Annotated in this window: 52 protein-coding genes (2 of these 52 cut by a window edge); 16 read left to right on the forward strand and 36 right to left on the reverse strand. The window is 36.4% G+C overall.

Annotation, left to right across the window (positions count from 1 at the left end; translation table 11 throughout):
* Positions 1 to 1,067 carry the 3' portion of a DNA helicase RecQ gene (gene recQ / locus BM361_RS03080; protein ID WP_074976830.1) on the forward strand. The gene continues 1,135 nt to the left of window position 1, outside the view, so 1,067 of the gene's 2,202 nt are visible here — the last part of the coding sequence; its start codon lies off the left edge, out of view; the stop codon is at positions 1,065 to 1,067.
* A 31-nt stretch (positions 1,068 to 1,098) separates the two neighbouring features.
* Here the strand turns inward: recQ and BM361_RS03085 are convergent, their stop codons facing one another.
* Positions 1,099 to 1,596 carry a GNAT family N-acetyltransferase gene (locus BM361_RS03085; RefSeq protein WP_074976832.1) on the reverse strand — a complete coding sequence of 166 codons (498 nt, stop codon included), beginning with the start codon at positions 1,594 to 1,596 and terminating at the stop codon, positions 1,099 to 1,101.
* Between the two features lie 124 nt (positions 1,597 to 1,720).
* On the opposite strand from BM361_RS03085, the gene BM361_RS03090 reads away from it, so the two are divergent.
* The 5 genes from BM361_RS03090 to BM361_RS03110 are packed head-to-tail and all read left to right on the forward strand — an operon-like array spanning position 1,721 to position 4,908.
* Positions 1,721 to 2,149, forward strand: a complete 429-nt coding sequence (locus BM361_RS03090; protein WP_074976834.1) for a DUF2141 domain-containing protein — start codon at positions 1,721 to 1,723, stop codon at positions 2,147 to 2,149.
* A gap of 12 nt (positions 2,150 to 2,161) precedes the next feature.
* A complete protein-coding gene (locus BM361_RS03095; protein WP_074976835.1) occupies positions 2,162 to 3,490 on the forward strand; it encodes a histidine kinase in 1,329 nt (442 codons plus the stop codon).
* A gap of 6 nt (positions 3,491 to 3,496) precedes the next feature.
* The gene (locus BM361_RS03100) at positions 3,497 to 3,823 is read left to right on the forward strand and encodes a 2TM domain-containing protein (RefSeq protein ID WP_074976836.1); all 327 of its coding nucleotides are present in this window, start codon (positions 3,497 to 3,499) and stop codon (positions 3,821 to 3,823) included.
* A gap of 11 nt (positions 3,824 to 3,834) precedes the next feature.
* A complete protein-coding gene (locus tag BM361_RS03105) occupies positions 3,835 to 4,137 on the forward strand; it encodes a 2TM domain-containing protein (protein WP_074976839.1) in 303 nt (100 codons plus the stop codon).
* A 15-nt stretch (positions 4,138 to 4,152) separates the two neighbouring features.
* Entirely contained in the window at positions 4,153 to 4,908 is a 756-nt protein-coding gene (locus tag BM361_RS03110) for a LytR/AlgR family response regulator transcription factor (RefSeq protein ID WP_038264919.1), read from the forward strand.
* On the opposite strand, the gene BM361_RS03115 is transcribed toward BM361_RS03110, so the two are convergent.
* From BM361_RS03115 to BM361_RS03200, 18 genes are all read right to left on the reverse strand, one after another.
* A complete protein-coding gene (locus BM361_RS03115; RefSeq protein WP_074976841.1) occupies positions 4,905 to 5,327 on the reverse strand; it encodes a (4Fe-4S)-binding protein in 423 nt (140 codons plus the stop codon). The genes BM361_RS03110 and BM361_RS03115 overlap by 4 nt on opposite strands.
* Before the next feature lie 39 nt (positions 5,328 to 5,366).
* Complete coding sequence (locus BM361_RS03120) at positions 5,367 to 6,407, reverse strand: methyltransferase (protein WP_074976842.1); 1,041 nt, start codon at positions 6,405 to 6,407, stop codon at positions 5,367 to 5,369.
* A gap of 105 nt (positions 6,408 to 6,512) precedes the next feature.
* Positions 6,513 to 7,706 (reverse strand): LETM1-related biofilm-associated protein, encoded by a 1,194-nt coding sequence (locus BM361_RS03125; RefSeq protein WP_074976844.1) that lies wholly within the window; start codon positions 7,704 to 7,706, stop codon positions 6,513 to 6,515.
* Between the two features lie 209 nt (positions 7,707 to 7,915).
* Positions 7,916 to 8,506, reverse strand: coding sequence for a superoxide dismutase family protein (locus BM361_RS03130; protein WP_038264910.1), 591 nt, complete (start codon positions 8,504 to 8,506; stop codon positions 7,916 to 7,918).
* A 57-nt stretch (positions 8,507 to 8,563) separates the two neighbouring features.
* Positions 8,564 to 9,250, reverse strand: coding sequence for a DUF2490 domain-containing protein (locus BM361_RS03135; RefSeq protein WP_316930409.1), 687 nt, complete (start codon positions 9,248 to 9,250; stop codon positions 8,564 to 8,566).
* A gap of 16 nt (positions 9,251 to 9,266) precedes the next feature.
* Positions 9,267 to 12,476, reverse strand: coding sequence for a WD40/YVTN/BNR-like repeat-containing protein (locus BM361_RS03140; protein ID WP_074976846.1), 3,210 nt, complete (start codon positions 12,474 to 12,476; stop codon positions 9,267 to 9,269).
* A gap of 75 nt (positions 12,477 to 12,551) precedes the next feature.
* The gene (locus tag BM361_RS03145) at positions 12,552 to 13,100 is read right to left on the reverse strand and encodes a PepSY-associated TM helix domain-containing protein (protein WP_038264904.1); all 549 of its coding nucleotides are present in this window, start codon (positions 13,098 to 13,100) and stop codon (positions 12,552 to 12,554) included.
* Between the two features lie 182 nt (positions 13,101 to 13,282).
* Positions 13,283 to 14,044 carry a hypothetical protein gene (locus tag BM361_RS03150; RefSeq protein ID WP_074976848.1) on the reverse strand — a complete coding sequence of 254 codons (762 nt, stop codon included), beginning with the start codon at positions 14,042 to 14,044 and terminating at the stop codon, positions 13,283 to 13,285.
* 337 nt (positions 14,045 to 14,381) lie between these two features.
* Positions 14,382 to 14,945, reverse strand: a complete 564-nt coding sequence (locus BM361_RS03155) for a YdeI/OmpD-associated family protein (RefSeq protein ID WP_074976850.1) — start codon at positions 14,943 to 14,945, stop codon at positions 14,382 to 14,384.
* A gap of 4 nt (positions 14,946 to 14,949) precedes the next feature.
* Positions 14,950 to 15,957, reverse strand: a complete 1,008-nt coding sequence (gene moaA / locus BM361_RS03160; protein WP_074976854.1) for a GTP 3',8-cyclase MoaA — start codon at positions 15,955 to 15,957, stop codon at positions 14,950 to 14,952.
* A gap of 121 nt (positions 15,958 to 16,078) precedes the next feature.
* Positions 16,079 to 16,990: a bifunctional molybdenum cofactor biosynthesis protein MoaC/MoaB gene (moaCB, locus tag BM361_RS03165; protein ID WP_038264895.1), complete on the reverse strand. Its 912-nt coding sequence runs from the start codon at positions 16,988 to 16,990 to the stop codon at positions 16,079 to 16,081.
* A gap of 2 nt (positions 16,991 to 16,992) precedes the next feature.
* Positions 16,993 to 17,436, reverse strand: a complete 444-nt coding sequence (locus BM361_RS03170) for a molybdenum cofactor biosynthesis protein MoaE (protein ID WP_074976856.1) — start codon at positions 17,434 to 17,436, stop codon at positions 16,993 to 16,995.
* Complete coding sequence (moeB, locus tag BM361_RS03175) at positions 17,423 to 18,511, reverse strand: HesA/MoeB/ThiF family protein (protein ID WP_074976858.1); 1,089 nt, start codon at positions 18,509 to 18,511, stop codon at positions 17,423 to 17,425. Before moeB ends, BM361_RS03170 begins: the two co-directional genes overlap by 14 nt.
* Positions 18,512 to 18,521: 10 nt before the next feature.
* Positions 18,522 to 18,752, reverse strand: a complete 231-nt coding sequence (locus BM361_RS03180) for a MoaD/ThiS family protein (RefSeq protein WP_074976861.1) — start codon at positions 18,750 to 18,752, stop codon at positions 18,522 to 18,524.
* Entirely contained in the window at positions 18,745 to 19,320 is a 576-nt protein-coding gene (mobA, locus tag BM361_RS03185) for a molybdenum cofactor guanylyltransferase (protein ID WP_074976862.1), read from the reverse strand. Before mobA ends, BM361_RS03180 begins: the two co-directional genes overlap by 8 nt.
* Positions 19,321 to 20,064 carry a sulfite exporter TauE/SafE family protein gene (locus BM361_RS03190; protein WP_074976864.1) on the reverse strand — a complete coding sequence of 248 codons (744 nt, stop codon included), beginning with the start codon at positions 20,062 to 20,064 and terminating at the stop codon, positions 19,321 to 19,323.
* Complete coding sequence (locus BM361_RS03195; protein WP_038264878.1) at positions 20,061 to 20,399, reverse strand: winged helix-turn-helix domain-containing protein; 339 nt, start codon at positions 20,397 to 20,399, stop codon at positions 20,061 to 20,063. The genes BM361_RS03190 and BM361_RS03195 overlap by 4 nt, the downstream gene beginning before the upstream one ends.
* A gap of 2 nt (positions 20,400 to 20,401) precedes the next feature.
* Positions 20,402 to 21,577 carry a molybdopterin molybdotransferase MoeA gene (locus tag BM361_RS03200; protein ID WP_074976866.1) on the reverse strand — a complete coding sequence of 392 codons (1,176 nt, stop codon included), beginning with the start codon at positions 21,575 to 21,577 and terminating at the stop codon, positions 20,402 to 20,404.
* 160 nt (positions 21,578 to 21,737) lie between these two features.
* Here BM361_RS03200 and BM361_RS03205 point away from each other — a divergent pair, with 160 nt between their 5' ends.
* The 6 genes from BM361_RS03205 to dsrP are packed head-to-tail and all read left to right on the forward strand — an operon-like array spanning position 21,738 to position 27,990.
* Positions 21,738 to 21,974, forward strand: coding sequence for a hypothetical protein (locus BM361_RS03205; RefSeq protein ID WP_074976867.1), 237 nt, complete (start codon positions 21,738 to 21,740; stop codon positions 21,972 to 21,974).
* 53 nt (positions 21,975 to 22,027) lie between these two features.
* Complete coding sequence (locus BM361_RS03210) at positions 22,028 to 24,310, forward strand: molybdopterin-dependent oxidoreductase (protein WP_235444265.1); 2,283 nt, start codon at positions 22,028 to 22,030, stop codon at positions 24,308 to 24,310.
* Between the two features lie 4 nt (positions 24,311 to 24,314).
* On the forward strand, positions 24,315 to 25,007 hold the full coding sequence (locus tag BM361_RS03215; RefSeq protein WP_074977371.1) for a multiheme c-type cytochrome: 693 nt from the start codon (positions 24,315 to 24,317) through the stop codon (positions 25,005 to 25,007).
* Positions 24,994 to 25,635 carry a cytochrome c3 family protein gene (locus tag BM361_RS03220; RefSeq protein ID WP_074976871.1) on the forward strand — a complete coding sequence of 214 codons (642 nt, stop codon included), beginning with the start codon at positions 24,994 to 24,996 and terminating at the stop codon, positions 25,633 to 25,635. Before BM361_RS03215 ends, BM361_RS03220 begins: the two co-directional genes overlap by 14 nt.
* Before the next feature lie 23 nt (positions 25,636 to 25,658).
* Complete coding sequence (locus BM361_RS03225; RefSeq protein WP_074976874.1) at positions 25,659 to 26,741, forward strand: 4Fe-4S dicluster domain-containing protein; 1,083 nt, start codon at positions 25,659 to 25,661, stop codon at positions 26,739 to 26,741.
* Between the two features lie 25 nt (positions 26,742 to 26,766).
* A complete protein-coding gene (gene dsrP, locus BM361_RS03230; RefSeq protein WP_074976876.1) occupies positions 26,767 to 27,990 on the forward strand; it encodes a sulfate reduction electron transfer complex DsrMKJOP subunit DsrP in 1,224 nt (407 codons plus the stop codon).
* Positions 27,991 to 28,007: 17 nt separating this feature from the next.
* Here the strand turns inward: dsrP and BM361_RS03235 are convergent, their stop codons facing one another.
* Entirely contained in the window at positions 28,008 to 29,348 is a 1,341-nt protein-coding gene (locus tag BM361_RS03235) for a M28 family metallopeptidase (RefSeq protein ID WP_074976878.1), read from the reverse strand.
* A 5-nt stretch (positions 29,349 to 29,353) separates the two neighbouring features.
* On the reverse strand, positions 29,354 to 31,561 hold the full coding sequence (locus BM361_RS03240; protein WP_074976879.1) for a bifunctional alpha,alpha-trehalose-phosphate synthase (UDP-forming)/trehalose-phosphatase: 2,208 nt from the start codon (positions 31,559 to 31,561) through the stop codon (positions 29,354 to 29,356).
* Between the two features lie 81 nt (positions 31,562 to 31,642).
* Between BM361_RS03240 and BM361_RS03245 the strand changes: the two genes are divergently transcribed.
* Positions 31,643 to 33,442 (forward strand): glycoside hydrolase family 15 protein, encoded by a 1,800-nt coding sequence (locus tag BM361_RS03245; protein ID WP_074976881.1) that lies wholly within the window; start codon positions 31,643 to 31,645, stop codon positions 33,440 to 33,442.
* 69 nt (positions 33,443 to 33,511) lie between these two features.
* Here BM361_RS03245 and BM361_RS03250 read toward each other — a convergent pair whose 3' ends face one another.
* The 7 genes from BM361_RS03250 to BM361_RS03280 form a co-directional block, all read right to left on the reverse strand.
* Entirely contained in the window at positions 33,512 to 35,320 is a 1,809-nt protein-coding gene (locus BM361_RS03250) for an acyl-CoA dehydrogenase family protein (protein WP_074976883.1), read from the reverse strand.
* An 85-nt stretch (positions 35,321 to 35,405) separates the two neighbouring features.
* On the reverse strand, positions 35,406 to 36,590 hold the full coding sequence (locus BM361_RS03255) for an acetyl-CoA C-acyltransferase (protein WP_038264828.1): 1,185 nt from the start codon (positions 36,588 to 36,590) through the stop codon (positions 35,406 to 35,408).
* Positions 36,591 to 36,656: 66 nt separating this feature from the next.
* Positions 36,657 to 39,062: a 3-hydroxyacyl-CoA dehydrogenase/enoyl-CoA hydratase family protein gene (locus BM361_RS03260; RefSeq protein ID WP_074976885.1), complete on the reverse strand. Its 2,406-nt coding sequence runs from the start codon at positions 39,060 to 39,062 to the stop codon at positions 36,657 to 36,659.
* A 64-nt stretch (positions 39,063 to 39,126) separates the two neighbouring features.
* On the reverse strand, positions 39,127 to 39,585 hold the full coding sequence (locus BM361_RS03265) for a MarR family winged helix-turn-helix transcriptional regulator (RefSeq protein ID WP_038264825.1): 459 nt from the start codon (positions 39,583 to 39,585) through the stop codon (positions 39,127 to 39,129).
* A 140-nt stretch (positions 39,586 to 39,725) separates the two neighbouring features.
* Positions 39,726 to 41,498 (reverse strand): AMP-dependent synthetase/ligase, encoded by a 1,773-nt coding sequence (locus tag BM361_RS03270; protein WP_074976887.1) that lies wholly within the window; start codon positions 41,496 to 41,498, stop codon positions 39,726 to 39,728.
* Between the two features lie 121 nt (positions 41,499 to 41,619).
* Positions 41,620 to 45,291 (reverse strand): phosphoribosylformylglycinamidine synthase, encoded by a 3,672-nt coding sequence (gene purL / locus BM361_RS03275; RefSeq protein WP_074976888.1) that lies wholly within the window; start codon positions 45,289 to 45,291, stop codon positions 41,620 to 41,622.
* 111 nt (positions 45,292 to 45,402) lie between these two features.
* Complete coding sequence (locus BM361_RS03280) at positions 45,403 to 46,617, reverse strand: RsmB/NOP family class I SAM-dependent RNA methyltransferase (protein WP_038264816.1); 1,215 nt, start codon at positions 46,615 to 46,617, stop codon at positions 45,403 to 45,405.
* Between the two features lie 154 nt (positions 46,618 to 46,771).
* Here BM361_RS03280 and BM361_RS03285 point away from each other — a divergent pair, with 154 nt between their 5' ends.
* Entirely contained in the window at positions 46,772 to 47,893 is a 1,122-nt protein-coding gene (locus tag BM361_RS03285) for a WD40/YVTN/BNR-like repeat-containing protein (RefSeq protein ID WP_038265510.1), read from the forward strand.
* Between the two features lie 24 nt (positions 47,894 to 47,917).
* Here the strand turns inward: BM361_RS03285 and BM361_RS03290 are convergent, their stop codons facing one another.
* The 7 genes from BM361_RS03290 to BM361_RS03320 form a co-directional block, all read right to left on the reverse strand.
* A complete protein-coding gene (locus BM361_RS03290) occupies positions 47,918 to 48,376 on the reverse strand; it encodes a hypothetical protein (protein ID WP_038264813.1) in 459 nt (152 codons plus the stop codon).
* A gap of 1 nt (position 48,377) precedes the next feature.
* The gene (locus BM361_RS03295) at positions 48,378 to 48,893 is read right to left on the reverse strand and encodes a hypothetical protein (RefSeq protein ID WP_074976890.1); all 516 of its coding nucleotides are present in this window, start codon (positions 48,891 to 48,893) and stop codon (positions 48,378 to 48,380) included.
* A 33-nt stretch (positions 48,894 to 48,926) separates the two neighbouring features.
* Complete coding sequence (locus tag BM361_RS03300) at positions 48,927 to 49,469, reverse strand: RNA polymerase sigma factor (protein ID WP_074976892.1); 543 nt, start codon at positions 49,467 to 49,469, stop codon at positions 48,927 to 48,929.
* A 242-nt stretch (positions 49,470 to 49,711) separates the two neighbouring features.
* Positions 49,712 to 51,538: an ABC transporter ATP-binding protein gene (locus BM361_RS03305; protein ID WP_074976894.1), complete on the reverse strand. Its 1,827-nt coding sequence runs from the start codon at positions 51,536 to 51,538 to the stop codon at positions 49,712 to 49,714.
* The gene (locus BM361_RS03310) at positions 51,538 to 53,259 is read right to left on the reverse strand and encodes a phospho-sugar mutase (protein WP_074976896.1); all 1,722 of its coding nucleotides are present in this window, start codon (positions 53,257 to 53,259) and stop codon (positions 51,538 to 51,540) included. The genes BM361_RS03305 and BM361_RS03310 overlap by 1 nt, the downstream gene beginning before the upstream one ends.
* A 26-nt stretch (positions 53,260 to 53,285) precedes the next feature.
* Positions 53,286 to 54,245, reverse strand: a complete 960-nt coding sequence (locus BM361_RS03315; RefSeq protein ID WP_038264798.1) for a glycosyltransferase family 2 protein — start codon at positions 54,243 to 54,245, stop codon at positions 53,286 to 53,288.
* Positions 54,246 to 54,286: 41 nt separating this feature from the next.
* Positions 54,287 to 54,805, reverse strand: coding sequence for a DUF4199 domain-containing protein (locus BM361_RS03320; RefSeq protein ID WP_074976898.1), 519 nt, complete (start codon positions 54,803 to 54,805; stop codon positions 54,287 to 54,289).
* Positions 54,806 to 54,987: 182 nt separating this feature from the next.
* Here BM361_RS03320 and BM361_RS03325 point away from each other — a divergent pair, with 182 nt between their 5' ends.
* Together BM361_RS03325 and BM361_RS03330 are read left to right on the forward strand one after the other, a co-directional pair.
* Positions 54,988 to 55,239 (forward strand): type B 50S ribosomal protein L31, encoded by a 252-nt coding sequence (locus BM361_RS03325; protein ID WP_038264794.1) that lies wholly within the window; start codon positions 54,988 to 54,990, stop codon positions 55,237 to 55,239.
* Positions 55,240 to 55,385: 146 nt separating this feature from the next.
* A complete protein-coding gene (locus BM361_RS03330) occupies positions 55,386 to 56,561 on the forward strand; it encodes a GlmU family protein (protein WP_038264792.1) in 1,176 nt (391 codons plus the stop codon).
* Positions 56,562 to 57,187: 626 nt separating this feature from the next.
* Here BM361_RS03330 and BM361_RS03340 read toward each other — a convergent pair.
* On the reverse strand, positions 57,188 to 57,671 hold the final stretch of the coding sequence (locus tag BM361_RS03340) for an ABC transporter substrate-binding protein (protein ID WP_074976900.1). Its footprint extends 1,157 nt past the window's final position; the window shows 484 of its 1,641 coding nt (coding positions 1,158-1,641); its start codon lies beyond the right edge, outside the window; its stop codon occupies positions 57,188 to 57,190.

Consider the following 57,671-nt stretch of genomic DNA (forward strand, 5'->3'; position numbering starts at 1 on the left):
CACGTAGAAAATACATTCTCCATTATTTTGGAGAAGAGTTTGATGAAGTGAATGGAGAAGGTGCGGACATGGATGATAATATACGACATCCGAAGAAGAAACACGAGGCAAAAGATGAAGTGGTCATTCTTCTTCAAGTTGTTAAGGACACCAAACAGAAGTATAAGAGTAAAGAAATTGTGAATACCTTAATTGGTAAGGTTAATGCTCTTATAAACTCTCATAAGACTGATGAGAAGCCATTTTTTGGCATCGGAAAGGATCAGGATAATAAATATTGGATGGCTCTTATTCGCCAGACTTTGGTAGCAGGTCTCTTAAAAAAGGAGATTGAACAATATGGGGTTTTGCAATTGACCAAGGCAGGGAAAGCCTTTCTGGACCATCCAGAGTCTTTTATGATGACAGAAGATCACGTCTATGAAAATATTGAAGACGATTCAATTGTTACGGCCTCTAAAGGTGGAGGTGCAGTAGCTGATGAACAATTACTTGCCATGTTAAAGGACCTTCGGAAAAAAGAAGCAACCAAACACGGGATTCCTCCTTTTGCTGTTTTTCAAGATCCATCTTTGGAAGATATGGCTTTGAAATACCCTGTGAGTATAGAGGAGTTTGCTAATATTCATGGAGTAGGTGAAGGGAAGGCAAAGAAGTATGCCAAACCATTTGCCAGTCTAATTAAACAATATGTCCAGGATAATGAAATAACCAGGCCTGATGATCTGGTAGTGAAGTCTACAGGAGCTAACTCTACTTTGAAGTTGTATATTATTCAAAATATTGACAGGAAGTTAGCCTTGGATGATATTGCAGATGCAAAGGGGCTTAGTATGGAGGAGCTCATTAAGGAAATGGAACAGATCGTCTATATGGGAACTAAGCTGAATATAGATTATTGGGTGAATGATATTTTAGATGAGGACCAACAGGAAGAAATTTATGATTATTTCATCGACGCTGAAACAGATAAAATATCAGATGCTATTGAGGAGTTCGATGGAGATTACGATGATGAAGAATTACGATTATATCGAATAAAATTTATTAGTGAAGTAGCTAATTAGATGAAAAGCCTGCATTTGCAGGCTTTTTTTATTACTCAGAAAGCTCAAATTCCAAATCATAACACTGGTCTTTCTTATTCCAGTACTCTTTCTTAAATTTAAAGAGCTTTTGCAGAATATGAACTGATCCTTGATTTCTCTTATCTACATAGGCTTTTAGTAATTTTATATTCATATGCCTGAAGGCATATTGTACCAGGCCAAGAGTCACTTCAGAACCATAGCCCATATTCCAGTATTTTTCTATCAGACGAAATCCTATTTCCCACTCGTTTTTATCATTCTTAATAACGGCACATGTTCCAATGAATCTATTGTTTTCATTTTCAATTGCCCAAACAAAAAATGGATTTGACTTTTCTGAATATTTCGTTATTAAGTTGTTCAGGTCCTTGCTACATTCTTCGAAAGTCTGTGGTCTTGTTCCCGTATACCTCATTACATTATTACTACTTTGCAATTCGAAAAAAGCATTGAGATCTTGAGTTTTTAATTTGCGAACTTTTAGTCGGTTAGTTTTAAAAATCATTAAATTGGACTGAATTTATAGTCAAGGTTACAATTCATCCTTTAAAAATAACAATTCGGAAAAAGACTTTTTAAAAAAATATTCTTTAGTTCGATATTTGAACATCATTTTAAAAAAAACTCACATGATTCGCTTTGTACTTTTATTAGTATTGATCCTATTAAGTAAATTTACATTAAGGGCTCAAGAGGGAGAAACGGTAAATATTGTTGTGAAAATTACGAATTTCAAGAACAATGATGGCAAAGCCATGGTGGCACTCTATAATCAAGAAAAGACTTTTTTAAAAACACCATTTAAAGGTGAAATAGCAGCCATAGATAAAGAAACTTCAATGGTGACTTTTAAAAACGTCAAGCCTGGTATATATGCAGTAGGTGTTTTTCACGATCAAGATGACGATGATGAATTAGACATGTTTATGGGAATGATTCCTAGAGAACCTGTGGCGTGTTCTAATAATGCACCTGCTAAATTCGGTCCCCCAAAATGGGATGATGCCAAATTTATGGTAGCCGATAAGGATGTTCATCAGCATATCAGTTTTAATTGATTCTTGTAAAGCATGAAGCTTTTAAAGCACATATTAACTGCTTTTGGTCTGGGGATTATTTTATTTGTAATTCTTAAGGGGGTGCAAATACTTCTTTACGGTGACTTCCAATTTGATGATTCTCTGTTAACTGAGTTTTTATACAATCAACTTTATACCGTTGTTTTGTATTTGGTAAATGTCTATTTTTTTATTTTATTGAGAAGGTTTTATCCTGAGAACCATTATACGATACGGAGAATTTTTACTGGTGCCATAGGTTCAATTGTACTTACTATAATAGCTATTTTTTTATTGCGAATTTTTGAAGGGCTAATTCTTGAGAATAAATCATGGAATGGCTTTATAGCAGGAGAGCGAATAGGGTTTTATGTAGTCGCGTTCTTTATTACCATTACTGTTACGGTTTTTTTTCATGCTTTTTATTTTTATAAAGCTTTACAAGAAAAAAGAGTTAAACAGCAACAGGTAATAGCAGGAACGGCCACCGCACAATTTGATGCATTAAAGAATCAATTAGATCCTCATTTTTTATTTAACAGTTTAAATGTACTAACCAGCTTAATAGATGAGAATCAGCAAGCAGCTCAACAGTTTACGACTTCGTTGTCGAAGATATATCGCTATGTGCTTGAACAAAAAAACAAAGATCTAATTCTTGTCGATGAGGAGTTGAAGTTTGCCAAAACCTATATAGGCTTATTAAAAATGAGATTTGAGGATAGTATTTATTTTGACTTTCCAGATCACTCTTTAAACCCCGAGGCTAAATTGGTTCCATTATCATTACAGTTGTTATTAGAAAATACAGTTAAACATAATGTCGTAAACCCGTCTAATCCTCTTACTATTAGAATTTATGAAAGTGAAGGGTATCTGGTGGTGGAGAATAATTTAAAGCTGAAAGAGACATTGGGAACTAAAGGGAGTGGGGTAGGTTTAAGGAATATTCAAGAGCGTTACAGTATTTTATCAACCAGAGCGGTTATTATAGAAAAGGAAGAACAGGTCTTTCGGGTGAAACTTCCATTATTAACTAAAATCATTAATGTTATGAAATCTAAAGATACCGACAACAGTTATCTACGTGCTCGTAAGAAGGTAGATGAACTTAAAGAGTTTTATACCAGTTTGGCATCCTATGTAGTTGTCATTCCATTTCTTGCCTTTATAAATTACAGAGTTTACTGGGATTTTCAATGGTTCTGGTTCCCGGCCATCGGTTGGGGAATTGGACTAGCTTTTCAGGCTTTTAAGGTCTATGGTCCGGGATTTGCCTGGGAAGAGAGAAAGATACGACAGTATATGGAAGAAGAGCAACGTAATTCAAAGTGGTATTAAACGATTATGAAAACAGTAGAAAGAGAAGAAGCTTATCTGAGGGCTAAAAAAAGAGTAGAGAATTTAAAGGGTTTTTATTGGAATTTGGGAACCTATTTGATTGTAATACCGTTGTTAGCCTATGTGAATTATAAAACCACCTGGGAGGATATAAAATGGTTTTGGTTTCCTCTCTTAGGGTGGGGATTAGGAATCATTTTTCATGGATTCTCTGTTTTTGGGGCACATAAATTATTTGACAAAAACTGGGAAGATAGGAAAATACAAGAGTTCATGGATAGGGAGCGTGCCATGACGTTTAAAAATAAGGAGGGGGATTCGGATCACAATTAAATTTATTGAAAATGGAAAATAATCAAGATAAGGAGCTTTATTACAGGGCTAAGAAAAGACTGGATAAACTAAAAGGTTTTTATGGACACTTAACCAGCTATGTTATTATAAATGTATTTATCATTATTTTAATTGGAGTAAATAACGGTGGGGATTTTTGGACTTTTGGAACATTTGCAACACCATTTTTCTGGGGAATAGGCCTTGCTTTTCACGCATTATCTGTATTTGGAATAAATTCAATTTTAGGCAAAGACTGGGAGCAGAAAAAAATTATGGAGTTTATGAATCAAGAAAAAAACGAAATTAGTTAGCATTAATACGTTTCTATGAAGGTTATTATTATTGAAGATGAGGCGCCGGCAGCAAGAAGACTCAAACGGATATTACAACGACTCAATGTAGAAGTAAGCTGTGTCCTGCATTCGATAGAAGCTTCTTTAAACTGGTTTGAGAACAATAGACATCCGGATTTGATATTTTTAGACATTCAATTGTCAGACGGGTTATCGTTTGAGATCTTTGAAAACATAGAAATTAAAAGCGCCGTAATTTTTACGACCGCCTATGATGAATATGCCTTACAGGCATTTAAATTAAATAGTATTGATTATTTGTTAAAACCGATCGATGAGGAAGAATTGGAAAAGGCCGTTGCTAAGTACGAGCATTTTAAACCCAATTATTTGGCCGGTGGAATTGACTTTGATGATATAAAGAAGCTTTTGGTAAATCCGCTTGAACGAACCTATAAAAAGCGATTTTCAGTGAAAGTAGGTCAACACATTAAGTTAATTACCGTAGATGAGATCGAATGCTTTTACAGTCAGGATAAAACGACCTTTATTCATATTGACAACGGTAGGAGTTATCCAATTGATTTATCATTAGAAGCATTAACAGATGAATTGTCGCCTGAAAATTTTTTTAGAGTAAGCAGGAAGTTTTTTATCAACATAGGAAGCATCAAAGATATTTTAGATTATTCAAATAATCGATTGGAAATCAAACTCAAAAACTTCAGGGAACATCAAATTGTGGTGAGTAGAGAGCGTGTGAGGGATTTTAAGGATTGGATTTCTTAATCTCTGAAATTAATTTCTGTATGAGTTCCATCACAATATGGTTTATTGCCAGAAGATCCACATCTGCAAAAGGCGGTTGTTTTATTTTTCGTTTCAATATTTCCTTGTTTGTCTTTAACCTTAAGGGTGCCATAAATTAACAATGGTCCATTTGGTAATACTTCAACTTTGGTCTCGAGGGATTTTTCTTCCTGATCATTTTTATCACTCATATAATAGCTTAAAGCACCTGAAGGGCATTTGGAAACCTGATCTTTTAGTTGTTCTGTAGTTGCATTCTCGATTTCAATCCATGGCTTTTTGTCTGGATTATACACTTTGGGTAATGTTTTCACACAGATACCTGAGTGGATACATTTTTTTGGTTTCCAAACAATGGTCAGTTCCCCATTACTATATTCTTTTACTATTTCACCCATTTTTAAATTGCCTTTAATATAACATATAAGTTACAAAAATTATTTATAAGCAATAGCAGCTGATGATGGTCCTGCTAACCTGAGGAATTCAACTTTTTTAAAACCGGTATCAGATGCCCAATTTTCAAAATCATTGAAGGTGTAATCAAATCCTGTTTTGGTTTCTAAAAGCATATTCAAGCTCATAAGTAATCCAAAGGTATTTTTGTTCCGTTCATTATCAATTAAGTTTTCGATAGCGACGAAAGCTCCACCCTGTGGCAGCGCATCATAGGCCTTTTTAATAAGTAATCGTTTGCTTTCCTCGTCCCAATCGTGCAATATGTTTCCCATTACTATAATATCAGCAGAAGGGATAGGGTCGTTGAAGAAATTTCCTGTAGCGGTAGTAACCCGGTCTGATACTTCGAATTTTTCTATCGTTTGTCGGGCAATAGGCTCAACTTCTGGCAAATCGAAGCTGGTACAAGTCATATGGGGCTGATGTGTAGCTACCATAATAGAAAGTAGTCCGCTTGAGCCACCTGCATCAGTCAGGGATTTAAAATTGGTGAAATTGAAGGAGTTGGAGAAGGCTAAAAAGTTACCCATCTGAACCCCACTCATGGCGTCAATAAATTCCCTTAAACGATCTTGATCTTTGTATAATTCGTCGAATAGGTTATCAGATGAGTTTTCGAATTCGGTTTGTGAATTACCTGTCCTCAATCCATCTTCTAATCTACTCCAATTTGCATAAAGTCTATTATTCATCATTTTTAGAATTCCTCCGATATAAGTTTTCTTGTTTTTGTCAAGGAAGGCTTCTGTATCTGGTGAGTTAAAGTAGAGAGCTGTTTCAAGGTTGCCTTCTTTTTCCAGAAACCCTAAGGAAACTAATGCATCCAAAAAGTCGTATAAATGTCTGTCGGTACAATTAAAATGGTATTCTGTTTTGATCTCTGCGGCAGACATCGATTTGTGACTAGCAAGATGGGTAAATAAATCCAGGTTTACTGCGGTTAAGAGTACTTTGCTAGCCCAGAAGCCAGTACCTATTTTCATAATTAGATCGGGAGATGGTGCTGAATGGTCTTTCATAATGCAGAATTTTAGATGTTGAGTACTATCCAAAAATAAGCAGGATGATAAAGACTTTTAATGAGGTAGAAACTAAGTTAAGCTATTTTTAAAGAATAACATAAATTATTCTTCAATGCGATTATCATCGAAGGCAGAAGGTAATAACTTAGGGATAAGTTTTATGAATAATGGTAATAAAATGGCTCCTCCGGGTAAGGCAAATATGGCCAGTGATGGAATGGATTTAAAAATATCAAGTAATTGATCGCGAACCTTTTTGCGTTCTTCTTCTGATAAATCCTGGCTTGTTGATTTGGTTAAAAGAAATAACAACTCTTTACTTTGGCTTAATTCCTTCAGAAGTCTTTTACTGTTTCGTGTAATGAGCTTTTTAACAGTTTGATTGGCATTATCATAAAATTGCTTGGCCGGATTGGCTACTTTAAAGATGCTTATTTTTTCTTTATTTGTTTCAAAAAAAGTAGCTACATGATCTAAAGATTCTTCAATATCCTTATTAGGTAAACCCAGGTCTTTTCCTATACCAAAGATGAATTCAGACTCCTTGTATTCAAAAGTTTTATCTTCCCAGGCAGCCATGCAGGCTATATCTATGAGATACTTTTGTTCAGATTCAAGAAGCCCGGATTTTAATTCACTTAGATAAGAACCATCAAAATCTTTAACCGATGTTTGCTGATGATATGTTAGTGAGGCTTCGAATAAATATAAAAGTTGTTCATCATTTTGAGTTTTCTCCTCTTTAGACAACAACGTATGGTAGGCTAAATTAATAATAATGCGTTCTAGCTTTCTTGCATATTGTTTAGGCGATTCTTTGGATTTCAGATAATGACCAAAGGTTAAAACATCAACATACAACAGAGAATTGGTGATTATTTTATTAAAACTTTTGGTGAGTATGTTTTCATCGATTTGTACTCTGGAGTGTAAATATTTTTCGAGTTTAGAATCATTTTTATTCCCCCCGAAGATCTTATCAAAGAAAGAGAAATTATCACCTTCCAATTCTTTATAGAAATTTACGGAGTCGTTTATGAAATTCTCGAAAGAAGGTTTGGCAGTGTTTAATTTGTAGGTGTAGTATAAAGCGGTAATCAGGTTAATTTTAGCGAGTTCATCTTCACTATAATCTAAATGGTAATTTAAGAATGGAAGCACTTCGACATTTGCTCCATAAACAAACCCCATACCTCTAAGTATGGAATATAAACCTTCCTCGTCAGTAAAGAGGTCTTGCTTATCCTTAATTAAAGAACCAAATTTATATATCCAACCTTGAGCTGAGGGATTCATGTAATTCTATTTGTTTTTCAAAAGTAAAACATATTTACAGAACTATTAACTCAGGTTGTTTCAGAATCGTATGTATGAGGTGAATAATTATCATAGTTTCATATCAAACCTTTTTCATGTCAACATATTTTAATCACGGATGGAGTGGCCTATAACTAAAAAAGGGTTGATACATGTATCAACCCTTTTTCAATTTTTTTAATTTGAACTTATTCTATAATTCCTCCACAGCTTACTCGTGCTCCGGCGGCACCACTAGGCTGGGAAGTAAAGTCATCTGTTCCCTGGTGAACAATAACAGCTTTGCCCACAATGTTTTTTGTGTCATCGTCACAATTGATACACCATTCATCGGTAGTAAATGTAATTGTACCTTTTCCATTTTCATCGGCGGTGAAGTTCCCGATATCACCTTTATGGTATCCAGCTTCATCACCCCATTTTCCATGTTGTTCAAAGGTAGGATTCCAGTGACCTCCGGTAGATTTTCCATCAGGAGAGCTACAATCTGCCTTTTCATGTAAATGGATAGCATGCTCTCCTGGAGTTAATCCTTCAAATGTAGCAGTCATGGTTACCTCTCCATTTTCTTGCTTGAAAACAGCACTACCTTTAACGGTGGATTCACTTTTAGGAGTTAATTCTATGGTTAAGGTTTTAACCTCTTCAACCTTTTCTTCCACAACGATTGTTTCTTCTTCAACTACTTCTTCTTTTTTGTCCTTCTTACCATCGGATTTACATGCGACGGCTACAAACATTGTTGAAAGCGCAATTAGTGATAGTGATATTTTTTTCATAAGAATGATTTTTCTGATTATGAGATAAAGTTAATTATATAATATCGTTATACAAAATTATGATTTCCCAAAGCCGGATAAATCCGCATTTATGAATACGCCTAACTGCAGGCGATCAAAATTCACATTGGTAAAATGGTTTTTCAGATATCCTAATTGTACACTTACGTTATTATTAATAACCGCTCCAAATGCCCCATACAACCTGTTTTGACCGAAAACTGTATTTTGGAGGTTCAGGAATATTTCATCGTAAACATTAACAAAAAATGTTTCGGTTAACGGATAGGTTAGTTGAAGGCGGTAACGAACTCTATTTAAAAAGTCACTTTCACCTCCAACATGAACGAATCGTTGTTCTAAGCGGTAACGATGATTTAATTTTAGTTTACCCCAATTGTCTTTAATTTCTAATTGCTGATATATTCTATTTTCAGAGGCGTTCGGTTCATTACCAAATTCTTGATATAGCGCATCTGTTTCAATAAAACCATAACCCGCCGTTACCATGAACCGATCATTGACGTGATAGTTGATTCCGGTTCTTAGTAGCATTTGATTAAAATTATCTGCGACTTCATAATATCTAAATTGCGCTTCTGTATGAAGACTGAATTTTTCTGAAAGTTTATAGGTGCCAAAATACATATACCATGCTCCCAGTTCATCTTCACCACGCTCCTGTGCTTTTACAAAAATGGTAGTTAAAAAAATACAAATGACCAACAATCGGTTTTTCATCATTGCTAAATAAATTTATTTATGGATTAATATTAAATGTTTCAGTTTCTTTAAAACGAGTAATTTTCAATGCTTTCATTTTTTCTTGATATGCAGGCCATTCTTCATTAAAAAAGGCATTGGTGGTTTTTAATGCCTCCTGCAAAGCTTCTTTCGCCTGAGATATTAACCTTTTTTCTGTAGCTGTTATGCCTTCAGGTCTGCTGGAAACATAATATCGGGCGTTTGAAATTCTACTATTTACAGTAGGGTCCGTACTACGGGTAAGCCCTTGTCTTTTATCAATCTTTCCAAGATAAATGGCAATTACAGAGTCAATTTTTTTCGTAATTGTTTTGGATGCATTAATCTCTTCTTTAAATTTTTCTTTGTCCAGTTTTTGAAGTTCTTTCTGATAATCTTGAGCGGTATTTTTGCTTTCTACCAACTGTTTTACGGCATCAGCGGTGGTTTGCTGGTACGACTCCAGTGTTTTATAGGCTGTGTATCTTTCATTAATACCGGCAGGAGAAGCTATTATACGAGGGTCACTCTCAACTTTTATGATCGTTTCTTCAGTTAAATCTCCATAAATCATTTTTAATCGATAAGTACCGGGCTTAACAGAAATTCCGCCATTTTCCCGATTGTTTTTTCTAATGGTTCTGCTAGGGTAGTCAGGTCCTTTTTCATCCATATACCAATACATGCGATGGATGCCTTTTTCCTTAGGAGTCTTATGTTTTAAAGTTCTTATCAGGCGATCACCATCATAAACTTCAAGTTTAACAGAGTCTTTAGAAGTTTCGGTTTTAGCCATTTCCGAATGCTCACCATTGTTTTCATTTTCAGAGGTCTCCTTTTTTTCACTTTCTTTGGATGTTTTATTCAGGTAGTAGGTAATCATAGCACCACTTTGTCTATTGTCTCCGCTGTACATACTATGTCCGCCAAAACGAGTTCCGGTAGGTTGTTGATAAGAAGCCTGATAGGCTGTGGGGGGATTGAAAAGAAGCATTTCTTTTTCAAGCGAATTGGTGTTTTTCGCGATTTCGCGTAATGGACGAATATCATCTAGTACCCAGGCAGCCCGACCAAATGTTCCTATAACCAAATCGTGTTCTCTCGGATGAATTGCGAGGTCTGAGGTAGGAACTGTAGGGTAACCTTCGGTCCATTTAGTCCATTTATTTCCGGCGTCTACGGAAATATACAACCCATCATCAGTACCTAAAAATAGCAGATTAGGTGTTTCCGGATCTTCTATGATGCTTAATGTGAAACTTTTTGTGTCATTTTCATCTACAATACGCTCCCAAGATTTTCCATAGTTTTTTGTACGGTATGCATATGGTGTATAATTAAATCTTCGATAATCATTCGCAATAAGTAATGCTTCGCCTTCATTTTTATCAGAGGCACGAATTTGTGCAATCCAACTTCCTTCAGGTAAGCCTTTTAAGCCTTTGGAAACATCTTTCCATGATTCTCCACCATCCTGGGTTATATGAACTCTACCATCATCAGAACCTGTCCATAAAATATCTTTAGTTAGGGGAGAGGGTTCAATAACCAAAATGGTACAATGGTTTTCTGCTCCTGTGGCATCGATTGTTAATCCACCACTATCACTTTGATTCTGTTTCTCAGGGTTATTTGTGGTAAGGTCTGGTGAAATTATTTCCCATGATAAACCTTTATCAGTACTTTTATGTACAAACTGGCTTCCAAAGTAGAGGGTTGCATTGTCGAAAGGATCTTGAGCTATTGCGGAATTCCAGTTAAAACGAAGTTTCAAGTTCGGATCAGGGTGGGTTGGACGTACAGAATAGCTTTGACCGGTTTTCCAATCATATCTTTGTACGTAGCCCTGTTGACTCATAGCGAATCCGAAGCGAGAATCATCTTTATCAGGAACAACATCAAAACCATCACCAAAGGCTATTTCCTGCCAATAAGAATTTCTGATTCCTTGTGCTTTCCATACATAGGCCGGTCCTCTCCAGGAACCATTATCCTGCATACCTCCATAAACATTATATGGAAATTCATTATCTACGGAAATATGATAAAATTGAGCTACAGGGAGATTTCCTATAAAACGCCATGTTTTACCTCCGTCTCTGGTAATGCTCATTCCTCCGTCGTTTCCATCGATCATAAAGCTACCATCATCCGGATGGATCCACCATGCATGATGATCGGGATGTATCCCATGATCTGATCCATAAGCAGGCATTAATTGCGAAAAGTTTTTACCACCATCTTCAGATACATTGATATAGGTGAAAACAGAATATATTCTATTTTCATTTTGGGGATCTACATATATTTCCGAATAATAGAATGGACGATTTCCAATATCTTCTTTATCATTTATTTTCTCCCATTTAAATCCACCATCCAAGCTTTTATACAGCGCATTTTTTTTGGATTCTACAAGTGCATAAACAATATTAGGTTTATTTTGAGCAATAGCAATTCCAATTCTCCCGAGTTCTCCTTCAGGGAATCCGTCCTCATCACTAATTTTTTTCCAGTTTTCACCACCATCATGTGTCATGAAAAGGCCACTACCTGTTCCCCCCGACTTAAAAAACCAAGGATCGCGTTTGTGTTCCCACATGGCTACAAACAATTTATTAGGATTGTTTGGATCCATAACCATATCCGCAACACCTGAACTTTCGTTAGTATATAAAATTTTATTCCATGTTTTACCCCCATCGGTGGTTTTGAATACTCCGCGTTCTTCATGTTTCCCCCATGGTGAACCTATAGCGCCGGCGTAAACAATATCAGGATTTGTAGGGTCTACAACAATACGGTGTATATGACGTGTGTTTTCCAGCCCCATTCCTTTCCAGGTTTTTCCTCCATCAAGTGACTTATAAATTCCGAAACCACCATTTAAGCTGTTTCTCGGATTTCCTTCACCAGTTCCTACCCAGATAACAGAAGGGTTTGATTGCTGAATTTCAACAGCACCAATTGATGCTGTAATCTGATTGTCGAATATGGGACTCCATTTAATACCACCTGAAGTTGATTTCCAAAGTCCTCCGGAGGCTGTGCCTACATACATAACATCCGGATTTTTATGAACAACGTCTATGGCAGTTACCCGTCCACTCATTCCACCCGGGCCAATATTCCGGGGTTTCATATTTTTAACCAAATCCATCGAAAACTCCTGGCTTACAAGGGAAATAGAAAAGATCATAGAAAGAAAAAGTAGAAATTTTTTCATAATTAGAGTTAGCTTTAGTTGTAATAGTAAAGGTTAAAAATAAGTAAAAGAGTTGGTATTATTCTTAAAGTCTTGTTAATGACTTTTTGATTTGATTTTTTTAATTTTTTTCGGTAAAAACCATAAATAGAATCCACTGAATGAAAGTATAATGAGTCCTAATGATGTTAGGGTGGAGTAGGTTAATTTTGATTCATCGTTATTGGTTTTGAAGATGAAATCGAGGATGGAACCATCATGAATCATTTCGATGATGTCTGCAGTTCGTTGTTTTACGGAAACAATTTCTCCGGAATAACAATCAATTTGTAATTCTGTGAAATGATCTTCAAAACGAATTTTTGCAATTCCTTTGCCAGGTCTGAAGTCTATTCTGTTGATAGCAACTGGTAACTGTAGTGAATCTTTTGAATAGCTTTTGGCAATTTCTTCAATATGGTTCAGCGAAATATATGCTTGTTGTTGTTTTTCAATTTTAGCAGAGGGTGGTTTAAATTGCAGTTGTGCTTTCCAGGCAAGCAATAATCCTGTAACCCCCATGATAAACATAAATATCATTAAAGGGACTGCAATCCATTTATGAATTTTTCTATAAAAGCGTGATTTTTGAGCAACTCTTTGCAACAGATTATAGGCTGAAAAATTAGTTGCCTAAAATATAGAATAGCCTATTAAACTTTCTTAAACTTCTGTTAAGCCTTTTTGTGTAAAATTTAAATTTTTAGGTACCCTTCAATAAAGAAGTAACGACCCTCTTGGTTTAGGGTCGTTACTTAAAAGTATTTTTATAATGGAGGTTATTCTAATTAGTTACATCTTTTTGAACCTGCTACGCCTGCAATCTTTCTATTACTTTCCCAAGTTTTGATACATTTTCTTAATCTGTAATTGTACCATACCTTATAATCTTTACCATCATCCCTGAATCCTCTCTGTTCTCGATAACCTCGGTCTTCAAGTTCTCTATAAGCTCTGTAGCGATCCCATCCTTTTATGTAGTTAATCTTTCCACATTCATCGGAACCTGCGATTCCTTTAATATATCCTCCGGATTGCCACGATTTAATACACTTTTTTAATCGATTATTATACCAAACTATATAATCCCTTCCATCATCACGAAAATTATGCTGACGTTCATACCCCATTCGATCTAATTCATTGTATGCTTCCCAGTCTTTCATTCCCTTTAAGTCGTCTAAACTACTAGCTCTGCTGCTATACCGATTATTGTTGTCGTATCGATTATTGTTGTCATAACGACGATTGTAATTATTGGAAGATCGATCCATTTTGTCGAAGCATTTTTGATCTTTAGTTTCTATAGCGAAACGCACTCTTCCGTCATTAATCGTTGCTGCCACACAACTTCTTCGACGATCGTTATACCAATATTGTATGATGCTGGTTGAACTTTTATCAATGCCTGCTAATTCGTAACCCATTCTTTTAAATTCGTTTTCGGCTGAACTGGCTCGCATATCTCTAAACCTTGAAAGATCTCCTTGTGCATGCCCAATAAATACAGTTAAGAGCAGGGTGAATAAAGTCAATAATGTAATTCTCATGATTGTAGTGTGTTGATTAATAGCTTATTAAAGATAGTTTATTTTTGATGAAATAAATAATTTTTCAATCTCGTTTAGTCAAAATAATCTATTTTCCTGTTAAGGATGGAAGAGTGTTTTGAAGATTCTTAACCTTAATAAATACAAGTTAATATCACGAAATCAATTCTTATTTAGAATATATAGCGTTCAGACATATTCGAACTCAATAATGGATTGGTGAAGTTCTAAGTGATGGGTGTGAGGATTTTTTTAATATTCATGGAGGGACTGCCTGATCTATTTGATCATGAGAAGAAAAACAAATAAAAAATTACCTAAATACTTCGTATTTGATTTATCGGGTTTTAGTATTCTGTTCGCACCTTATGATGATTTCTTTAATTCTTTTGGAACGCGTCGTATCTCTTTTTGCCTGATTTAGCCAGTACAAGTAATTTTTTTTATAGGTTTTACTAAACGCCTTGTAATTATTATAGGCAGTTATATTCTGATCAAACTCTTTTTGTAAATCTTCTGGTATTATCAAGTTTTCTACCTCATCAAGTGCTGTCCAACTACCATTTTCTTTGGCGATTTCAATTTTAGCCAAACCTGCCTCATGCATGAGCCCATCCTTAATGAGCTGCTCGATATATGATTTATTAAGCTTACTCCAAGCACTTTTGTTTTTTCTAGGGCAGAAGTATTGCTTTCGCTTTTCCGGTCCGATTTTTTTAACGGTACTGTCAATCCATCCAAAGCATAATGCCTGTTGAACGGCTTCTTCCCATCTCATACTTTCCTGTTTACTATTTACTGTATAAAAGATCAGGTAAATACCATCAGAGGAGTCATGATGTTCGTGAAGCCATTTACGCCATGCTGAACTGTTTTTAAAATAGTGAATCGGTTTCTCCATGGTTTTATCCTCCTATAGTGGTCATGTTTCTATTTTTAGTATGAAGGTCCGGATTTTTCAATTTCTCTAAGGTGTCCATACCTCCTCTCATTTTAAATTTGGCCAGCACATGTTTTTTAATAACGGACTCTATACATTTCCCTTGTCTTAGTGGTGTTAAAAGATCAGTTTCTGATGCAGAAAAGAGACAGTTTTTCATTTTTCCGTTGGCAGTTAATCGTAACCTGTTGCAAGAATCACAAAACGGATTGGTTACTGAGCTTATGATTGCGAAAGACCCTTTATAATCTTTAATTTTATAATTTTTCGAAGTATCATTTGGGGCGTCTTTTAAACGTATCACATCATTTTTTTCAAATACCTGGTAGACATGGTTCATAATTCCCTGATAGGAAACCATTTTGGAAATGTCCCATTTATTACCATCAAAAGGCATAAATTCTATAAAACGCACACTCAAGGGATGATCTTTGCTTAGCTTTATGAAATCGACTATTTCGTCTTCATTAAAATTTTTCATTAAAACGGTATTCATCTTAACTTCAAAGCCTTCTTCAATTAATCTTAAAATATTTCCATAGACCTTTTCGAAAAAATTGCGTCGGGTAATTGAATTGAATTTTTCTTTATTTAATGAATCAAGGCTGACATTTACTTTTTGAATTCCACATTCCTTGAGGATATTGATATGTCTTTCTATATTGACTGCATTCGTGGTGATTGCTAATTCTACGGGAAGTGAAGCCAATTTTTTAAGAATAATATCAGCATCTTTTCTTACTAAAGGTTCCCCTCCTGTAATCCTTATTTTAGTTACCCCATGTTTTACAAACACCTTGGCTATTGAATAGATTTCTTCGAAAGACATAATATGTGACTTTGGCGACAAAGTAACCCCTTCAGCTGGCATGCAATAGGTACAACGGAGATTGCAGCGCTCAGTAAGTGAAATACGTAAATACGTATGTGTTCTGTTAAATGTGTCCGTTAAGATTTTGTCAACCTCAGTCATAATTTATAAATTCTTTAGTAGTAAATAATCAGTTACTTTTATCAAATATGGTTTAGATTATTACATTTCCTATGGTATTTGTTTTCATTCATAGCCAGCTGTATGTTTTAATTAATCAGGATTAATCATGTCTAGCGCCTTTAAAAATTCTGAACAGGTGTAATACAAAAGGAAAAATAGCGTCCATTGATTCTTTGGCACCATTAGTTGAGCCCGGCAGGGCCATTACCAAACTATTTTTATAAGTACCAGCTACACTTCTGGATAACATAGCATATGGCATTCTATTTTGTCCGTAGCTCCTGATGGCTTCTTCTATACCAGGAATACGACGATCTAACAGGGGTTCCAGAGCTTCAGGTGTCACGTCACGTAGAGATAAACCTGTACCGCCTGTAAATATAATTAGATCAGCTCCGGCACTTTGATATTGTTTTGTTTTTTCCTGAATGATTTCACTCTCGTCAGGAATAACAATGTAATCTAAAATGGAGACGTTATGAGTTTTAAGTTTTGCAATGATAGCTTTACCTGCTTTATCCTCTTTATGACCTTCAGAAATGGTATCTGAACATACAACAACTGTTGCTTTGATATCTTTTCTAAAACGATCGGTGTAATCAGATTTTCCTCCTTTTTTATTTAGAAGTTTAACCTTTTGGATTTCTATTCCTTTGTCTATTGGTTTTAGCATGTCGTACATGTTTAGTGCTACTATACTAGCGCCATGCATAGCCTCAACTTCAACACCCGTTTTGTAAATCGTTTTTACCGTGCACAAAATGCTAATCTCTAAATCATTTATGGTATAATCTATACCAGTGTATTCAATTGGCATTGGGTGACAATCAGGAAGTAGTTCAGGTGTTTTTTTTACCCCCAGTAAGCCTGCTGCTTTACTCATAGAGAACACATCTCCTTTCGGCACCGTACCATTCTTAATAGCCTCTATAGTTTCGTGTCGGCTCACCTTTACAATGGCTTGAGCTGTAGCTACCCTTAACGTATTTATTTTGTTTGTAATATCTACCATATTTAACTATTTACTTTCCACTGATGGGTTTCATCTTCAAAAATTTCCTTACCAAATATGGGTGCTTTGGCTTTAATTTCTTCTACCAAGAACTCGATGGCTTTAAATACCACTTTTCTTCTGGGAGCTGATACAAAAACGAAAAGACATATTTCACCGGTTTTTACTATGCCTAAACTGTGGTAGATATGCATACAGGTTAAATCGAATTTTTCAAAGGCTGCTTCACGTATTTCATGAAACTTATCGTTAGCCATTTCTTCATAGGCGGTATATTCAATGGCGGAAACAATTTTTCCATCTATATTATCCGCACGAACCTGACCCAAAAATATGTTATGAGCCCCAATACTGGTTTTGGATTGGTGTTTGGCTATAGCGTTAGCGATAAACTCAGAACTAATAGCTCCATCAATGAATACTTTTTTAGGTTTATGCGTTTTCATGTTGCATGTTTTTTAATTGTAGGAATAGTTCATTAGCTCCTTCTTTTAGAGAGTAGCAAAGACTTTTATGATGATTTTTTGCAATGGCTAAAGCTTTTTTGCTTCGAATGCCTGACTGACAAAAGAAAATTTTTTGTCTGTTTTCCGATATTTTATGGAGCTGATCTGATAGGCTACTTAGTGGAATCTGTATGATATTTGTTCCTGTTAATTTTGGTTCTTCATGTAGTTCACGAACATCGATGAATTGAACTTCGCTAAAGGAAGTGATTTCCTGAAGAGATACGATCATATCTGTATCACAAGTTATAGATAATTCTTTCTGTTCAAATCTCGGCTTTTCATTTAACACCTTCTCAAACTGTTCCATGGATTTGTTAACATTTAAGATTGTAGTTTGGTTGTCAAGAGCGTTGAAACATAATAGTTTGCCACTTAGTTGTTCGCCTATTCCCAGAATAATTTTAAGGACTTCATTGGCCTGTAAGGTACCAATGATTCCCGGTAATACTCCGAGCACTCCAATTTCAGAGCAATTGGGAACACTGCCGCTTGGTGGTGGGCTAGGGAAGAGGCATCGATAGCTAGGTCCGCCATTATGATTGAAAACGGCAACTTGACCCTCAAATTTAAAAATCGCACCATATACCAATGGTTTTTCGCTAATAATACAGGCGTCATTCACCAGATATCGAGTTTCGAAATTATCACTACCATCAACAATGATATCATATTGGTTAAATAGCGTAACCGCATTTTGATAGGTCAGAGGTTCTGAATATGTATAAATCGTTATCAGGTCGTTGAGGTCTCTCAATCGCTCTTTTGCGGCAATCGCTTTGTTTATGCCAAGAGTCTTTTTCCCGTAAAGGATCTGACGTTGTAAATTTGTTTCATCAACAACATCAAAATCAATTATTCCTAGTGTGCCTACGCCAGCGGCAGCTAGATATTGTAATATAGGGCAGCCTAAGCCACCTGCACCTATGACTAAAACTCTGGCGTTGTTTATTTTATTTTGCCCGGCTTCTCCAATTTCTGAGAGAATAATATGTCTGTTATATCTGTTGTTCATTCATTTTATTTTATCCACCTGCAAAAGGTGGTAGTAAAGCAATTAAATCAGCATTAACTTTGGCAGTAAGATCTACAATGTCATTATTTTGAGCCACCTGAAAGTTAAGTGATTTTAAACCAGGATGCTTCGTCACGATTACTTTCAACAATTCTTCAACTGTGGTTCCTGAAAACGCTAATTGTTCTTCAGAACAATGAGTTATTTCGGTAAGCATGCCAAAATATTTTACCTTAATCATGATTCCTGATTTTAACTAATTCTTCTTTTGTATTCACGTTGGTTAAATTTTTCCAATATTTCTTGTCTAATTCAATGGTTCTAACTTTTAAATCATTTAAAACAAATTGTAATTTTCGCTCTCCCTTTTTTAATTGCTCATACATAATAGGTGCACAAGAATTACGATATAAAGCAACTAATGGCATTTTACGGCTATCAACCTGAAATTGAATTACATCAGAATCATCTTCGCGATCGATTAGCAATTTTAATATACTTGTTGTTATTAGAGGTACATCACAGCTTACCACCAGAGAGAAAGCTGTATTTGACTTCTGTAATCCTGTATAAATAGCACCTACCGGACCAGCATCAGGAAAAAGATCTTCATGCCGGTTTATTTTAAACACATCATGAGAGGTATGATTACTAATTAAAAGAATTGAATTTACAATTGGTGACATCGCTTTTTTAATATGGCTGATAAACGTTTCGTCATTAAGTTTTATCAATCCCTTATCAAAGCCCATTCTGGTACTTCGACCACCTGCAAGAATCACACCTGTTATGTTGTTTTTGTAAATCATCTATATTAAAAATAATTTAATGGATGCTAATGCAAGTACAAAGGCCAAAAGGAATCTTAAGTTGTTGTTGCTTAGTTTTTTGCTTCCGAAGTAACCTCCGAGAAATCCACCTATGATAGCAATACCGACTAATACAAATGACTGAAAGTCTAAAGTTACCCCGGTACTGACCTGACCTATCAGACCTGCCGCAGAATTCACCCATATAAATAGTGCTGAGACAGCTGCTGCCTCCTTCATTTTACCCCAATGTAATATTAAAATAACGGGACTTAATATAATGCCACCTCCAATGCCAATCAGACCGGAAAAGAACCCAATGGCACCACCAACGATGAGTCCTTGCCATATTTTAACTTCTTTGATTTCATCGCGCTCCTTACCAAACACATTCAGCATTTTGAGGATGGCGAAAATTAGTAATATTCCGAGGATTTTTTTATAGAGAGCCGGATCCAGGTCTATGGTTCCACCAATAAAGGCGAAGGGGATAGAAGCGAATGCGAATGAAAAGAACAGTTTTTTATTAAAATATCCTTCTTTATAGTAATAATAGAATGCAATTCCAGCCACAAAAAGGTTTAATAATAAGGCTGTTGGTTTCATGGTTTCAGGGGCAAAAGAAAACAATGCCATAAGTGCTAAATACCCACTCGCTCCACCGTGTCCAACTGTAGCATATAAAAAGGAAACTACCGGAAGTAACATCAAAAAGGGCCATATCAGAATTAGATTCTCTATCATAGATCTTTAATATTTTTAGTTTGGTTATCTAAAAATTTCCAGCATTTTTTATTAATGTCATCAAAAGCATTCACCAGTGCTGTTCCATATGGTGTTACAGTGGCACCTCCTCCATTTTTCCCTCCAATAGCCGTCTCTACCAAAGGTTGTTTAGCAGCCTTATTCATGGCATCGACCAGATCCCAGGCTTTTTTATAGGACATATCTAATGATCGGGCTCCCTTGGATAAAGATCCGCATTTGTTTATAGCTTTTAGAAGCTCAACCCGACCATGCCCTAAAAGAACCTGATCATCCACTTCTATCCATATTCTGCTTTTAATTTTATAATTCATAATTACACGGGTAAAAGAATAACTTCCACGGTGTCTCCCAAATTAATTTCATTAACTTCTTCAGGGACATAAACCAGGGCATTTGCCACTGCAAAAGTTTGTAACATAGCTGAACTTTGTCCTTCCAGAATTGTAACGGTCTTTTCGTTTAAGATCGATTTTAAAAATTGTGGCCTGTCACCTTTTTTTATAAATTCAGACACGGAAGGAGCAACTGTTTTTTCCAAGTGGTAATTTTTGTTACCAGATTGTAACTCTAGACAAGTCCGGACATAAATGTAAAAGCAACTTAAAGCTGCTGCCGGATTGCCCGGTAATGCAAAAATGTTAGATTGATCCTTTTTTCCAAAGTAAAGCGGCTTTCCTGGTTTTTGTTTTACTTTATAAAATAGTTCTTTGACCTCTAATTCTTTTAAGGTCTTGCCTACAAAATCGTAATCCCCAACCGAAATACCTCCTGTGATGATAATGAGGTCGTAATTATTTATTAAGGATTCCAGCAGTTTTAAAGTCTTTATATAATCATCTTTTACTTTATATATTTCGACATCGTTAAAATGAAGAAGATTCAGGGCGCTATGGAGCATAGCCGTATTGCTTTCATAAATTTTCCCATAACTTAATGGTTGTCCGGGTTCTATCAGCTCATCCCCAGTACTTACTATTGCAATGCCAGGCTTTTTGTGTACTTGAACTTTAGTGATTCCTAATGAGCATAAAAACCCTATGGCAGCTGAAGTTAGAAGCGTTCCTTTTGTTAATGCTGTTGCCCCTTTTTGAATTTGTTCTCCTGCCGGACGAATATTCTCCATTATTGAAACAGAATTCAATAAAATAATATCGTCCTTGTTTTCAGATACTTTTTCTTGCATGATTACTGCATTCGCTGTATCAGGAACTGCTGCACCGGTAAAAATCCTTACGGCTTCACCCGGTTGTAATTGAAAGGATTTTTCATCCCCTGCTTTTATCTCGCCGACCACTTTGTAATTTTTAGAGTCGTGAATGTTCAGGGCATATCCGTCCATGGCCGATTGTGGAAAGGGCGGCATATGAATTGGAGCTATAACATCTTCTGCTAAATAATAAGAAACTGCTTCTTTTACACTTTTCCATACAGAGGGAAGGGCCTCACTGTTTTCGGCAACTCGCTGATATGCTTCGGAAATTGAAATCATTGAATAAATAGTTTTTAAAGGGGGAAGGTTGAACTATGTATCGTTATTTATCTTCAAATATAGCGAATTTAAAAAAAATGGTTTTGTGATAAATATCATCTTTTAACGTCATTAATTTTTTGTAATTTGTATGTGAATCAAACAAAACGACCAACCTAGCATGCCGATTATAAGTTATTTAGCTCATCCTTACAAAGGTAAAAAGGACAATTTAGTCCAAGAAATATCACGTGTTAAAGGATGTGAAGTTATTCCTGCCCAAAATGAAGAGTTACTTATTGTGGTAACCGAAACTTCAAGTAAACAAGAAGAAGAAATATTAAAAGCAAAACTGGATGCTATTCCCAGTATGAAATTATTAACTATGGTTTCTGGCTTTGAAACACCAATTGATTAAAATTCAGGCATATGTATACCTCTTTAACAAATAGAAGAAGCTTTCTCAAAAAAATGGCTGTATTATCTGCGATGACAGCTGCAGCAACAATGTTTCCCGGTATTTTGTTTGCCGAAGAACAAGAGGAAGGGCTTCCTAAGGGAAATTTGGATTGGAAAAAAGCACCATGTCGGTTCTGCGGTGTTGGATGTGGGGTTTTAGTTGGGGTGGAAAATGGGAAGGCGGTAGCTGTTAAAGGTGACCCTAAGTCTCCTGTTAATAAAGGGTTATGTTGTGTGAAGGGATATCATTCCGTGATGGCTTTGTATGGTAAGGATAGGTTAACCAAACCGCTGGTGAAGAAGAATGGACGTTATGTAGAAACATCCATGGATGAGGCTTTGGACCTTATAGCATCTAAAATGAAGGAAACGATTAATGACTATGGTAAGGATGCTGTTTCAATTTATGGTTCCGGACAATGGACTATTCCTGATGGATATGTTGCATCAAAACTTTTTAAGGGATGTATAGGGACCAATAATGTTGAGGCTAACGCCCGTTTATGTATGGCAAGTGCAGTTACCGGGTTTATGACTTCATTCGGGATTGATGAGCCCATGGGATGTTATGACGATATAGATCATGCGGATGTCTTTATCATGTGGGGTAATAACATGGCAGAAATGCACCCCGTTTTGTTTTCCAGGCTTTTAGACCAACGAATGAGGCGAGGTGTTAAAATAATTGATTTTGCAACACGTACCACAAGAACAAGCATGGCAGCTGATAAATCTATTTTATTTTTACCTCAAACGGATTTAGCCGTAGCCAATGCCATTTGTTATGAGATTATTGCCAACGGGTGGGTTCATAAGGAATTTGTTGCCAAACACTGTAATATAAATAAGGGGTTAACTAATATAGGTTACGGACTAGAGGATAATTTTAGTTTTAAGGATCAACCTGAAAAAATTGATTTTGAAGCATACAAGAAATTTCTGGAAGATTATACTCCGGAAAAAGTAGAGAAATATTCGGGTGTTTCCGCAAAAGACATTAAATATCTGGCCTCGTTTTATGGAGATCCAAATAAAAAAGTGATGTCTTTATGGTGCATGGGGATGAATCAACACACAAGAGGTACCTGGATTAATAATCTTGTCTATAATATTCATTTACTGACCGGGAAAATTTCCACTCCAGGAAATAGCCCTTTCTCCCTAACAGGACAACCAAGTGCTTGCGGAACAGTAAGAGAAGTGGGGACTTTAACACATAAGCTTCCACATGGGGTTGTAACTAATAAAGAGCATCGAGAGTTCGCCGCTAAAATATGGGATGTGCCTGTAGAAAATATTCCAGCCAAACCAACATATCATACGGTTGAAATGTTCAGGGCATTAGATAGGGGAGATATTCGATTCATGTGGATACAGGTAACCAACCCTATGGTAACAATGCCAAAGTTGAAGCGCTATAGAGATGGAGCAAAGAAAGAAGGTCGGTTTATTGTTGTTTCAGATGTGTATCCAACCCCAACAACGGACATTGCAGATGTAATACTCCCCTCAGCGATGTGGATTGAACGGGAAGGGATGTATGGTAATTCTGAACGAAGGACCCAATATTTTGAACAAATGGTAGCCCCTCCCGGTGAAGCCATGAGCGACACCTGGCAAATTGTTGAGGTGGCAAAACGGATGGGATATGAAAAACAATTCTACTATAAAAAGGAAAGTCATATTGAGGAGATATATACAGAGTATCGTAAACATCACGCCAATAAAAAGCATAATATGGCTCCTCTGGCTGTATTAAAAGAAAATCCGGGGATGCAGTGGCCTTATGTAGAAGGGAAGCCTACTAAATGGCGTTTTAATGCTACTTATGATCCTGCATGCTCAAATAATGAGGCGTTTCATTTTTATGGTAAACCTGATGGTAAAGCGGTAATCTGGCAACGCCCATATGAACCAGCACCTGAAGAACCTGATCAGGAATATCCATTTTGGTTAAATACCGGACGGGTAGTTGAACACTGGCATACGGGTTCCATGACCAGAAGAATACCTGTACTTCATAAGGCCATGCCTCATGCATATGTTGAGTTAAACCCTGATGATGCCGAGCGAATGCAAATTAAAAATGGCGATAAAGTAAGGCTCACAACCCGGAGAGGTGAAATTATTTTGCCTGCTTCCATTAAACAGCGTGGAATTCCGGCTCCTATGCAGGTTTTTGTTCCGTTTTTTGATGAATCCATGCTCATTAATGATATTACATTAGATTCTTTTTGTCCGATTTCTAAAGAGCCTGATTACAAGAAATGTGCTGTAAGAGTTGAAAAAGCTTAAGGTTATGAGAAAACGAATAGGTATCATATCAATTTTTGTTCTTCTTTTCTCAGCTTTTTTAGTCGTATGGAATCATAGCTATCAGGAAGGGTTGAAGGAAGCCTACATACCTTTAGATGCTAACAGAACAATTCCGATTATCCCGTCAGAGAGCGGAGTTTTTCAGCGTTCTGAATATGCACTTGATTATGCCCAAATGCCGATTGACGAAAATCATCAGCGATCATTAAGTACATACTATAATAACAGAGCCTATCAGGGAGCTCCCCCAAGTATACCACACCCGGTAAAAAACGAGTTTAGCTACGGTGAAAATACTTGTTTGCAATGCCATCAAAATGGAGGTTTTGTTCAAAAGTTTAATGCCTATGCTCCTGTTACACCACATCCCGAAATGGTGAATTGCCGTCAGTGTCATGTTTCTCAGCAAACAACCATTTTATTTAAGGAAACTGATTTTGTTAAACTATTTCCACCATCAGTTGGAGTAAATAATGCTTTGGAAGGAAGTCCACCAATTATACCGCATCAAATTCAAATGAGAGAAAATTGTTTGGCTTGTCATGCTGGTCCTGCTGCTCCAAAGGAAATAAGGGTTACTCATCCTGAACGTGTTAATTGTAGGCAGTGTCATGTGTTAAATAATAATGAGACCGAAGCCATAGGTATCTTTATAAGAAATAATGATGAAGAGTAATTTAAATTATATAATCAGTTTACTAGGTGTACTTTTTTTAGGTATGCAATTTCAGTCTTGTAAGCATAAGGAGGGTGAATACCATAGTATAAATGATAAGATTGAATCAGAGAGTAAAAATTATCATGGTACAACTTTGTCATCAGAAGCGTTTCTAGGTGACATAAAAACCGTTGAAGTTACGGAGGGGGCCCATTCTTTTTTAATTCCAGAGCGAAAATCACACATAAAGTCTTATGCCTGCACAGAATGCCATTCCAAGCCCCTGAACCAAATGCAGGGAGCAGATTCCGAGGAATATCAAAAAGCTCATTGGGATGTAAAAATGATTCATGCAAGGGAGCTAACGATGAACTGTATTACTTGTCATGATGGAAATAATATGAATGAACTTAAAAGTCTAACGGGGGCCAGAATTGATTTTAATAAAAGTTATCAATTGTGTAGTCAGTGTCATAGTAATCAATTTCAGGATTGGAAAGGAGGAGCGCATGGTAAACGTATTGGAGGCTGGGCACCACCAAGAGTTTCGATGACATGTGTTAATTGTCATAATCCACATCAACCGGCAATTCAACCTAAATGGCCAGCAAGGTTCAATACCCAAAAGGTCTTAGAAAGGAAGTAGTTGAATAAGAAAAACATTAAGGTATGAGTGATAAAAAATGGTTTTCATTAAATATCGGAAAGGAACACAAAGCCTCTTCGAAATGTGGTTGCGGCAATGCATCTGGTAGCTGTAACTCTCATGATTCAGGAGGTAATGCCGGTATTGGAGAGGAACGAGTAAAAGATGGTTTTGAGCAGGTTTTTGAAGTGAAGATGGACAGAAGATCCGCCTTCAGGAAGTTAACTGCCAGTTTAATGATTGGAGCGGGAGCAGTAAGTACTTCTTGTAGTATGGTAGCAGGGGATGAGGCCAAGGAAAAAGCACAAATAGATTGGGAGGAGCAATTTAAAGGTAATTACAAATTGATGACTGATGATGAAAAAAAGGCAACCGTTGACAGATTAGTTCGATCTTATCAATTGCGAACCGGAAAAAATATTAAAATGTCATCTAAAGATGCGCAGGAAGGTGTACTATTCGGGTATGCTTTTAATATTTCAAAATGTCAAGGATATATGGATTGTGTTACGGCCTGTGTAAAAGAGAATAATCAAGATCGTAATTCGCAAATGGAATATATACGTATTCATGAGATGAAAGATGGAAAAGGATTGGATTTTGGAGAAGCAGACGACAATTATTATCACGAAGTTCCTGCCGAAGGACATTTTTATTTAGGTACTCAGTGTTTTCATTGTGACAATCCCCCTTGTGTTGATGTATGTCCGGTACAGGCCACATGGCGTGAAGACGATGGCCTCGTGGTAGTAGATTATGACTGGTGTGTGGGGTGTAGATATTGTATGGCAGCTTGTCCTTATGATGGTAGAAGATTTAATTGGAGTACCCCTGAGGTACCGGAAGAAGAAATTAATAAGAATCAACATTATTTAGGGAACAGACTTCGTAAAAAAGGAGTAATGGAGAAATGTACATTTTGTGTACAACGGTCAAGATCGGGTCAAAATCCTGCTTGTGTTGAGGCTTGTCCGACCGGAGCCAGAATTTTTGGCAATCTATTGGACCCTAACAGTACGATTAGGTGGGTATTAGAAAATAAGAAAGTATTTCGATTAAAGGAAGACCTGGGAACAGAGCCCAAGTTTTGGTATTTCATGGACTAGTTATAAATTATAAGTTGAATCTGTAATGAGAAGGCTCAAAGTATTTAAAAGCTTAGTGGTTGACAGTATGCGTGTCATAACGCATGGCTCTAAAAATTATCATATCTGGATGGGGTTTCTATCCTTTATAATGTTGATAGGAATGTATTGTTACTCCATTCAGCTAGATCAGGGGTTAAGTGTAACAGGAATGACAGACAGAGTGAGCTGGGGACTTTATATTTCAAATTTCACCTTTCTGGTTGGAGTTGCAGCTGCAGCGGTGATGTTGGTAATGCCAACCTATGTTTTAAAAGATATAGATTTTAAACAGGCGGTGTTAATTGGAGAAGGACTTGCTGTAGCCGCTTTAATTATGTGCCTTGCCTTCGTAATTGCAGACATGGGCGGTCCGTCTGTACTATGGCATATGATCCCGGGCATCGGGGTATTTAATTTCCCTAGTTCGATGTTGACCTGGGATGTTATTGTCTTAAATGGGTATTTATTCCTAAATATTAGTATACCATTTTATATTTTGTTTCGTCATTACCAGGGGAGGGAGGCAAAGCATAGTGTATATCTACCAGGAGCCTTAATCTCTGTGTTTTGGGCCGTTGGGATTCATCTGGTAACGGCCTTTTTGTATCAAGGACTTCAGGCCCGACCTTTTTGGAACAATGCCTTATTGGGGCCTCGGTTTTTAGCTTCAGCATTTGCTGCCGGTCCGGCTTTAATTATTTTGGTATTAGCTATCATCAGGAATTCAACAGCATTTAAGATCGAAGATAAGACCATAAAAAAGATTGCTATGGTGGTTACGGTAGCGGCTCAGGTAAATCTCATTATGCTTATTTCTGAATTATTCAAGGAATTTTATGCGCCGACACATCATAGTGAAAGTGCTTATTATTTATTTTTCGGATTGCATGGAAAGAGCGCATTGATACCCTGGATTTGGACTGCAATTACATTGAATGTTACCGCGACGGTTATTCTTACCTTCCATAAGTTAAGAAATAATCTTAGGGTACTTTATTTTGCATGTGTTCTTCTTTTTATCGGAATTTGGATTGAAAAAGGTTTTGGATTAATTGTACCCGGATTTATACCCGGGCCTTATGGTAAAATAGCGGAATATACACCTACTCTTATAGAGATAGGTGTAACTATTGGAATTTGGGCATTAGGGGCTTTTTTATTTACAATTCTGGCAAAAACGGCCATTAATATAGAACTTGGGAAATTAAGGTATAAGGGCGATAATTAGCTCTATAAGAGATTCGGTTATCGCAGGATTCCGGAAGGAAAGGTGACGATACTTTCATGTCCGTTTTTACTAACTGTTGCTACCCCAAAAAGGAAGTTGTCTATTACAATGCCTTCAAGTTTAAATTCATTTACGTTTCCCACAAATCTGCTATGGTCCCAAGTTGGTGAGGTGGTATCTCTCCAATAAATTTTATAACCTAAAATGTCTTCATCTTCTGTTGGCGGACTCCATTTTAACTTTACCGAAGGTTCAACAATACCACCGATATGCACATTAAGAGGGGCAGGAGGAGCCCAGGCTAAGCTCGCCAGGTTAATAGCATTTACTGCTGTTAATTTTTCAGCATAGCTAAAATTTACTCCTTCTATAACATCTCCATATTGAATTCCATTTTCAGATCTTATATCCTGATGTTGTCTATTGTAGTTTTCATGGGCTTCCATAATTCTTATACCAGCAAACCCCATATCGTTAAATGGTCTGTGATGTCCACCTCTTCCAAATCGATCGAGTCTATATATGATCATCGGATTCATTTCCGGCATGTAGTGTTTGGTGGTTTTATGTATATATCGTGCAAGTTGTCGCGATATACCGTCTACCTCTCCTCCATAAAATCTTCTCATATTTCGTTCCCGTTCGGTTTCTGTAGGAGGTATGGGTTCCGAAAAAATTCTGAATGTTCTGTTGTCAATTACACCATCAACTCCTTCGATGTTTCCTATCATATCATTATTTAAAACCCCTATAATTTCCCAATTGTTTGATTTGGCATATTCCACGAGACCTTTACCCCCAAAAAGACCTTGTTCTTCTCCGGAAAGACCTACATAGATGATGCTACTGTCAAATTGATACTTTGATAAAACACGTGCTGCTTCAAGAGTCCCTGCCATACCCGATGCATTATCGTTGGCACCGGGAGCATCAGAAGTATAATTATTAGGGTCCGAAACACGGGAATCAATATCACCACTCATAATTACATATCTGTCAGGATATTTAGTGCCTCGTTGTATAGCAACTACATTAACCACCCAGACATTATGAACAATTCGGCTGTTAGTTCCTTGTTTTATAAAGTTTTTTTGGTAAAAAACTTCAAGACAACCTTTACAGTCTGAGGATATTTTGTCAAAAGCTGACTTTATCCATCGTCGTGCAGCCCCAATACCTCTACTATCTGAAACAGTATCACTCAGGGTATGTCTGGTGCCAAAGTTTGCTAATTTGGTGATATCATGTTTTAGGTTTTCCGCAGAAACGGCATCAATGATATCGTAGATTTTGGTATCTGTTTGGGCGTAATGTGTTAAAGAAAAAAGTAAAGTAATTAAAGTAAGTTGCTTTTTCATTCAGGTTAGTCTATTAATTGATTAAGAAGGGTTCGTACTTCATCGGTGTCTTTCAGGTAGTATTTAGCTTTGGTTTTTTTGAAGCCGACTTTAATGGTATTGGCATCCTTCGGCAATTCCTCAAACATATATTCATCGGTCCAGTCATCACCAATAGCCATGATGAAATCGTAGCCATTATCAGTTAAGAATCGATTTGCTGCTCTTCCTTTATTGACATTACTGCTTTTAATTTCAACCACCTTATTACCTTCCAATACAGAAAGCTCATCGTTTGCAATTAAACTGGTTAAAACAGTGTTTAACTCTACAGTTCTTCTTTGGGCCAACTCAGGGTCAGCTTTTCGATAATGCCATGCAAGGGAGTAGTTTTTCTTTTCTATAAAAGTTCCCGGTGTGCGGTCAACAAATGTTTCCAGAATTGGAAGAATTTTGCCCATCCATTCTTTTTTAATACGTTCCAAAGGTTCCCAATCTTTATGAGCATGTTTTAACCAGACGCCATGATCTGTAATTAGATTAAATCCTTTTTCACCGAGCCATTTGCTTAAAGTTTCTCTATCACGACCACTGATTATAACAATGTCTGTATTTTCTTTTGCATTAAGATCGTTGAGTAAGGTTAAAAGTTCATTATCCGGATAGGCTTCCTGAGGGTTGTTTTTAAACCCAACTAAGGTGCCATCGTAATCTAAAAGCAGTAGTCTTCTTTTTGCATCATTAAATCTCGAAATGAGTTTGGTTTTTAAACCATTTCCAAGTTTTTTAGCAACAATGGCTTCTCTAATAGTTTTTGTGGCATCTAAAGATTTGAAAAATTCTTCAGCCCATTTTTCGACACTATAACGAGCCAATCTTTTTTGTAAAATATGATTTCTCGATTTTTGCTCTTCAACAGGCATTTCAATGGCTTTTTTTATTGCGTCAGCAATTTCTTCATAACTCGTGGGGTTAATAAGGAGAGCTTCGCTCATTTCTATCGATGCTCCAGCCATTTCACTTAAGATTAATACTCCATCATTATTAACTCTTGTTGCGATATATTCCTTTGCAACGAGGTTCATTCCATCCCGTAAAGGTGTAATGAGGGCTACATCTGCTGAGGTGTATAAATCTATAAGGTTGTCAAAAGGCATCGAACGGTAAAAATACCAAATGGGGGTCCAGCTAACGGTAGCAAATTTTCCATTTATCCTTCCGACCAATTCATCAGTTTCTCTTTTTAACTTTTGGTAGGTATCTACATTCGAACGCGAAGGAACGGCAAGCATAACCAGTCTTACCTTTTCTCTATATTGCGGGTATTTGTCCAAGAAGTATTCAAAAGCTTTAATACGGTTAGGAATACCTTTGGTATAATCTAATCGATCAATAGATAGAATTATTTTAGCGTCAGGAGAAGATTGCATATGATCTTCTAATCTTCGATGTAATTCGGTTTTTTCTACCTGGGTATGTTGCGCATGTTTTAAGGCGGCATTGTGGAACTTTTGATAATCGATCCCCATGGGAAAAGAATCCACTTTTACAATTCTGTCTGAATATGATATTTCGTTAAAGCGAACTTCGAGTTTTAGTAATCGCTTCACAGAACTCAAAAAATGACGTTCATAATCATAGGTATGGAACCCCAGTAAATCTGCTCCTAACATGCCATGGAGTAATTCTTCACGCCATGGGAATACCCTGAAAATTTCATAGGATGGATATGGGATATGTAAAAAGAAGCCAATTGAGGTATTTGGTTTTTTGTCTTTAATAAGTTTTGGTAACAAGAGAAGTTGATAATCATGGACCCAAACCGTATCTCCATCTTCAACATTAGCTAAAACAACATCTGCAAATTTTTGATTTACTTCTTTATACGACTCCCATTGATTTTTATCAAATTCGGCATACTCCAAAAAGTAATGAAATAAAGGCCATAATGCTTTATTGCTAAATCCGAAATAAAAATCTTCAACATCTTGTTGGTTCAGTGGAACGGACACACATTTTTCTTTGGATACTGCTGTCTGTACGTCTTTAGACAACTCAGGCGTAAGTTCTTCATCGGTAATACCTGACCAACCAATCCAAATACCATTACCATCAGCATGAACACTTTTCATTCCGGTAGCAAGACCACCGACACTGGGTTTGATATCTAGTTTATTATTTTCAAGTTTTACTTGTAGAGGAAGTCGGTTGGAAACGATAATTGTTTTATTCATGTACTAATCTTGGTTTACAATTAAGAATTTCCTTAATTTAAAGAAAAATTGGCGGTTAATCACTTATAAAGTAGAAATTTAATGAATAATTTAGATTATGGTATAATTGGAAACTGTAGAAGTGCAGCTTTGATATCTAAATACGGCTCTTTGGATTGGTGTTGTCTTCCCGAGTTTGATTCTTCATCTGTTTTTGCGAAACTACTGGATAGTAAAATTGGAGGAAGTTTTGAAATTCTTGTCTCGGATGATTATCATATAGATCAATATTATTTACCTGGCACCAGTATATTGGTGACTAGTTTTAGTAATGGAACGGATGCTTTTGAAGTTAGGGATTTTATGCCCCGTTATAAAAAGGATAGGGGCGGGTATCATTCTCCACCAGAGGTTGTTCGATATTTTAAACTTGTTTCAGGATCTCCGGTTTTCAGGGTTAAATACGATCCTAAATTGGAATATGCCATCGGCAGAACCAAATCATATCAAAAATCTAATTTTATAGCCAGCTTAACTTACGATGAGCGTTTTGATACTTTATTCCTTTACACCAATTTCAATAAGAAAAAGGTATTGGAAGGGACAGAAATAAAGCTCAACAGGAATGGCTATTTTTTAATTACCTATCACGAAAAAATATTTGAACCTTCAGTAAGAAGTGTTTATTTGGAGCTAGAACGAACCAAAGTATACTGGTTAAACTGGATTGAGCGGATCCCTCTCTACGATCAATATAGTGATTGGATTGAAAGAAGTGCTATCACCCTTAAATTATTAAGTTATCAAAAGTCCGGAGCTGTATTAGCAGCAGCAACTACTTCTTTACCTGAAACCATTGGAGAAGTAAGGAATTGGGATTATCGTTTTTGCTGGATTCGAGATGCATCTATGGTGATAAAGGTATCTTCAGAGTTGGGTCATAAAAATATGGTTAAGCGTTTTCTTAGATTTATTATAGACCTAATGCCTGATAAAGATGAGAAGCTGCAGATCATGTATGGTATTAACAGAGAAAAGGAACTTACGGAGAGAACCCTTGACCATCTTAGTGGATATGAAGGGTCGAAACCTGTAAGAATAGGTAATGCAGCTTTCGAACAGCGACAAAATGATATATATGGGATATTGATGGATGTCATTCATCAGCAACTGATGCATTTCAGAACGGATATAGAGCACGATGAGGAATTATGGAGTATAACCAAAGGAATCGTTTGGGTAGTTAATAAACACTGGATGGAACCTGATAAGGGGATATGGGAGTTTAGAACTGAAGAACGTCATTTTACATTTTCGAAGGTATTGTGTTGGGTTGCTATTGAGCGTGCACTGCAAGTAGCGATGTTGCTTAAAAAAGATTCAAAAATTCAAAAATGGGAAATTCTTGAACAACGTATTAGAAATGACATATATGCCAATGCCTGGAATGAAAAAAAGCAAGCTTTTACGCAATCGTATGGTTCGGAAGATCTGGATGCATCTGTTTTATTGATGGAGCCGTATGGCTTTATTGAGGCTAAAGATCCAAGATACATTAGCACAGTGAAGGCTATTGGTAAAGAATTAAGCAATGACGGTTTATTGTATCGATATAAAAACAAAGACGATTTTGGCCTGCCAAGTTCATCATTTACCATTTGTACTTTTTGGTATATAAATAGTTTGTTTAAAATTGGCGAGCATGAACATGCCCAAAAGTTATTTAATCAATTACTTTCATATAGTAATCATTTAGGCTTATTCAGTGAAGATATTGACTTTAAAACCAAACGCTTACTTGGGAATTTTCCGCAAGCCTATTCACATTTGGCATTGATAGAGACTGCAATGAATTTTTCAAGTTTAACCAAAGATGAACAAACTTTAGAAGATCTTCAATAAAATAAAAAGCCGCTATCAAGCGGCTTTTTTGCTAACAATTAAAATATAAAACCTGCTAATAAGCAGCTTTTAAAAGATATACGCATTCTCTTCAGATAATTTTTCCGCAACCTGATTTCGCAATGCTACAATATTTGGCATATTGGTGTATTTTGTAAAACGTTTAAGTCCCATCAACATCATTTTTTGCTCATCGCCTTCGGCAAAGGATATAATAGCTTCTTTCCCTTTAGAATTGATTTTTTCTACTGCATTGAATAGATATAATTGAGACATGGCAATTTGATTTTTCTGCGAATCTTCACCAAATCGTTTTGCATTTTTTTCTGTTCTTAAAATAGCAGATTCAGCCATATAAATCTCAATCATTATGTCTGCAGCAGCCATGAGTAATTGCTGATGTTCTTCTAAATCCTGACCGTACTTTTGAACAGCAGCTCCAGCAATCATCAGGAATGCTTTTTTAAGCTTTTTTAGAATTTCTTTTTCTTCAGCAAACAGCTCAGAATAGTCGGGAGTATCAAATGAAGGAATTCCCATTAGCTCATCTTTTACGGCCATCGCCGGACCTAATAAATCTACTTGTCCTTTCATAGCTTTTTTAATGAGCATTCCAACGGTAAGCATTCTATTGATTTCATTTGTACCTTCATATATTCTTGAAATTCTAGCATCACGCCATGCTGACTCCATAGGAGTGTCTGCACTAAAGCCCATTCCTCCAAAAATCTGAATACCTTCATCGGTACATTCCTGAACGTCTTCTGAAACCGCTACTTTAAGAATGGAGCACTCAATGGCATATTCTTCAACCCCTTTCAATTCGGCCTCCTGATGTGAATTTCCTTCTGCTTCACGGATTGCAATACGATCTTCGATATCTTTAGCGGCACGATAACAAGCAGATTCATCAACATAAGCCGCCGTTGCCATATTAGCTAACTTTTGCTTAATGGCTCCAAATTTGGCAATAGGTGTTTTAAATTGTACTCGTTCGTTGGCATATTTAACGGCCTCTGTAATTACTCTTCTCTGGGCATCCAAACAAGCTGCAGCAAGTTTGATTCTACCAATGTTTAGAGCGTTCATCGCAATTTTAAAACCGTTTCCACGTTCAGATAACATGTTTTCAACTGGAACTTTCGTCTCATTAAAAAACACCTGACGGGTAGAGGAGGAGTGAATCCCTAGTTTGTGTTCTTCTTCTCCGAAAGAGATGCCATTTTCAGGATCATTCTCTACTATAAAACCTGTAATATTTTTATCATCTTCAATACGGGCAAAAACAATGAATAAGTTAGCGAAACCAGCATTGGAAATCCACATTTTCTGACCACTGATATTGTAATGTGAACCATCTTCGGAAAGGACGGCTTTGGTTTTCCCTGAATTGGCATCTGATCCGGCTCCCGGTTCCGTGAGGCAATACGCTCCAAACCATTCTCCTGTAGCTAGTTTAGGGACGTATTTTTGTTTTTGTTCCTCTGTTCCGTAGAGGGTTATTGGCATTGTGCCAATACCAGTATGCGCTCCAAAGGCGGTACTAAAAGATCCACTGGTACCAGAAATGTAGTCACAAACTAACATGGTAGAAACGAATCCCATTTCCAGGCCACCATAGGCTTCAGGAACTGAAACCCCTAAAAGTCCTAATTCCCCAGTTTTGCGCATCAATTCTTCAGTAAAGGCGTAATCTTTAGTTTCAAAACGAGGTTTATTTGGCCATATTTCACGATCGACAAATTCAATAACTGAATCCCGCATCATTTTTTGCTCCTCATTAAAATCTTCTGGTGTAAAAACATCTTCAGATTTTGTTTCCTTCACAATATATTCGCCACCGCGAGTTAAATTTTTGTTTATAGATTCTGTGCTCATTTTATTAAAAAGTTTTTAGTTAGAAGATAGTTTTGTTTGTTGAGAACATTAATTCCATTGCTCATTTCGCATATCTCAATACTTATTAATTTAAAAATTCATAAACTCCAGCTGCTCCCTGACCGGTACCTACACACATGGTTACAATACCGTATTTGTTTTTTCTTCTTCTCATTTCATCAAACAATTGTACAGAGAGTTTGGCTCCGGTACATCCTAATGGATGCCCCAAGGAAATTGCGCCACCATTCACGTTAACAATCTCCGGATCCAGACCGAGTTCTCTTATAACAGCTAATGATTGTGAAGCAAAGGCTTCATTCAATTCAATCAGTTCGATATCATTTAATTTAAGTCCTGCCTGATCTATAGCTTTTGGAATGGCTTTTATTGGTCCGATTCCCATTATACGTGGTTCAACCCCCACAGGTGCATAAGAAACTAAACGAGCAATAGGTTCAAGATTTAACTCTTTAACCATTTTTTCACTCATCACTAATACAAAAGCAGCACCGTCACTCATTTGAGAGGAATTACCCGCTGTTACACTTCCTCCTTGAGCGAACACAGGCCTTAACCTGGATAGCGCTTCAACAGATGTATCTGCCCGAGGTCCTTCATCGGTATCAACTGTATAATTTTTAGTAGCTTTTTTATTATTGGCATCGACGTAAACCTGTTCGATATTGATTGGAACAATTTGATCTTTAAATTTACCTTCTTTAATGGCGTTTAGCGCTTTTTGGTGTGAGTTATAGGCGAATTCATCCTGATCGGCTCTGGAAACATTGTACTCATTAGCAACCGCTTCAGCGGTTAACCCCATGCCCCAATAATAGTCTTCGTGTCCTTCTTTGGCTAACTTATAATCCGGTACCGGTTTGTAACCGCCCATTGGGATAAAGCTCATGCTTTCTGCACCTCCTGCAATAATACAATCGGCCATACCTGTCTGTATTTTAGCGGTCGCTATTCCAATTGTCTCTAAGCCTGAGGCACAATATCTATTCACTGTCACTCCCGGAACCTCTTCTGTTTTTAATCCCATTAATGAAATTAATCGTCCTACATTAAGTCCTTGTTCGGCTTCAGGCATTGCATTACCAACGATGACATCATCAATTCTACTTTTATCAAGTTCTGGAACTTTTTCCATCATGTATTGGATGGTTTCCGCAGCTAATTCATCTGGACGTTTAAAACGGAACAAACCTCTCGGAGCTTTTCCTACTGCGGTTCTATATGCTTTTACTATATATGCTGTTTTCATTTTTATAATTTTAGATTCAAGAGAATAGAAAATAGACTTTTTTGTTATAATTCTTTATGCTGTTTTCTAGTTACGTAAAGGTTTTCCAGTCTTTAACATATGCTGTATACGCTCTAAAGTTTTTCTTTCTGTACAAAGGGATAAGAAAGCTTCACGTTCGATATCTAATAAATATTGCTCTGATACATAACTCGCTTCTGATAGATCACCACCAGCCATTACATAAGCTAATTTGTTTGCGATTTTTTTATCGTGATCAGAAATATAATTACCGGCGTTCATGGAGTCGGTACCCACCAAAAACATTCCCAGTGCTTGTTTACCGAGCACTTTTACATCTGTTCGTTGAATCGGTTTTGTGTATCCTGCTTCAGCTAACAATAGTGCGTGTTTTTTTGCCTCGGCAATTTGCCTGTCTTTATTAACAACCACCACATCTTTACCTTTTTGAAGAATGTTTAGGTCATATGCTTCATAAGCTGAGGTTGAAACTTTAGCCATTCCTATCGTTAGAAAATGTTCTCTCAGTACATTTAATTCTACATCGTCTTTTCTAAAAAGGTCAGAGGCTCTAAGGGTCATTTCTTTTGATCCCCCCCCACCAGGAATTACACCTACACCAAATTCAACGAGTCCGATATAGGTTTCTGCTGCTGCAACAATTTTATCGGCATGTAGCGAGAGCTCACAACCACCACCTAATGTCATTCCGTGTGGGGCAGAAATGGTTGGGATAGAGGAGTATCTCATTCGCATCATGGTATCCTGGAACATTTTGATGGCCATATTGAGTTCATCGTATTCTTGTTCAACCGCCATCATAAAGATCATTCCGATATTGGCTCCAACAGAAAAGTTGGCTCCCTGATTACCAACTACCAGTCCCTGAAAATCTTTTTCAGCAAGGTCGATTGCTTTATTAATTCCTGCAAGGACATCACCTCCAATGGTATTCATTTTGGATTGAAATTCACAATTCAAAATTCCATCGCCTAAGTCTTCAATAACGACACCACTATTTTTGAAAACCTCGTTAGATTTTCGGATGTTATCCAGAATAATGAAAGCGTCCTGTCCAGGTTTTTTTATGTGCTGTTTCGATGGTATATCGTAATAGTATGTGGCTCCGTCTTTAACAGTGTAGAAGGAAGTATTCCCTCCGGTTATCATTTCCTCTACCCATTCAGCTGGTTGATAACCATCTGCTTTCATTAGTTCTATTCCTTTTTCCACACCTATGGCATCCCAAATTTCGAATGGTCCATTTTCCCATCCAAAACCAGCTTTCATGGCATCGTCGATTCGGTATAATTCATCTGATATTTCGGGGATACGGTTTTGAACATAGGCGAAAAGGGCAGCAAAATTTTTGCGGTAGAATTCACCGGCTTTGTCTTTTCCTCCAACCAGTACTTTAAATCTGTCAATTGGTTTATCTATCGTTTTGGTGAGTTCTAGGGTAGCAAAAGAAGCTTTTTTCTTTTTGCGGTACTCCAGCGTGTCTAAGTCTAAAGAAAGAATTTCACTTTGACCGTCGTCTCCTTTAATTTTTTTGTAAAACCCTTGTCCTGTCTTACTTCCTAACCATTTGTTATCCATCATGGATTGAATAAAGCCAGGTAATTTAAAGAGCTCATGTGCTTCATCTTCCGGACAGTTTTCATAAATCCCATTAGCCACATGTACTAAGGTGTCAAGACCAACTACATCAACCGTACGAAACGTGGCAGATTTAGGTCTTCCAATGACAGGACCAGTTAATTTATCAACTTCTTCTACAGTTAATCCTAATTCTTTTACCTGATGGAATAAACTTTGAATTCCAAAAATACCAATTCGGTTTCCGATAAAAGCAGGAGTGTCTTTGGCTAAGACAGAAGTTTTTCCAAGGAATTTTTCTCCATATTTCATCAGGAACCCGGTAACTTCTTCATGACAATCAGGACCAGGAACAACTTCAAATAATTTTAAATAACGCGGGGGGTTGAAGAAGTGGGTAACAGCAAAATGTTTTTGGAAATCTTCACTTCTTCCTTCATTCATAAAAGCAATGGGAATACCAGAAGTGTTTGAAGTAATCAGGGTGCCAGGCGTTCTATATTGCTCAATTTGTTCAAACACCTTCTTTTTTATGTCTAACCGTTCTACTACAACTTCTATAATCCAGTCTACATCAGCAATTTTCTTTAAGTCATCCTCAAGGTTGCCAGTTTGAATTCTATCGGCAAACTTTTTATGATAAATTGGAGACGGTTTTGACTTAAGTGCATTGGCAAGATTATCATTTACCATTCTGTTTCGTACCGTGGTATTTTCTAATGTTAAACCTTTTGCTTTTTCCTTTTCATTAAGTTCACGGGGAACAATATCTAATAACAAAACCTCAACGCCAATGTTGGCAAAGTGACATGCAATTCCACTCCCCATTATTCCGGAGCCAATTACAGCAACTTTATTAATTCTTCGTGTCATGTTTTCGTTTTTATAGTTTAAAGATGACAAGGCCATTATATCTTAATTATGATGTAATGGCCTCTTATGATTGATCTGTTTTAATTTCTTTGGTGTAAACTTTTTTTTCAGTAATGAGTTCATTAATTACTTCCATTACACTAAAAAAGCCGTCTAGTTGTTCTTCTGTTACTGCTGATTTAACGACATCATTAAACCTTAACACTACAGCTTTGGAGATCTCTCTTTTTTCTTTCCCGAAAGGAGTTAAGCAAATTAATACGCTTCTACCATCATCCGGATTGGGTTTACGACGAATAAGACCTTTCTCTTCCATGTTTTTCAGGATACGGGATAAACTTGTTGATTCCATACCCATTTTAGGTCCTAAGGAAGTAGAAGGGGTTCCTTTTTCAGGGTCAACACTTAACAGGGTAAAGCCTGTAGCCATTGTGGTGTCGAATTTTGCTGCTTCTTCATTATACATTCTGGCCACAGCTTGCCAAGTTGCCCTTAAGGCATAATCTATCGTTTTATCTTTCATTTATTTTAGTTATGCATTCCTCAAATATAATAAAAAATACTATGCATGCATAATAAATAAAAATAAAATTGTGTTAATGATCTGAAGTAAACGATACAAAAAACTCCTCTTAAAAAAGAGGAGTTATATATAAGTGTTGGTTAACGTCCATAGATCTCATTGTAAAGATCCATGTACTTTTCTTTAATTACTTTCCTTTTAAGTTTCATGGTAGGCGTAAGATGCCCAGCTTCGATACTCCATACATCAGGAGTTAATTTAAATACTTTGACGCGCTCCCATTTACCAAAGTGTGTGTTAAATACATCAACTTCTTCTTGAATGCGTTCTATTAAAGCCTCATTTTTACTGATAGCTTCGAGGCTATTTCCCAGATCAACGTTATGACGTCTGGCCCATTCTTCCACAAATTCAAAATTTGGCTGGATTAGGGCCCCCGGCATTTTCTCACCTTCACCTACAACCATTATTTGTTCTATAAAACGAGATTGCTTCATTTCATTTTCAATGAGTTGAGGAGCAACGTACTTCCCTCCGGAAGTTTTAAACATTTCTTTTTTACGATCCGTAATTTTCAGGAAGCCTTCTTCATCAATTTCTCCGATATCGCCGGTATGAAAATAACCGTCGGTCATTACGCTAGCTGTTTTTTCAGGGTCTTTATAATAGCCAGCCATTACATTAGGTCCTTTACACAGAATTTCTCCATCATCTGCTATTTTCACATCGACATTCGGAAGCATTTTACCAACAGTTCCAATTTTCCATCCTCGGTTACGTTGATCATTGACAGCTATTACCGGTGAGGTTTCTGTAAGGCCATAACCTTCCATAATCGGGATCCCTGCAGCTGCAAATATTCGAGCTAGTCTTGGTTGAAGCGCAGCACTTCCGGATACCATTATTTTAAGATGTCCGCCTAATCCTTCCTGCCATTTGCTAAAAATGAGCTTTCTCGCAATACTTAATTTTTTTTCATACCACCATCCGTTATCACCATAGGGTTCAAACTCTTCTCCTAATTCCAATGCCCAAAAGAATAGTTTCTTTTTTATTCCACTTAACTCCGATCCCTTTGCATAGATTTTGTCGAAAACTTTTTCGGTGAGTCTCGGTACAACGGTCATGACATGAGGTTGAACCTCTTTTAAATTCTCACTTATTTTATCGATAGATTCTGCAAAGTGGATGCGAATACCACAATATTGGTATAAGTAAACAACCATTCTTTCAAAGATATGACAGATTGGTAAAAAGCTTAATGCTTTATCTTTAGCGTCTAAAGGAACGCGTTCTTCACTATCAACCACATTTGAGACAATATTTCGATGCGTGAGCATTACTCCTTTGGGTCTACCTGTAGTTCCTGAGGTATAAATAAGGGTAGCTAAATCATCTGGCTGAACTTTGTCTTTACAAGCTTCAACATCACTTTGATTGCTGTCATCTTCTCCTAGCTCTAAAACTTCACTCCAATGTTTACATCCTTCAATATGATTGAAGCTGTAAACTTCTTTTAGGCTAGGAACATTATTTTGTATGGCCCGAACCTTGGTAAGCACCTCTTCGTCCGAAACAAAGCAGTATATTGACTCAGAGTGATTTAAAACATATTCATAATCCTCCTCTGAAATGGTAGGGTAAATCGGGACGTTTTGAGCTCCTGTTTGTAAAATACCAATATCCATTATATGCCATTCAGTTCGATTTGTAGAAGAGATAATTGCTATTTTATCATTGGCATTTACACCCATTCTTAATAATGCTCTACTGATTTTATTGGCATTGTCTATGTATTCCTGTGAAGAAGTTTTTACCCAATTGTTATTATGCTTTGAAACCAAAGCATCTTCTAAATTGAATTTTTCTAGTTGAAAATAAGGAATGTCAAACAATCGGGTAACTTTATTCATATCTATATGAGATTAAGAGAATTGCAAAATATAAAAAATGCCCTTTAATTTCAATAGATGTCATAAAAAAAGGAGTTACTTATTAGCAACTCCTTAATATTTAACATTCTATATTTTTAATTTATTTGTTTTCAAGCCATTTTCTTGCATTTACAAAGGCTTCTAACCATGGTGAAACTTCATCTTTGCGGCCATCAGGGTAATTAGCCCAGTTCCATTGGAATATGGATCGTTCAATGTGAGGCATCGTAACTAAATGTCTTCCCGTTTTATCACAAAGCATGGCAGTGTTATAATCTGAGCCATTAGGGTTAGAAGGATACCCTTCGTATCCGTATTTTGCAACTATATTATATTGATCTTCTGAAAGTGGCAATTGGAATTTACCTTCTCCATGAGAAATCCATACTCCAAGAGTTGTTCCTGTTAAAGAAGAGAGCATAACAGAATTATTCTCCTGAACTTTAACAGAGGTGAATGAACTTTCGTGTTTATGAGAATCGTTGTATGTCATTTTTCCGTGAACCTCATGTTCAGGGTTAATAACTTCCAATTCCATGAACAGCTGACAACCGTTACAAATACCTACAGATAGGGTGTCCTCTCTATCGAAGAATTTCTTAAGTGCATTATTTGCTTTTTCGTTGTATAAGAATGCACCAGCCCATCCTTTGGCACTTCCCAGAACATCAGAATTTGAAAATCCACCAACAGCTCCAATAAACTGAACATCTTCCAGAGTTTCGCGACCTGAGATTAAATCGGTCATGTGAACATCCTTGACATCAAAACCGGCCAAATACATAGCATTTGCCATTTCGCGTTCAGAATTACTACCTTTTTCTCTTAGGATTGCAGCTTTAGGTCTGGAATGGGTTTGACCTGACAACTGAACTACATCACTTAATTTTCCAGTAAAATTATCAGGGAAATCGTATTGTAGCGCTTGATTTTTATAATTGTCAAATCGATCTTTAGCAAGGTTATTTGCCGTTTGTTTTTGATCTAACAGATAAGAGGTTTTGTACCATATATCTCTGTATTCCGAAACATTGAAGCTAAAAGAATCCTCATTATTGATTATGTCAACTATACCAGATTCATTAGCATTCCCTATGTTGAAGAATTCTATTCCATTGTCACGCAGGGTGTCTTCTACAGATGACTGAGCCTGGAATACAATACCTGCATTTTCTGAGAATAGCACTTGAATTGAGTCTGAATTCCCCAGCACACTTAAATCTAGTTTTGCTCCCAGATTGTTATCCGCGAAACATAATTCTAATAAGGTAGTTATAAGTCCTCCGCTGGCAACATCATGTCCGGCCTTAATGCTATCTTCTTTGATTAATTTTTGTATCGTATTGAAGATGGTTTTAAATTTGGCAGCATCTTTTATGGTTGGTGTTTCTTTACCAATTACATTTAAGATCTGATTGAAAGAAGAACCTCCTAATTTAAAATTATCTTGCGATAGATTAATATAATAGATGTTTCCACCGTCTTTCTTCAAAACTGGCTCAACTACTTTATTAATATCGTTGCAATTCGCAGCTGCAGAAATAATAACAGTCCCCGGGGCTATGACTTCCTCATTTGGATATTTTTGTTTCATTGAGAGGGAGTCTTTTCCTGTTGGAATATTAATTCCCAGTTCGATTGCAAAGTCTGAACAACCTTCAACAGCATCATAAAGGCGAGCATCCTCTCCTTCATTTTTGCATGGCCACATCCAGTTAGCTGAAAGCGATATGCTTTTTAGTCCATCTTTTAATGGAGCCCAAACAATATTGGTTAATGACTCTGCAATAGAATTTCTACTACCTGCAACCGGGTCTACCAGGGCAGAAACAGGGGAGTGGCCTATTGAGGTAGCAATTCCTTCTTTACCCTGAAAGTCCAGGGCCATAACACCGCAGTTGTTAAGAGGTAATTGCAGTGGACCAGCACATTGCTGTTTGGCAACACGACCACCTACACAACGGTCTACTTTATTTGTTAACCAGTCTTTACAGGCAACAGCTTCTAACTGTAAAACCTGTTGAAGATATTTTTCCACTTTTTCAGTGGTATAATCTGGATCTTTATAATTACGTTTAATATTTGTGTCATTCATAATGGTTTTTGGTGAACTTCCAAACATATCAGAAAGTTCAAAATCCATAGGCTTATCACCATTAGATGAAGATTCAAATGTAAATCTATGATCGCCGGTTACATTACCTACCTCATACATAGGGGAACGTTCACGATCTGCGATCTTTTTTAATTTATCTATTTTTTCTTGAGAGATAACTAATCCCATACGTTCCTGACTCTCATTTCCAATAATTTCTTTGGCTGATAATGTAGGATCTCCAACGGGAAGTTTGTCAAGATCAATTTTTCCACCTGTTTCTTCAACGAGTTCAGATAAACAGTTAAGGTGTCCACCAGCTCCGTGGTCGTGAATGGAAACAATATCATTTTCATCACTTTCTACCATTCCACGAATAGCGTTGGCGGCACGTTTTTGCATTTCTGGGTTTGACCGTTGAACAGCATTTAATTCGATACCGCTTTCAAATTCACCGGTGTCAGCCGACGAGACAGCTGCTCCTCCCATACCAATGCGGTAGTTTTCGCCACCCAGGATGACTATTTTATCTCCTTTTTCAGGTGTAGCTTTTATGGATTGATTTTCTTTACCGTATCCAATACCACCGGCGAGCATAATTACTTTATCAAATCCAAGTTTTCTCGCTTCCTCCTCATGCTCAAAGGTTAAAACGGATCCTGTAATTAACGGTTGTCCGAACTTATTTCCAAAATCAGAAGCTCCATTGGAAGCTTTGATTAAAATGTCCATAGGTGTTTGATATAACCATTTACGCTCATTCATTGCTTGTTCCCAAGGACGGTTCTCCTCTAATCTGGAGTAGGAAGTCATGTAAACTGCCGTTCCAGCTAGAGGTAATGATCCTTTACCACCTGCCAAACGATCCCGGATTTCACCACCACTACCTGTTGCTGCACCATTAAATGGTTCTACAGTAGTAGGGAAGTTATGTGTTTCTGCTTTTAGAGAGATAACCGAATCATAGTCTTTTACTTGATAAAAATCAGGTTTATCAGCACTCTTTGGAGCGAACTGTTGCACTTTCGGTCCTTTAATAAACGCTACATTGTCTTTATATGCAGATACAATATCATTAGGATGGGTTTCAGATGTTTTTCTAATTAATTTGAAGAGCGAAGAAGGTTTCTCTTCACCATCAATTACAAAGGTTCCATTGAAAATTTTATGGCGACAATGTTCTGAATTTACTTGAGAAAATCCAAAAACTTCTGAGTCCGTAAGCTTTCTTTCCAGTTTCGCAGAAAGTTTATTCAGATATTCAATCTCTTCATCACTTAAAGCTAATCCTTCCTTAATGTTGTAGGCAGCAATGTCTTCAATCTCAATTATTGGATCTGGTTCAATATCAATGGTGAATATGTTTTGATCTAGTGCTATGTATTTTTGAGAAAGCATCGGATCATAATCTTTGTCACCTTCCGTAGAAGCAAAATATTCTTCAATTCTTTTGATACCGGAAATACCCATATTCTGAGTGATCTCGACCGCGTTGGTACTCCAAGGCGTAATCATGGCAGCTCTTGGGCCAATGAAGTAAGCATCAATGTTTTGTGATGCAATTTGTGATTGATTACCGAATAGCCAAACTAATTTTGAGATGTCTTCTGAATTTAGTTCACTGTCGGTTTGAACTGCGTAAACTTTGGTTTTTGGATTACCGAAGAAAAGGATCATAAAAATGATGTTTGTTGTGTTGTTATTTAAAGCGCAAATTTAACCATTTATAAGAAAATAACCGCAATAAAAAATCCCGCAAAAAGCGGGATTTTTAAAATTAAGGTGTTGTTATGCTTTTCGTTCTAACAGCGCCATGTAAAATCCGTCAAAACCTGATTGATGCGCCAATATTTTTTTGTCTTCTATTAGCTTAAAATCGGTACCAGAATCTGATTTTAAGAACGTTTCTACCTGTTCCTGATTTTCTGATGGTAAAATGGAGCAAGTAGCATAGACCATTTTGCCACCGGGTTTTACCATTTTAGAATAATCCTGTAAGATTTGCTTTTGGGTTTCTTTAATATCTTCTATAAAATCGGGTTGTAATTTCCATTTGGCATCCGGATTTCGGCGAAGAACTCCTAATCCACTACATGGGGCATCGATGAGCACACGGTCCATTTTACCATGAAGTTTTTTAATAACTTTTGTGGAGTCAATTTCTCTTGTTTCGATATTATGAGCACTGTTTCGTTTAGCTCTTCGTTTTAATTCTTTGAGTTTGTTGCCATAGATATCCATCGAAATCACTTGTCCTTTATTTTCCATAAGGGCCGCTAAATGGAGAGACTTTCCTCCTGCGCCTGCACATGCATCTGCAACGCGCATACCCGGGCTTACGTCTAAAAAACTTGAGACCAGCTGCGAAGAAGCATCCTGAACTTCAAAAAGACCATCCTTAAAAGCTTGAGTGGTAAAAACATTCGCACGCTCTTTAAGTTGCAATGCATCTGGATACCCTTTGATGGATATGGTCTCTATATCATTATCAAATAGAATTCCTTGTAGTTTTTCTTTGTTGGTTTTCAGGGTGTTTACTCTTAGAATAACTGTTGCTTGTTCATTTAAGGCGGCTATTTCTTTAGTCCAGAGTTCACTTCCTAATTCCTGTGTCCCTAAATCATCCAGCCAATCGGGGATCGATTCTCTAAATTTTCTTGTTTTAGAAAGCTCATCGAATTTACCTTTAATTCTACGGGCAGGTGTGCCTGTTAATTGCTTCCAATCAGGTAGCTGAATTCCTCTTAATACCGCCCAAACGGCAAAAATTCGCCAAAGGTTATCTCGGCGATATGGTTCTTTAACTTCAGCTATTTCTGCATACAAACGTTTCCAGCGAACAATTTCGTATACTGTTTCGGCTATAAAGCCGCGATCTCGCGCCCCCCATCGTTTATCTCTCTTTAAGAGTTTCTCAACAACTTTGTCGGCATATTCATTTTCATTAAAAATGAGATGGAGTCCATCAATTACCGCAAAAACCAAATTTCTATGTAATCTCATAAGTATTTAATTGCGCGACAAAGGTAGGGTTTTACGTTGAATGTATTATTTTTGATTAAACTCATTTATAAAAGTTATATTAAAATAAGTTTTAGTTACCCAGGTGTAAAATTCGGTTTAAAAAGAACTCTATAAATTAATAAAAATGAAACAGATGAAAAAACTTATGCTCTTACCGCTGGTATTACTTATGCTGGTAGTTTCTTGTAAGCAATTACAAAAGGAAAAGGAAGAGGTAAAAGAAGAAGAGACAGAGGAAATTGACGAAATTAAAGACACACCTGAAAAAGAAGCAGATTATGTAGCTCGTGATATTTCTGAGGTTGATATTGTTGAAATTTATGATGGGGAATTAAGTATTCGCGCAATCACCATTATGCAAGGAAATCTGGCATTTGCAGGTTCGAAGAACACCTATGGAATTTATAACACAGATTCAAAGACGACCAGAACATCAACGGTTGAATTTGATTCATTGGATATTGAATTTAGAGCAGTTGCCAGCACCTCTTCTGACTTTTATATGTTGTCTATAGCAAATCCAGCAATTCTAATAAAAACCGGAGATAACGGTCAATTAGATTTGGTGTATAAGGAGGAGCACGAAAAAGTGTTTTATGATAGTATGACATTTTGGAATGATTTGGAGGGAATTGCGATGGGGGATCCTGTCGAAGATTGTATTTCGATAATAATCACTCGTGATGGAGGCAAAACATGGAGAAAGTTAACCTGTGATATTCTACCAACGGCAGCAGAGGGAGAGGCTGCATTTGCTGCCAGTGATACCAATATTAAGGTGGTTGGTGATAAAACCTGGATTGTTACTGGAGGTACAAAGAGCAGGGTTTTGTATTCTCCTGATAAAGGTGAAACATGGGAGGTTTTTGATACGCCAATTGTAACTGGAGATGCTAAAGGTATCTATTCTGTTGATTTTTATGATGATACTAATGGGATCGTTATAGGCGGAAGTTTTAAAGAACCAAATGACTCTATTGCCAATAAGGCTGTAACCAATGATGGAGGCAAAACCTGGAAATTAGTAGCAAGCGGTCAAGCACCGGGATATAGATCGTGTGTTCAGTATGTGCCAGGAGGGATGGCCAAAGAAATAGTAGCCTTAGGCTTTAAAGGTATAGATTATAGTAAGGATGGCGGTGTAACGTGGAAACATCTTTCCGATGAAAGTTTTTATACCCTAAGATTTTTAAACGATTCTGTTGCCTATGCAGCGGGTAATAATAGAATAGCAAAGCTTACCCTTAGAGAATAAAAAAAGCGGCAAATGCCGCTTTTTTTATTCTTTTCTCTCTTTACCCTTTCGTCTCTCACTTCTTAACTGATCGATCAGTTTTCGGTGAAATTCCCATTCTGCCCTTTGAAGCATCATTATTTTGCTGTAAGGTAATACAGCCTCCAGCTTGGTTAGCATATTTCTTCTGTTGGAACACATATGGTTTTCCAGAGATAGCCATTCCTGATACATTTTTTTGGCTTTAGATTCAGATAGGTCCTCCAGCGGAGTTTCTTTTAAAGTTTTTTTTATTTTACCCATTTCTTCATACTTCAATTTATGCATGGTTTCGTCATATGAGTTGTAAATAGGCCAAAAGCTTTCTGCCTCTTGGGTTGTAAGAGCAAGTTTTTCGGTTATGAAGGCTACTTTAAGTGCTTTGATTTTTTCATGTTTACTTTCTTGTGCCTGAAGCACTGATACAAAGAAACATATAGCAAATAATGTAAATAACTTTTTCATTTTATTGGGTTATGGTTAGCTCCTCGTAAGGATCTATATTTTCATTTAAGTATTCAATTAATTCTTCTTCCGTTATTGTGTTGTTTAGTATTTGAACCTGATCAATTTCTTCTTCGGAAGAAAAATAATCTTCAATATCTAAACTGAATAAACTGGTATAGTTCGTGTTGATATATTCTTCCACCTCAGTTACGGGTATATTTTCCATACTTGTTTTTGGGGCGAAAGGATTAATGATACTAAGAACCAATATAAAAACAGCAGCTATGCTAGCCACCGTAATAAATCGGGTTTTGTTACGCTGGTAAAGAGAAATAATACTTTTATCAGATGGTAATTGTGTTTCCACCCGATCTTCAATATTGTTAAAATAGCCTTTAGGTGTTTTAAAACTATTAGTCCGGGGGATATGACACTCCTGAGTTGATATTTTATCTAAAATATCATCTTCAAGGTTGTCAAAATACCCTTTAGGGATCTTGAAGTTATTGGCTTTATGTAAATTGTTCTTTCTCAACACGTTTGTTTGACTTTTTATTTATTAAAAAGTTTAATCACTGGTTAAAAATTCTTCAATTTTCTTAACGGCATGATGATAGGATGCTTTTAGAGCTCCTACAGAGGTTCCTAAAATTTCAGAAATGTCATCGTATTTTAAACTATCGTAATATTTCATGTTAAAAACAAGACGCTGTTTTTCCGGAAGTGTGGCAATTGCTCTTTGTAATTTGAGTTCTATTTCACTACCATCAAAATAGATGTCAGCTTCCAGGTTATTTACTATAGATTCCTGAAGTTCTTCGTTGGTAATGTTTAGTTTTTTGGCTTTACTGTTCAGGAGTGTAATTGATTCGTTAGTTGCTATTCGGTATAGCCAAGTATAAATCGAACTGTCGCCTTTAAAGTTGTCGATATTTCTATACGCTTTAATAAAGGTATTTTGTAACACGTCATCAGCATCATCATGATTTAAAACGATTCTACGAATATGCCAGTATAGGCGTTGTTTATTTTGGGTAATAAGGTCTCTGAACGCATGTTGTTGCGTTTTCTTATTTTTAAGTTGTTCGATAAAAACAGATTCCTGTGTCAAATTACCTTAATTTTTCTTCTTAGACTCTGAAAATATTTTAGCGTTTAAAATGTGTGTGTAATTGTTAATAACTTGTTGAAAACTATGCATTTCATCGAAAAACGGTATTTTTCTCACGATGAAATACATATTTTTTATATTTTAGTATTGTTAATAAACAACCTAGACCCCAAATACCACTATATTATATTGCATTATTTTGGTTAGGATGTAGCTTTCAAAGGTTACATCCTTTTTTATTTTTATTCAAAGGATTGCATTTCAACCAATTTTCTGTAGGTTCCTTTTAGGTTGAGCAATTCATTGTGTGTTCCTTGCTCTACAATTTCTCCTTTCTGCATAACAATAATTTGATCAGCGTTTTGTATAGTAGATAGTCTATGGGCAATAACCACAGAAGTTCTGTTCAACATCATGTTTTCCAGAGCCTTTTGAACAAGTTTTTCGCTTTCAGTATCCAGGGCAGAAGTAGCCTCGTCGAGAATCATAATAGGGGGGTTCTTCAAAACTGCCCGGGCAATCGATAAACGTTGTTTCTGTCCGCCACTTAGTTTTCCACCCGCATCTCCTACGTTTGTATCAAAACCATTTGGCAAATCTTTTATGAATTCATACGCATTCGCAATTTTGGCTGCTTCTAATATTTCGTCATCGGTAGCATCCGGCTTTCCTAGTTTTATATTGTTGGCTACCGTATCATTAAAAAGAATAGAGTCCTGAGAAACAACTCCCATTAAAGAGTGTAAGGAATGCTTGGTTATTTGTTTGATGTTGATATTATCAATTTCGATACTTCCTTCATCGATATCATAAAATCGTGTAATAAGGTTGGCTATAGTGCTTTTTCCGCTACCGGATTGACCAACCAAGGCAATAGTTTTACCTTTAGGAATCGTTGCAGAAAAGTTTTTAAGGACATAATCGTTTTCATATTTGAACGATATATTGTTAATACGTATTTCTTTTTCGAAACTGTTTTTAACAATGGCATCAGGAGCGTCCTTAATGGGATTTTCGGTGTTTAATAGTTCCAGAATCCTTTCTGCTGCGCCGTTACCTCTTTTTAAGCTATAGCTTGCCTTCGAAATTCCTTTTGCCGGTGTGAGTATATTATAAGCAAGAGTGATATATCCTATAAAAAAACTTGCTTCCATACTATCGTCAATGAAAACCAGATATCCACCATATACCAATAATATGCCGATAACGATGATTCCCATAAGTTCACTCATTGGAGAAGCTAGATTCTGTCGGTTCAAAACGGAGTTTGAGAATCGGTAATATCGCTCATTGGAAGCTTCAAACTTTTTTTGAAAAGCATCTTCTGCGTTAAATGCCTTAATGATTCTTAGTCCCGACATTGTTTCTTCAAGGATGGAAAGAAATATACCTTGTTCTTGCTGTACTTTTACGGATTTCTTTTTAAGAGATTTACCAATTTTAGAAATTAGAAATCCAGATATTGGAATAAATACGAACACAAATAAGGTTAATTTCATGCTAAAAACAAACATGGCAATTAACGAGAATAATATCGTTAAGGGCTCTCGTACAATCATTTCCAGTACAGATAATAGTGAGTTTCTTACCTCTTCTACATCTGCGCTTATTTTTGAAATAGTGTCACCTTTTCTCTTTTCTGAATAAAACGAAAGCGGTAGCGCAACAACCTTGTTGTACATGGCATTACGGATATCTTTTAAAACTCCATTACGTAAAAATGTAATGTAGTACATCGCCATGTAATTCGATATGTTTTTTAATAAAAATAAAGAAATGATGATGCCGACCATTAGCATCAGAACTTTAAAACTGCCATAAGTTGTTATCAGTGTTGATAACTCATAATTCAGGTAATCTTGGGTATAATCTTTTAAAGATCCGAGTCCTTCATATACGGGTTTGGTATATACTTCTTTTTTATCACTAAAAATTACTTTTAATACTGGAACCAATGCTACAAATGACAATGTTCCGAATAACGCGTAAAGGATATTAAAGAAGATGTTTAAATACGCATACCTTTTGTAAGGTTTGGCAAAGCCTAGTATTTTTTTGAAATAATCCATTAATTGAAGTTCAGTTCTTTAATAATACGGTCAATTTTGCTATCGAGTTCATTCTGGGTAGCTTCAAAGTCGTCTATTGACTCTAAAGGCTTATTTACACTAAAATAAAACTTGATCTTTGGCTCGGTACCACTTGGTCTGGCTGCTATTTTTGTTCCGTCTTCAGTGTAATATATTAGAACATTAGACTTTGGAATTTGAATAGATTCCTTAACTCCGGATTGTAGGTTGTATGAAATGGAAGTGCTATAATCTTCAATTTTGAGAACTTTAGAGCCATCTATAGATTGAACAGGTTTCTCTCTTAAATCGATCATCATTTTTTTAATTTCTTCTGCACCACTAATTCCTTTTTTCGTAATTGAAATCAACTTTTCTTTATAAAAACCGTAATCTACGTATGCCTGTAGCAGGTCTTTATAAAAGGAGCTTTTATTCGCTTTGGCTTCAGCAGCAATTTCACAGGCGAGTAGGGTAGCGGTTACCGCATCTTTATCTCTAACGAAATCACCAACCATAAATCCGAAACTTTCTTCACCACCGCCAATGAATGGTTGTTCTGGATGGTCTTTAATCATTTTAGCAATCCATTTAAAACCGGTAAGTCCAATTTTGTATTCTACCCCGTAAGCATTTGCCAGTTCATTCATCATTGGCGTAGATACGATTGTTGAGGCTATAAATTCGTTACCTTTTATTTGATCTTTCCTTTTCCATTGATCTAATAAAAACTTAGTCATCATCACCATAGTCTGATTACCGTTAAGTAAAATCATTTTACCGTGGAGGTCTCTAACCGCGATGCCCAGACGATCACAGTCCGGATCGGTACCAACGACCATGTCAGCATCTATTTCATCGGCCATTTTAAGTGCCATTGTCAAGGCTTCAGGTTCTTCAGGGTTTGGAGATTGAACAGTAGGGAAGTTACCATCCGGTTTTGCTTGTTCTTCAACAATATGAACATCAAATCCTGCTCTTTTTAGGACTTCGGGAACCGTCGTTATTGAGGTTCCGTGAAGTGAGGTGAAGACAATTTTAAACTGATCTTTTCCTTTGGCATTAAAGCTTCCATTTTCAAGGGAAGCATTGATGAAGGCTTCATCAACGTCTTTATCTATTAATTTAATTAAGCTTTCGTTTGAATTAAAGTTGATATCGGTAAAATCGAGTGAGTTAATCTCATTAATTATTTCACCATCTTGCGGAGGTACTATTTGTCCTCCGTCTGTCCAATAAACTTTATATCCGTTATATTCGGGTGGATTGTGTGAGGCTGTTAATACAATTCCACACTGACAATCTAAATATTTAACGGCAAAAGAAAGCTCGGGAGTTGGGCGTAATTCTGAAAACAGGTATACGGTTATCCCGTTTGCAGACAAAACATCGGCTACAACTTTGGCAAGTGTATTACTATTGTGTCGGCAATCGTAGGCAATAGCCACTTTAAGCGCAGCTTCGGGATATGCTTTTTTCAGGTAATTGCTTAATCCCTGTGTGTTTTTTCCCAGGGTATATTTATTTATACGATTAGTTCCAACACCCATTACCCCCCGCATTCCTCCGGTTCCGAATTCAAGATCTTTATAAAATCGTTCTTTAAGTTCTTCAGGGTTATTATTTATTAAATCCTGTACTTCTTTTTTCGTATCAGCATCAAATGAACTGCTAAGCCATTTTTTGGCATTGTCCATTACTTTTTCTAAAGAGATGTCCATAAAATATTGTTATTAAGTCATAACACTTATGTGTTAATCATTTCAGAAATTTTATATCGTTCATTACTGGTACGTTTATTTCTTAGGATAATTTCACCTAAAAAGCCAGCCATGAAGAGCTGAGTACCGATAATCATAGTGGTCAAAGATATATAAAACCAAGGGTTTTGGGTTACCAGTATGGTGGGCAAATCGTGGTATAATTTATATAATTTCGAAACACCTATAAATCCAGCTGTAAGGAAGCCTATGAAAAACATGAGTACTCCCAGCGCTCCAAAAAAGTGCATAGGTCTCTTACCGAATTTAGATATAAACCAAATTGTAATTAAATCCAGAAAACCATTAATAAAGCGCTCCATCCCAAATTTAGTTTTACCATATTTTCGGGCTTGATGTTGAACAACTTTCTCACTGATATTCTTGAAACCAGCATTTTTTGCCAAGACGGGGATATATCGATGCATTTCTCCGTATACATCTATATTTTTAATAACCTCATTTCTGTAGGCTTTGAGGCCGCAGTTAAAATCGTGAAGTTTTACTCCTGATGTTTTTCTTGCCGCCCAATTAAAGAGTTTTGAAGGTAAATTTTTTGAAATTACCGAATCGTATCGCTTCTTTTTCCAGCCTGAGACTAAGTCATTTTTTTCTTTAATGATAAGATTGAAAAGTTCAGGTATTTCTTCCGGGTTGTCTTGTAAGTCGGCATCCATGGTTATAACCACATCTCCCTGGGCTAAATTAAAGCCGGCATGTAAAGCTTGTGATTTACCATAATTTTTAAAGAAACGGATTCCTTTTACATTGGAGTCCTTCTGGGAAAGATTTTTGATTTTTTTCCAGGAATCATCAGTGCTTCCGTCATCAATAAAGATGATTTCATACGAAAAACGATTGGACTGCATAACCTTAGCAATCCAATCGTGAAGTTCGTTTAATGATTCATATTCGTTAAGTAGCGGTATTACTACTGATATATTCATGTACGTTATCTCTGAGTCGATTTAAGTTTCAAAGATAATAATTAGTATTCACTTGGAGCCTTTTTCATAATAAGACCTGCTATAAGTGATACGATAAACCCAAAGAAAAGACTCATGATAAGAGCAATAGGGTAACCTATCCAGAAATAATTTTTGCTGGCTTCAATCTGCTTGTCAATTTCTTCACTGGTGAATTTGCCCATTTCGGTTAATTTTGCTCGCTGCATCTCAGCGAATTTCTCCATAAAACTCGCATCAATTACATTTACTAATAGGTATTGGTATATTACACCTATAACCCCAGCGATTAGGGCAACCCCGATTCCAACTTTTAAAGCCTGAGATAATGTTAATACATTGTTGTTGGCCTTCCTGTATTGAAAAATTGCAATTGAAACTACAGCGGCCATGATCACAATTCCGATAATGCCTGCGGCAGTGTTTTGTTCGTAGTGCATGTCTAAAGAAAATAGCATTAGACTAAAAACAATACTAATTGCACCAAGAATTAATCCGAATCTTAAAGCAAATTTGCCTGTCTTTGGTTGAGTGTTCTCCATGTTATATAATTAATTTGTTATGTGAAATTAGTAATAAACTCCGTACATTTGTTACACGAAAAGAAGAAATTTAAACTTATAGATGATTTTTTAAGCTAATGTGTTGTTAGTTTATAAAATATGCTTAAATTTGCACCTCTGAAAATTCGACAAACGTAATAAGCGATAATAAAATTAAGGCGATGAAAAAAGGTATACATCCAGAAGGTTATAGATTAGTGGCATTTAAAGATATGTCTAACGACGATGTTTTTATCACTAAGTCTGCAGCAGAATCTAAAGAGACTATTGATGTGGATGGTGTTGAGTATCCATTGATCAAATTAGAAATATCTAGAACTTCACACCCTTTCTATACTGGTAAGGCTAAATTAGTAGATACAGCTGGTCGTATCGATAAATTTAAAAACAAATACGCTAAATTCAAGAAATAAGCGTTTTTTACAATATCATAAAATTAAAACCTCTGAATTTTCAGAGGTTTTTTTATTTCATAAGAAAAAGGTGTCCTTAAAGTAAGGTTAAAGTGATGTCTATTTTTTATTTTTGATTAATAAATTACATCTAAGTTGTAAGCCGTATGAACTATATTTTATTCGACGGACCGGCAAGAAATGCTTTGTTGCCTTTCACCTATACACGTCCTGTTGCCGATATTCGTATTGGAATCTTAACCATTCGTGAAAAGTGGGAAAAATATCTTGGGTATACCACTACTACTATTACAGAAGAGTATCTGTCTGAAAAATACCCTATGGTAGAAATGGAGCATAATGTATTAATAAACTCTTCGGTTCTTCCAAATGAGAAATTGGTTGAAATGGTGAAGAACCTACGGAATAATCAGGCTATTTTTTATGAGGATGATGTGGTTGCTTTTTACACTTCAGACACTCAGGAAGAAATTGATTTGGAGTCATATGAAGTTGTTGAATATCATGGTGAGCTGATTACTGTTGAGCATACCTGGGATATTTTTAGTAAAAACGGTGCAGCAATAGAGGCTGATTTTGAATTGATGACAAAAGACCGTAAAAGTATTCCAATTTCCAATACCAATAATGTTGTTTGTGCTGAGAATATATTTTTGGAAGAAGGGGCTCAGGTTGAATTTTGTACCTTAAATGCCTCTACAGGTCCTATTTATATTGGTAAGGATGCTCTTGTTATGGAAGGGAGTATGATTCGTGGAGGATTTGCCCTGGGTGATGAGGCTGTACTGAAAATGGGTACTCGAATATATGGACCAACAACCATCGGGCCACATTGCAAGGGAGGAGGCGAAATAACCAATTCGGTTATGTTTGCGAATTCGAATAAAGGTCATGAGGGGTATCTAGGGAATTCCGTTTTGGGTGAATGGTGCAATATTGGAGCGGATACAAATACTTCTAATCTTAAAAATAATTACGATCAGGTAAGAGTCTGGAGTTATGAGACAGAGGGGTTTGCCAGAACCGGACTTCAGTTTTGTGGACTGACAATGGGAGATCATAGTAAGTGTGGGATTAATACCATGTTTAATACTGGGACTGTTATTGGAGTAAGTGCAAATATTTTTGGTAGTGGATTCCCTCGAAATTTTATACCTAGCTTTAGTTGGGGAGGTGCTAGTGGATTTTCTACGTATTTACCTAAAAAGGCTTTTGAAACATCCAGGGTAGTGATGAAACGAAGAGGTATTGAGTTTACTGAGCAAGAGGCTGCAATACTTGAATTTGTTTTTGAAGAAACAAAAAAGTATAGGAAAAACTAACAAGCCGGAATTGGCCGATCGCGTGTTTTAATTAAGCAGCACATCGAATTTTCGAACCACAGGAGATAATTCCTATTGCTCTAAATGAAAAAAATCCAGATTGTCCTTGGTTCGTATTTTAGTGTCTAATCTTTAACGATAATATTTTATTAAGCAAGACTGGTTGAGTTGTTTTATGTTTACTTGTCACGGAATCAATTTGTTAGGTGTGGATGATCTGTAAAGATATTTATTACGAAATGTGATGAAATTATATTTTTCCGGAGTTAGGGTGGTTTTGAATCATCCTTTTATTTAAAGAGAAGGAAAATGCTTAGGATAAGGATGGTTAGACCTATCAACACCATAATTATAAGGATATTTCGTTTATGTTGCTGCTTTTTTTTCTTTTGATTTAATTTGAGGTTTTGTATTAAAAGTTCTTTTCTGTTTAATTTTTGACTCTCTTGTTTTTTGGTTAGTAAACTGCCGTATTGTTCTAGTCGGCTAAGTTTGCCGAGGGGTGTTCTGTTCTTTTTTTTCTGAACAGTTTTTGATATTGCATTCGATCTCCCAGACATAATCATTAGAACTTTAGGAGTTGAATACATTAAGTTACGAAAAAAAAACTAAAACAAACCTACGATCTATTTTTTTGCCGGGACTTTAGAAACCTTTTTTAAGTTTAGCATATTTAACGGATTAGCGTTTAAACCTTTAAGGTTTTTATGGGTAAATCGAATGGCTTCGTCATAGTATAGAGGTACAACAGGAGCTTTACTTATTACCAGGCTATCCATTTTTTTATATAAAATTGTGCGAATAGAATCGTTGGGTTCTTTTAAGGCTTTTTGATACCACTTGTCGAATGTGTCATCTGAAAAATGAGTGTAGTTCGGTCCGTTTGGAGCAAAATTTTTGCTGTAAAAAAGGGAGAGGTAATTTTCTGCATCTGGATAATCGGCTACCCAACTTGCTCTGAATACGGCAAGTTTTCCTGTAGCCTTGCTTTGTCTCAGGGTTGACGACGGGACAACATTGATATTGATGATTAATCCAATTTTTTCAACTTCCCGTTGTATATATTCACAAACATCTAAATAGTTGGCATCTGTGGTGATGGTTATTTCG

It is taken from the genome of Zhouia amylolytica (genome assembly GCF_900116365.1).
Lineage (GTDB): Bacteria > Bacteroidota > Bacteroidia > Flavobacteriales > Flavobacteriaceae > Zhouia > Zhouia amylolytica.

Coding starts and splice junctions, on each gene's coding strand:
- BM361_RS03085 (WP_074976832.1), bottom strand. CDS start 1,596: ATGATTTTTAAAACTAACCGACTAAAAGTTCGCAAATTAAAAACTCAA.
- BM361_RS03090 (WP_074976834.1), top strand. CDS start 1,721: ATGATTCGCTTTGTACTTTTATTAGTATTGATCCTATTAAGTAAATTT.
- BM361_RS03095 (WP_074976835.1), top strand. CDS start 2,162: ATGAAGCTTTTAAAGCACATATTAACTGCTTTTGGTCTGGGGATTATT.
- BM361_RS03100 (WP_074976836.1), top strand. CDS start 3,497: ATGAAAACAGTAGAAAGAGAAGAAGCTTATCTGAGGGCTAAAAAAAGA.
- BM361_RS03105 (WP_074976839.1), top strand. CDS start 3,835: ATGGAAAATAATCAAGATAAGGAGCTTTATTACAGGGCTAAGAAAAGA.
- BM361_RS03110 (WP_038264919.1), top strand. CDS start 4,153: ATGAAGGTTATTATTATTGAAGATGAGGCGCCGGCAGCAAGAAGACTC.
- BM361_RS03115 (WP_074976841.1), bottom strand. CDS start 5,327: ATGGGTGAAATAGTAAAAGAATATAGTAATGGGGAACTGACCATTGTT.
- BM361_RS03120 (WP_074976842.1), bottom strand. CDS start 6,407: ATGAAAGACCATTCAGCACCATCTCCCGATCTAATTATGAAAATAGGT.
- BM361_RS03125 (WP_074976844.1), bottom strand. CDS start 7,706: ATGAATCCCTCAGCTCAAGGTTGGATATATAAATTTGGTTCTTTAATT.
- BM361_RS03130 (WP_038264910.1), bottom strand. CDS start 8,506: ATGAAAAAAATATCACTATCACTAATTGCGCTTTCAACAATGTTTGTA.
- BM361_RS03135 (WP_316930409.1), bottom strand. CDS start 9,250: ATGATGAAAAACCGATTGTTGGTCATTTGTATTTTTTTAACTACCATT.
- BM361_RS03140 (WP_074976846.1), bottom strand. CDS start 12,476: ATGAAAAAATTTCTACTTTTTCTTTCTATGATCTTTTCTATTTCCCTT.
- BM361_RS03150 (WP_074976848.1), bottom strand. CDS start 14,044: ATGAGAATTACATTATTGACTTTATTCACCCTGCTCTTAACTGTATTT.
- BM361_RS03155 (WP_074976850.1), bottom strand. CDS start 14,945: ATGGAGAAACCGATTCACTATTTTAAAAACAGTTCAGCATGGCGTAAA.
- moaA (WP_074976854.1), bottom strand. CDS start 15,957: ATGACTGAGGTTGACAAAATCTTAACGGACACATTTAACAGAACACAT.
- moaCB (WP_038264895.1), bottom strand. CDS start 16,990: ATGGTAGATATTACAAACAAAATAAATACGTTAAGGGTAGCTACAGCT.
- BM361_RS03170 (WP_074976856.1), bottom strand. CDS start 17,436: ATGAAAACGCATAAACCTAAAAAAGTATTCATTGATGGAGCTATTAGT.
- moeB (WP_074976858.1), bottom strand. CDS start 18,511: ATGAACAACAGATATAACAGACATATTATTCTCTCAGAAATTGGAGAA.
- BM361_RS03180 (WP_074976861.1), bottom strand. CDS start 18,752: ATGATTAAGGTAAAATATTTTGGCATGCTTACCGAAATAACTCATTGT.
- mobA (WP_074976862.1), bottom strand. CDS start 19,320: ATGATTTACAAAAACAACATAACAGGTGTGATTCTTGCAGGTGGTCGA.
- BM361_RS03190 (WP_074976864.1), bottom strand. CDS start 20,064: ATGATAGAGAATCTAATTCTGATATGGCCCTTTTTGATGTTACTTCCG.
- BM361_RS03195 (WP_038264878.1), bottom strand. CDS start 20,399: ATGAATTATAAAATTAAAAGCAGAATATGGATAGAAGTGGATGATCAG.
- BM361_RS03200 (WP_074976866.1), bottom strand. CDS start 21,577: ATGATTTCAATTTCCGAAGCATATCAGCGAGTTGCCGAAAACAGTGAG.
- BM361_RS03205 (WP_074976867.1), top strand. CDS start 21,738: ATGCCGATTATAAGTTATTTAGCTCATCCTTACAAAGGTAAAAAGGAC.
- BM361_RS03210 (WP_235444265.1), top strand. CDS start 22,028: ATGGCTGTATTATCTGCGATGACAGCTGCAGCAACAATGTTTCCCGGT.
- BM361_RS03215 (WP_074977371.1), top strand. CDS start 24,315: ATGAGAAAACGAATAGGTATCATATCAATTTTTGTTCTTCTTTTCTCA.
- BM361_RS03220 (WP_074976871.1), top strand. CDS start 24,994: ATGATGAAGAGTAATTTAAATTATATAATCAGTTTACTAGGTGTACTT.
- BM361_RS03225 (WP_074976874.1), top strand. CDS start 25,659: ATGAGTGATAAAAAATGGTTTTCATTAAATATCGGAAAGGAACACAAA.
- dsrP (WP_074976876.1), top strand. CDS start 26,767: ATGAGAAGGCTCAAAGTATTTAAAAGCTTAGTGGTTGACAGTATGCGT.
- BM361_RS03235 (WP_074976878.1), bottom strand. CDS start 29,348: ATGAAAAAGCAACTTACTTTAATTACTTTACTTTTTTCTTTAACACAT.
- BM361_RS03240 (WP_074976879.1), bottom strand. CDS start 31,561: ATGAATAAAACAATTATCGTTTCCAACCGACTTCCTCTACAAGTAAAA.
- BM361_RS03245 (WP_074976881.1), top strand. CDS start 31,643: ATGAATAATTTAGATTATGGTATAATTGGAAACTGTAGAAGTGCAGCT.
- BM361_RS03250 (WP_074976883.1), bottom strand. CDS start 35,320: ATGAGCACAGAATCTATAAACAAAAATTTAACTCGCGGTGGCGAATAT.
- BM361_RS03255 (WP_038264828.1), bottom strand. CDS start 36,590: ATGAAAACAGCATATATAGTAAAAGCATATAGAACCGCAGTAGGAAAA.
- BM361_RS03260 (WP_074976885.1), bottom strand. CDS start 39,062: ATGACACGAAGAATTAATAAAGTTGCTGTAATTGGCTCCGGAATAATG.
- BM361_RS03265 (WP_038264825.1), bottom strand. CDS start 39,585: ATGAAAGATAAAACGATAGATTATGCCTTAAGGGCAACTTGGCAAGCT.
- BM361_RS03270 (WP_074976887.1), bottom strand. CDS start 41,498: ATGAATAAAGTTACCCGATTGTTTGACATTCCTTATTTTCAACTAGAA.
- purL (WP_074976888.1), bottom strand. CDS start 45,291: ATGATCCTTTTCTTCGGTAATCCAAAAACCAAAGTTTACGCAGTTCAA.
- BM361_RS03280 (WP_038264816.1), bottom strand. CDS start 46,617: ATGAGATTACATAGAAATTTGGTTTTTGCGGTAATTGATGGACTCCAT.
- BM361_RS03285 (WP_038265510.1), top strand. CDS start 46,772: ATGAAAAAACTTATGCTCTTACCGCTGGTATTACTTATGCTGGTAGTT.
- BM361_RS03290 (WP_038264813.1), bottom strand. CDS start 48,376: ATGAAAAAGTTATTTACATTATTTGCTATATGTTTCTTTGTATCAGTG.
- BM361_RS03305 (WP_074976894.1), bottom strand. CDS start 51,538: ATGGATTATTTCAAAAAAATACTAGGCTTTGCCAAACCTTACAAAAGG.
- BM361_RS03310 (WP_074976896.1), bottom strand. CDS start 53,259: ATGGACATCTCTTTAGAAAAAGTAATGGACAATGCCAAAAAATGGCTT.
- BM361_RS03315 (WP_038264798.1), bottom strand. CDS start 54,245: ATGAATATATCAGTAGTAATACCGCTACTTAACGAATATGAATCATTA.
- BM361_RS03320 (WP_074976898.1), bottom strand. CDS start 54,805: ATGGAGAACACTCAACCAAAGACAGGCAAATTTGCTTTAAGATTCGGA.
- BM361_RS03325 (WP_038264794.1), top strand. CDS start 54,988: ATGAAAAAAGGTATACATCCAGAAGGTTATAGATTAGTGGCATTTAAA.
- BM361_RS03330 (WP_038264792.1), top strand. CDS start 55,386: ATGAACTATATTTTATTCGACGGACCGGCAAGAAATGCTTTGTTGCCT.